Annotated in this window: 62 protein-coding genes (1 of these 62 cut by a window edge); 18 read left to right on the forward strand and 44 right to left on the reverse strand. The window is 68.6% G+C overall.

Translation table 11 applies throughout. The annotated features are described in order from the left end of the window. Positions 1–161 precede the first annotated feature (161 nt). The 5 genes from ACFP3H_RS03085 to ACFP3H_RS03105 all read right to left on the reverse strand — a co-directional run bounded on the left by ACFP3H_RS03085 (position 162) and on the right by ACFP3H_RS03105 (position 3,708). Positions 162–455, reverse strand: coding sequence for a helix-turn-helix domain-containing protein (locus ACFP3H_RS03085; protein ID WP_378599150.1), 294 nt, complete (start codon positions 453–455; stop codon positions 162–164). After that, positions 430–768 (reverse strand): type II toxin-antitoxin system RelE/ParE family toxin, encoded by a 339-nt coding sequence (locus ACFP3H_RS03090; protein ID WP_378599153.1) that lies wholly within the window; start codon positions 766–768, stop codon positions 430–432. Before ACFP3H_RS03090 ends, ACFP3H_RS03085 begins: the two co-directional genes overlap by 26 nt. A gap of 109 nt (positions 769–877) precedes the next feature. Next, on the reverse strand, positions 878–1,912 hold the full coding sequence (gene dmpG, locus ACFP3H_RS03095; RefSeq protein WP_378599156.1) for a 4-hydroxy-2-oxovalerate aldolase: 1,035 nt from the start codon (positions 1,910–1,912) through the stop codon (positions 878–880). 52 nt (positions 1,913–1,964) lie between these two features. After that, positions 1,965–2,885 (reverse strand): acetaldehyde dehydrogenase (acetylating), encoded by a 921-nt coding sequence (locus ACFP3H_RS03100; RefSeq protein ID WP_378599159.1) that lies wholly within the window; start codon positions 2,883–2,885, stop codon positions 1,965–1,967. Positions 2,886–2,922: 37 nt separating this feature from the next. Further along, a complete protein-coding gene (locus tag ACFP3H_RS03105; RefSeq protein ID WP_378599162.1) occupies positions 2,923–3,708 on the reverse strand; it encodes a 2-keto-4-pentenoate hydratase in 786 nt (261 codons plus the stop codon). Positions 3,709–3,906: 198 nt separating this feature from the next. Between ACFP3H_RS03105 and kstD the strand changes: the two genes are divergently transcribed. Both kstD and ACFP3H_RS03115 read left to right on the forward strand, forming a co-directional pair. Then, positions 3,907–5,607, forward strand: coding sequence for a 3-oxosteroid 1-dehydrogenase (gene kstD / locus ACFP3H_RS03110; protein WP_378599165.1), 1,701 nt, complete (start codon positions 3,907–3,909; stop codon positions 5,605–5,607). 57 nt (positions 5,608–5,664) lie between these two features. After that, positions 5,665–6,525, forward strand: a complete 861-nt coding sequence (locus ACFP3H_RS03115) for a MaoC/PaaZ C-terminal domain-containing protein (RefSeq protein WP_378599168.1) — start codon at positions 5,665–5,667, stop codon at positions 6,523–6,525. A 10-nt stretch (positions 6,526–6,535) separates the two neighbouring features. Here ACFP3H_RS03115 and ACFP3H_RS03120 read toward each other — a convergent pair whose 3' ends face one another. The 13 genes from ACFP3H_RS03120 to ACFP3H_RS03180 form a co-directional block, all read right to left on the reverse strand. Continuing rightward, on the reverse strand, positions 6,536–6,985 hold the full coding sequence (locus ACFP3H_RS03120; RefSeq protein WP_378599171.1) for a hypothetical protein: 450 nt from the start codon (positions 6,983–6,985) through the stop codon (positions 6,536–6,538). After that, a complete protein-coding gene (locus tag ACFP3H_RS03125; protein WP_378599174.1) occupies positions 6,982–8,256 on the reverse strand; it encodes a DUF58 domain-containing protein in 1,275 nt (424 codons plus the stop codon). Before ACFP3H_RS03125 ends, ACFP3H_RS03120 begins: the two co-directional genes overlap by 4 nt. Then, positions 8,253–9,215, reverse strand: a complete 963-nt coding sequence (locus ACFP3H_RS03130; RefSeq protein WP_378599177.1) for an AAA family ATPase — start codon at positions 9,213–9,215, stop codon at positions 8,253–8,255. The genes ACFP3H_RS03125 and ACFP3H_RS03130 overlap by 4 nt, the downstream gene beginning before the upstream one ends. Before the next feature lie 16 nt (positions 9,216–9,231). Continuing rightward, positions 9,232–9,726, reverse strand: a complete 495-nt coding sequence (locus ACFP3H_RS03135) for a hypothetical protein (protein WP_378599180.1) — start codon at positions 9,724–9,726, stop codon at positions 9,232–9,234. Beyond that, a complete protein-coding gene (locus ACFP3H_RS03140) occupies positions 9,723–10,616 on the reverse strand; it encodes a DUF4129 domain-containing protein (protein WP_378599183.1) in 894 nt (297 codons plus the stop codon). Before ACFP3H_RS03140 ends, ACFP3H_RS03135 begins: the two co-directional genes overlap by 4 nt. Before the next feature lie 84 nt (positions 10,617–10,700). Next, positions 10,701–11,846 carry a cell division protein ZapE gene (zapE, locus tag ACFP3H_RS03145; protein WP_378599186.1) on the reverse strand — a complete coding sequence of 382 codons (1,146 nt, stop codon included), beginning with the start codon at positions 11,844–11,846 and terminating at the stop codon, positions 10,701–10,703. A 14-nt stretch (positions 11,847–11,860) separates the two neighbouring features. Further along, the gene (locus tag ACFP3H_RS03150; RefSeq protein ID WP_378599189.1) at positions 11,861–12,277 is read right to left on the reverse strand and encodes an NUDIX domain-containing protein; all 417 of its coding nucleotides are present in this window, start codon (positions 12,275–12,277) and stop codon (positions 11,861–11,863) included. Positions 12,278–12,322: 45 nt separating this feature from the next. Next, positions 12,323–13,495: a lipid-transfer protein gene (locus ACFP3H_RS03155; protein ID WP_378599192.1), complete on the reverse strand. Its 1,173-nt coding sequence runs from the start codon at positions 13,493–13,495 to the stop codon at positions 12,323–12,325. After that, entirely contained in the window at positions 13,492–13,914 is a 423-nt protein-coding gene (locus ACFP3H_RS03160; protein WP_378599195.1) for a MaoC family dehydratase, read from the reverse strand. The genes ACFP3H_RS03155 and ACFP3H_RS03160 overlap by 4 nt, the downstream gene beginning before the upstream one ends. A gap of 100 nt (positions 13,915–14,014) precedes the next feature. Next, positions 14,015–15,037, reverse strand: a complete 1,023-nt coding sequence (locus ACFP3H_RS03165) for a bifunctional MaoC family dehydratase N-terminal/OB-fold nucleic acid binding domain-containing protein (RefSeq protein ID WP_378599198.1) — start codon at positions 15,035–15,037, stop codon at positions 14,015–14,017. Positions 15,038–15,051: 14 nt separating this feature from the next. Further along, on the reverse strand, positions 15,052–16,215 hold the full coding sequence (locus ACFP3H_RS03170; protein ID WP_378599201.1) for an acyl-CoA dehydrogenase family protein: 1,164 nt from the start codon (positions 16,213–16,215) through the stop codon (positions 15,052–15,054). Next, positions 16,200–17,264 carry an acyl-CoA dehydrogenase family protein gene (locus ACFP3H_RS03175; protein ID WP_378599654.1) on the reverse strand — a complete coding sequence of 355 codons (1,065 nt, stop codon included), beginning with the start codon at positions 17,262–17,264 and terminating at the stop codon, positions 16,200–16,202. Before ACFP3H_RS03175 ends, ACFP3H_RS03170 begins: the two co-directional genes overlap by 16 nt. Positions 17,265–17,283: 19 nt before the next feature. Next, a complete protein-coding gene (locus ACFP3H_RS03180; protein WP_378599204.1) occupies positions 17,284–19,395 on the reverse strand; it encodes an acyl-CoA dehydrogenase in 2,112 nt (703 codons plus the stop codon). Positions 19,396–19,530: 135 nt separating this feature from the next. On the opposite strand from ACFP3H_RS03180, the gene kstR reads away from it, so the two are divergent. The 6 genes from kstR to ACFP3H_RS03210 all read left to right on the forward strand — a co-directional run bounded on the left by kstR (position 19,531) and on the right by ACFP3H_RS03210 (position 26,652). Next, positions 19,531–20,145 (forward strand): cholesterol catabolism transcriptional regulator KstR, encoded by a 615-nt coding sequence (gene kstR / locus ACFP3H_RS03185; RefSeq protein ID WP_378599207.1) that lies wholly within the window; start codon positions 19,531–19,533, stop codon positions 20,143–20,145. A 305-nt stretch (positions 20,146–20,450) separates the two neighbouring features. Further along, complete coding sequence (otsB, locus tag ACFP3H_RS03190) at positions 20,451–23,036, forward strand: trehalose-phosphatase (protein WP_378599210.1); 2,586 nt, start codon at positions 20,451–20,453, stop codon at positions 23,034–23,036. Positions 23,037–23,195: 159 nt separating this feature from the next. Then, entirely contained in the window at positions 23,196–24,080 is an 885-nt protein-coding gene (locus tag ACFP3H_RS03195; protein ID WP_378599213.1) for a metal ABC transporter solute-binding protein, Zn/Mn family, read from the forward strand. A 92-nt stretch (positions 24,081–24,172) separates the two neighbouring features. Then, positions 24,173–24,934: a metal ABC transporter ATP-binding protein gene (locus tag ACFP3H_RS03200; RefSeq protein WP_378599657.1), complete on the forward strand. Its 762-nt coding sequence runs from the start codon at positions 24,173–24,175 to the stop codon at positions 24,932–24,934. Beyond that, positions 24,934–25,800: a metal ABC transporter permease gene (locus ACFP3H_RS03205; RefSeq protein WP_378599216.1), complete on the forward strand. Its 867-nt coding sequence runs from the start codon at positions 24,934–24,936 to the stop codon at positions 25,798–25,800. Before ACFP3H_RS03200 ends, ACFP3H_RS03205 begins: the two co-directional genes overlap by 1 nt. A gap of 48 nt (positions 25,801–25,848) precedes the next feature. After that, positions 25,849–26,652, forward strand: coding sequence for an enoyl-CoA hydratase/isomerase family protein (locus tag ACFP3H_RS03210; RefSeq protein ID WP_378599219.1), 804 nt, complete (start codon positions 25,849–25,851; stop codon positions 26,650–26,652). Here the strand turns inward: ACFP3H_RS03210 and ACFP3H_RS03215 are convergent, their stop codons facing one another. The 6 genes from ACFP3H_RS03215 to carD all read right to left on the reverse strand — a co-directional run bounded on the left by ACFP3H_RS03215 (position 26,653) and on the right by carD (position 31,249). Next, positions 26,653–26,931 carry a DUF4190 domain-containing protein gene (locus tag ACFP3H_RS03215; protein WP_378599222.1) on the reverse strand — a complete coding sequence of 93 codons (279 nt, stop codon included), beginning with the start codon at positions 26,929–26,931 and terminating at the stop codon, positions 26,653–26,655. A 66-nt stretch (positions 26,932–26,997) separates the two neighbouring features. Next, positions 26,998–27,984, reverse strand: coding sequence for a 23S rRNA (guanosine(2251)-2'-O)-methyltransferase RlmB (gene rlmB / locus ACFP3H_RS03220; protein WP_378599224.1), 987 nt, complete (start codon positions 27,982–27,984; stop codon positions 26,998–27,000). Further along, positions 27,984–29,387 (reverse strand): cysteine--tRNA ligase, encoded by a 1,404-nt coding sequence (cysS, locus tag ACFP3H_RS03225; RefSeq protein ID WP_378599227.1) that lies wholly within the window; start codon positions 29,385–29,387, stop codon positions 27,984–27,986. The genes rlmB and cysS overlap by 1 nt, the downstream gene beginning before the upstream one ends. 133 nt (positions 29,388–29,520) lie before the next feature. After that, positions 29,521–29,988: a 2-C-methyl-D-erythritol 2,4-cyclodiphosphate synthase gene (gene ispF / locus ACFP3H_RS03230; protein ID WP_378599230.1), complete on the reverse strand. Its 468-nt coding sequence runs from the start codon at positions 29,986–29,988 to the stop codon at positions 29,521–29,523. Beyond that, on the reverse strand, positions 29,985–30,746 hold the full coding sequence (ispD, locus tag ACFP3H_RS03235; RefSeq protein ID WP_378599233.1) for a 2-C-methyl-D-erythritol 4-phosphate cytidylyltransferase: 762 nt from the start codon (positions 30,744–30,746) through the stop codon (positions 29,985–29,987). The genes ispF and ispD overlap by 4 nt, the downstream gene beginning before the upstream one ends. A 14-nt stretch (positions 30,747–30,760) precedes the next feature. After that, positions 30,761–31,249, reverse strand: a complete 489-nt coding sequence (gene carD, locus ACFP3H_RS03240) for an RNA polymerase-binding transcription factor CarD (protein WP_019044685.1) — start codon at positions 31,247–31,249, stop codon at positions 30,761–30,763. 351 nt (positions 31,250–31,600) lie between these two features. Here carD and ACFP3H_RS03245 point away from each other — a divergent pair, with 351 nt between their 5' ends. After that, positions 31,601–32,305, forward strand: a complete 705-nt coding sequence (locus ACFP3H_RS03245; RefSeq protein WP_378599236.1) for a copper chaperone PCu(A)C domain-containing protein — start codon at positions 31,601–31,603, stop codon at positions 32,303–32,305. A gap of 84 nt (positions 32,306–32,389) precedes the next feature. Then, positions 32,390–33,790, forward strand: coding sequence for a DNA repair protein RadA (radA, locus tag ACFP3H_RS03250; RefSeq protein WP_378599239.1), 1,401 nt, complete (start codon positions 32,390–32,392; stop codon positions 33,788–33,790). Between the two features lie 156 nt (positions 33,791–33,946). Here the strand turns inward: radA and ACFP3H_RS03255 are convergent, their stop codons facing one another. Further along, positions 33,947–34,621 carry a hypothetical protein gene (locus tag ACFP3H_RS03255; protein WP_378599242.1) on the reverse strand — a complete coding sequence of 225 codons (675 nt, stop codon included), beginning with the start codon at positions 34,619–34,621 and terminating at the stop codon, positions 33,947–33,949. Between the two features lie 82 nt (positions 34,622–34,703). Beyond that, complete coding sequence (locus tag ACFP3H_RS03260) at positions 34,704–35,327, reverse strand: carbonic anhydrase (protein WP_378599245.1); 624 nt, start codon at positions 35,325–35,327, stop codon at positions 34,704–34,706. A gap of 90 nt (positions 35,328–35,417) precedes the next feature. On the opposite strand from ACFP3H_RS03260, the gene ACFP3H_RS03265 reads away from it, so the two are divergent. Next, positions 35,418–36,284, forward strand: a complete 867-nt coding sequence (locus ACFP3H_RS03265; protein ID WP_378599248.1) for an HhH-GPD family protein — start codon at positions 35,418–35,420, stop codon at positions 36,282–36,284. 64 nt (positions 36,285–36,348) lie between these two features. On the opposite strand, the gene ACFP3H_RS03270 is transcribed toward ACFP3H_RS03265, so the two are convergent. Beyond that, positions 36,349–37,098 (reverse strand): alpha/beta fold hydrolase, encoded by a 750-nt coding sequence (locus ACFP3H_RS03270; RefSeq protein ID WP_378599251.1) that lies wholly within the window; start codon positions 37,096–37,098, stop codon positions 36,349–36,351. Positions 37,099–37,142: 44 nt separating this feature from the next. On the opposite strand from ACFP3H_RS03270, the gene ACFP3H_RS03275 reads away from it, so the two are divergent. From ACFP3H_RS03275 to ACFP3H_RS03290, 4 genes are all read left to right on the forward strand, one after another. Then, entirely contained in the window at positions 37,143–37,466 is a 324-nt protein-coding gene (locus ACFP3H_RS03275; RefSeq protein WP_378599255.1) for an antibiotic biosynthesis monooxygenase family protein, read from the forward strand. A 228-nt stretch (positions 37,467–37,694) separates the two neighbouring features. Then, complete coding sequence (locus tag ACFP3H_RS03280) at positions 37,695–37,895, forward strand: CbtB domain-containing protein (protein ID WP_378599258.1); 201 nt, start codon at positions 37,695–37,697, stop codon at positions 37,893–37,895. Continuing rightward, complete coding sequence (locus ACFP3H_RS03285) at positions 37,886–38,671, forward strand: CbtA family protein (protein WP_378599261.1); 786 nt, start codon at positions 37,886–37,888, stop codon at positions 38,669–38,671. Before ACFP3H_RS03280 ends, ACFP3H_RS03285 begins: the two co-directional genes overlap by 10 nt. 36 nt (positions 38,672–38,707) lie before the next feature. Further along, entirely contained in the window at positions 38,708–39,160 is a 453-nt protein-coding gene (locus tag ACFP3H_RS03290) for a hypothetical protein (RefSeq protein ID WP_378599264.1), read from the forward strand. A 13-nt stretch (positions 39,161–39,173) separates the two neighbouring features. Here ACFP3H_RS03290 and ACFP3H_RS03295 read toward each other — a convergent pair whose 3' ends face one another. The 4 genes from ACFP3H_RS03295 to ACFP3H_RS03310 are packed head-to-tail and all read right to left on the reverse strand — an operon-like array spanning position 39,174 to position 41,139. Further along, positions 39,174–39,611, reverse strand: a complete 438-nt coding sequence (locus tag ACFP3H_RS03295) for an OsmC family peroxiredoxin (RefSeq protein WP_378599267.1) — start codon at positions 39,609–39,611, stop codon at positions 39,174–39,176. A 55-nt stretch (positions 39,612–39,666) separates the two neighbouring features. Continuing rightward, positions 39,667–40,113, reverse strand: a complete 447-nt coding sequence (locus ACFP3H_RS03300; protein ID WP_378599270.1) for an SRPBCC family protein — start codon at positions 40,111–40,113, stop codon at positions 39,667–39,669. Between the two features lie 55 nt (positions 40,114–40,168). Beyond that, positions 40,169–40,489: a DMT family transporter gene (locus ACFP3H_RS03305; RefSeq protein ID WP_378599273.1), complete on the reverse strand. Its 321-nt coding sequence runs from the start codon at positions 40,487–40,489 to the stop codon at positions 40,169–40,171. Next, the gene (locus ACFP3H_RS03310; protein ID WP_378599275.1) at positions 40,486–41,139 is read right to left on the reverse strand and encodes an FMN-dependent NADH-azoreductase; all 654 of its coding nucleotides are present in this window, start codon (positions 41,137–41,139) and stop codon (positions 40,486–40,488) included. The genes ACFP3H_RS03305 and ACFP3H_RS03310 overlap by 4 nt, the downstream gene beginning before the upstream one ends. A 104-nt stretch (positions 41,140–41,243) precedes the next feature. Here ACFP3H_RS03310 and ACFP3H_RS03315 point away from each other — a divergent pair, with 104 nt between their 5' ends. From ACFP3H_RS03315 to ACFP3H_RS03325, 3 genes are all read left to right on the forward strand, one after another. Continuing rightward, a complete protein-coding gene (locus ACFP3H_RS03315) occupies positions 41,244–41,849 on the forward strand; it encodes a TetR/AcrR family transcriptional regulator (protein ID WP_378599278.1) in 606 nt (201 codons plus the stop codon). A 37-nt stretch (positions 41,850–41,886) separates the two neighbouring features. Beyond that, entirely contained in the window at positions 41,887–42,384 is a 498-nt protein-coding gene (locus ACFP3H_RS03320) for a DUF4240 domain-containing protein (protein WP_378599281.1), read from the forward strand. Positions 42,385–42,456: 72 nt separating this feature from the next. Then, positions 42,457–43,500, forward strand: a complete 1,044-nt coding sequence (locus ACFP3H_RS03325) for a sensor histidine kinase (protein WP_378599284.1) — start codon at positions 42,457–42,459, stop codon at positions 43,498–43,500. Between the two features lie 50 nt (positions 43,501–43,550). Here the strand turns inward: ACFP3H_RS03325 and ACFP3H_RS03330 are convergent, their stop codons facing one another. The 13 genes from ACFP3H_RS03330 to ACFP3H_RS03390 form a co-directional block, all read right to left on the reverse strand. Continuing rightward, positions 43,551–44,081, reverse strand: a complete 531-nt coding sequence (locus ACFP3H_RS03330) for a VWA domain-containing protein (RefSeq protein WP_378599287.1) — start codon at positions 44,079–44,081, stop codon at positions 43,551–43,553. Positions 44,082–44,139: 58 nt separating this feature from the next. Continuing rightward, positions 44,140–46,707 carry an ATP-dependent Clp protease ATP-binding subunit gene (locus tag ACFP3H_RS03335; RefSeq protein ID WP_378599290.1) on the reverse strand — a complete coding sequence of 856 codons (2,568 nt, stop codon included), beginning with the start codon at positions 46,705–46,707 and terminating at the stop codon, positions 44,140–44,142. 273 nt (positions 46,708–46,980) lie between these two features. Then, a complete protein-coding gene (locus tag ACFP3H_RS03340) occupies positions 46,981–47,529 on the reverse strand; it encodes an anthrone oxygenase family protein (RefSeq protein WP_378599293.1) in 549 nt (182 codons plus the stop codon). Positions 47,530–47,654: 125 nt separating this feature from the next. Then, positions 47,655–48,266: an FHA domain-containing protein gene (locus tag ACFP3H_RS03345; RefSeq protein WP_465263748.1), complete on the reverse strand. Its 612-nt coding sequence runs from the start codon at positions 48,264–48,266 to the stop codon at positions 47,655–47,657. Between the two features lie 205 nt (positions 48,267–48,471). After that, positions 48,472–48,834: a histone-like nucleoid-structuring protein Lsr2 gene (locus tag ACFP3H_RS03350; protein WP_378599296.1), complete on the reverse strand. Its 363-nt coding sequence runs from the start codon at positions 48,832–48,834 to the stop codon at positions 48,472–48,474. Positions 48,835–48,949: 115 nt separating this feature from the next. Next, on the reverse strand, positions 48,950–50,416 hold the full coding sequence (gene lysS, locus ACFP3H_RS03355; protein ID WP_378599664.1) for a lysine--tRNA ligase: 1,467 nt from the start codon (positions 50,414–50,416) through the stop codon (positions 48,950–48,952). A gap of 218 nt (positions 50,417–50,634) precedes the next feature. Beyond that, entirely contained in the window at positions 50,635–51,066 is a 432-nt protein-coding gene (locus ACFP3H_RS03360; protein WP_378599299.1) for a rhodanese-like domain-containing protein, read from the reverse strand. Continuing rightward, on the reverse strand, positions 51,066–51,662 hold the full coding sequence (locus tag ACFP3H_RS03365) for a cysteine dioxygenase (RefSeq protein ID WP_378599302.1): 597 nt from the start codon (positions 51,660–51,662) through the stop codon (positions 51,066–51,068). The genes ACFP3H_RS03360 and ACFP3H_RS03365 overlap by 1 nt, the downstream gene beginning before the upstream one ends. A gap of 128 nt (positions 51,663–51,790) precedes the next feature. Beyond that, a complete protein-coding gene (locus ACFP3H_RS03370) occupies positions 51,791–52,573 on the reverse strand; it encodes a type III pantothenate kinase (protein ID WP_378599304.1) in 783 nt (260 codons plus the stop codon). Positions 52,574–52,595: 22 nt separating this feature from the next. After that, positions 52,596–53,015 carry an aspartate 1-decarboxylase gene (panD, locus tag ACFP3H_RS03375; protein ID WP_378599307.1) on the reverse strand — a complete coding sequence of 140 codons (420 nt, stop codon included), beginning with the start codon at positions 53,013–53,015 and terminating at the stop codon, positions 52,596–52,598. A 12-nt stretch (positions 53,016–53,027) separates the two neighbouring features. Then, the gene (panC, locus tag ACFP3H_RS03380) at positions 53,028–53,984 is read right to left on the reverse strand and encodes a pantoate--beta-alanine ligase (protein WP_378599310.1); all 957 of its coding nucleotides are present in this window, start codon (positions 53,982–53,984) and stop codon (positions 53,028–53,030) included. Continuing rightward, the gene (locus ACFP3H_RS03385) at positions 53,984–54,934 is read right to left on the reverse strand and encodes a Rossmann-like and DUF2520 domain-containing protein (protein ID WP_378599313.1); all 951 of its coding nucleotides are present in this window, start codon (positions 54,932–54,934) and stop codon (positions 53,984–53,986) included. Before ACFP3H_RS03385 ends, panC begins: the two co-directional genes overlap by 1 nt. 225 nt (positions 54,935–55,159) lie before the next feature. Continuing rightward, positions 55,160–55,270 carry the final stretch of a DUF6779 domain-containing protein gene (locus ACFP3H_RS03390; protein ID WP_378599316.1) on the reverse strand. Its footprint extends 999 nt past the window's final position, so the window shows 111 of its 1,110 coding nt (coding positions 1,000–1,110); the start codon falls outside the window, past its right edge; its stop codon occupies positions 55,160–55,162.

Raw genomic sequence — 55,270 nt, forward strand, 5'->3', positions numbered from 1 at the left:
CCTCCATCCCCTCAACCCGCCCCGCCATCTCAACCCCACAAAACAAAGTCCCCACTCCATCACTCATCCCCCCTTTATATCCACCCCGTCCACCGATTTACCGACCCGAACAAGATCATCACGTCGCGATCAGGCGTCAAGAGCACCCGATCGGTCAATTCTCACGCGACGCGCGGCCGCACCTGAACAACCAGATCCGCGTCGAGCGCGTTCGCCAACCGCTCGAGCACCGGCAGGCTGGGAACTGTCCCTCCGGCTTCGAATCGTGCCACCGCCGACTGCGTCATACTTGCCGCATCCGCCAACACAGCCTGACTCCACCCCCGCTGTTCTCGCATGCCACGGATCGTCCGACCGAGCTCGAAAGCAATTCGCGCCGCTTCGTATGCTTCTGCCGCCCCTGGTTCGGTCAGGCGCTGAGCCCGCAGCTCAGCCCAGTCGCTGGGTTCCGCCATCGCCGTCCTCCTCCACAATATGGCGCTCGGCCTCACACCGTCGCATTGCCCCGAGTGCGCGGACAACCTGGCGCCGTTCGACCATCCGCGTCTTGGTGAAGACCGTCAGCAGAACGATTCTGCGCCCGGGCGCAATCCAGTACGTCACCCGAATCGACTCCGAGCCCAGATAGAAGCGCAACTCCCGAAGTTTTCGGTCGAGTTGTCGCGTATAAGGCTCGCCCAGGAGAGGGCCCTGATCCTGTAGCAAGTCGATGTAGAACGCGACATGCGCGAACCTGTCCGTCGGGAGTTCTTCCAGCCATCTGCGCACTTCTGGTTGCAGTTCAACTGCTACACCAACCCATAGCGTTGATGCTATAGCCCCGGCCGGCTTGTGATGCAAAAATCGAATAACCAGTGGTGAGCAGCTGAAGGTCGACCTAGGTGGTGGTTTGGGACTCGCGTTGGAGTTCTAGGGCTATGTCGATGAGTTGGTCTTCTTGGCCGCCTACCAGTTTGCGTTGGCCTGCTCGGACGAGCATTTGGGCGGCGGAGACGTTGTAGCGGGTGGCTTGGCGTTCGGCGTGTTTGAGGAAGCTGGAGTAGACGCCCGCGTAGCCCATCATGAGGGATTGGCGGTCGAGGAGGCATTCCTGGGGCATGGCGGGGCGGACGACGTCTTCGGCGGCGTCGGCGATGGCGAAGAAGTCGATGCCGGTGGTGATGTCGAGTTTGTCGCAGACGCCGACGAGGGCTTCGACGGGGGTGTTGCCTGCTCCGGCGCCGAAACGGCGGGTGCTGCCGTCGATTTGGGTGGCGCCGGCGCGGATGGCGTAGATGGAGTTGGCTACGGCGAGGTCTAGGTTTTCGTGGCCGTGGAAGCCGACCTGGGCGTCGGTGCCCAGTTCGGCTACGAGGGCGGCTACGCGGTCCGAGACCTGTTCCAGGACGAGGGCTCCGGCGGAGTCGACGATGTAGACGCACTGGCAGCCGGCGTCGGCCATGATGCGGGCCTGCTTCGCAAGCTTTTCGGGGGGTTGGGTGTGCGACATCATGAGGAAGCCGACGGTTTCCAGGCCGAGGTCGCGGGCGTAGCCGAAGTGTTGGATGGAGACGTCGGCCTCGGTGCAGTGGGTGGCGATGCGGCAGATGGACGCGCCGTTGGCCTGGGAGATCTTGATGTCCTCCTTGACGCCGACGCCGGGGAGCATGAGGAAGGCGATCTTGGCGTTACGGGCGGTCTGCGCGGCGACCGTGATCAGTTCCTGCTCGGGGGTTTTGGAGAACCCGTAGTTGAACGAGGAACCGCCGAGACCGTCACCGTGGGTGACCTCGATGACGGGGACACCGGCGCCGTCGAGGGCGGTGACGATGTCGCGGACCTCGGCGGTGGTGAACTGGTGGCGCTTGTGGTGGGAGCCGTCGCGCAGGCACGTGTCGGTGACGCGGATGTCGAGCTCGGGGGAATATGCCATGGTGGGGCTCCTTAGGCCGGGCCGGGGAACAGCGGGGTGGCGGCGCGCCTGCTCACGAGGTGGCCTGGACTCGGGCGAACCGGATCTGGTCGGCGATGACCTCGCCGACCCGGGTGGCGGCGGCGGTCATGATGTCGAGGTTGCCCGCGTAGGGCGGCAGGAAATCGCCCGCGCCTTCGACTTCGACGAACACCGACACCTTCGCCAGGCCGCCGGAGACGACCGAGGGCTCGTCGAACTGGGGTTCGTTGAGCAGGCGGTAGCCGGGGACGTACTGCCCGATGTCGGCGACCATGCGGTGGATCGAGTCGGTGATCGCGGCATGGTCGGCGTCCTCGGGGATGGCGCAGAAGATGGTGTCGCGCATGATCATCGGAGGTTCGGCGGGGTTGAGGATGATGATCGCCTTGCCGCGTTCGGCGCCGCCGATGGTTTCCACGCCGCGGCTGGTGGTCTTGGTGAACTCGTCGATATTGGCGCGGGTGCCGGGGCCCGCCGAGACCGAGGAGACCGACGCGACGATCTCGGCGTAGGCGACGGGCACCACGCGCGAGACGGCCGCGACGATGGGGATGGTGGCCTGGCCGCCGCAGGTGATCATGTTGACGTTGGGCGCGTGCAGCAGCGAGTCCAGGTTCACCGCGGGCACGACGGCGGGGCCGACGGCGGCGGGAGTGAGGTCGACCGCGCGGATGCCGAGGGCGGCGTAGCGGGGGGCGGCGGCGCGGTGGACGTAGGCGGAGGTGGCCTCGAAGACGATGTCGGGCTTGGTATCTCGGGCGAGCAGCCAGTCCACGCCCTCGGCGGAGGTTTCCAGGCCGAGGTCGCGGGCGCGAGCGAGTCCTTCGCTGTCGGGGTCGATGCCGATCATCCAGCGCGGCTCGATGGTTTCCGAGCGCAGGAGTTTGTAGAGCAGGTCGGTGCTGATGTTGCCGGATCCGACGATCGCGGCGTGGACGGGACCGTTGGACACGGTTGACCTCCTGTGGCTGGGGCGCGAGCGCCGGGATTCAGCGGAAATTCAGTGCCACGCAGCCGAGTCCGGCGAACTCGGCGCGGAAGGAGTCGCCGGGGCGGGCGTCGATGGCGCGGGTGCAGGAACCGGGCAGCACGATGTCGCCGGCGCGCAGGCGCACGCCGAAGGAGGCGACCTTGCGGGCCAGCCAGGCGACGGCGATGATCGGGTCGCCGAGGACGGCGTCGCTGCGCCCCTCGGCGACGACCTCCCCGTTGCGGGTGAGGACGGCGTCGATGGCGGTGATGTCGATCTCGGTGGGGGCCACCCGCTCGCGGCCGAGGACGTAACCGGCCGAGGAGGCGTTGTCGGAGATGGTGTCGCACAGGCCGATTCGCCAGTTGGCGATGCGTGAGTCGATGAGCTCGATCGCGGGCGCGTAGGCGACGGTCGCGGCGAGGACGTCGGCTTCGGTGCAGTCCGCGCCGGGCAGGTCCTCGCCGAGGACGAAACCGACCTCGACCTCCACGCGCGGGAGCAGGAACCGGGAGGTCTCGACGGGGACGTCCTCGAAGACCTCCATGTCGGCGAGCAGGTGGCCGTAGTCGGGTTCGTCGACGCCCATCATCTGCTGCATCGCCTTCGACGACAGCCCCACCTTGTGCCCGACGACCTTCGCGCCGGAGCGCAACCGGCGCTGGATATTGAGCAGTTGGATCTCGTAGGCGTCGACCACGTCGATGTCGGGGTGTCGGTCGACCAGCGGCGAGACGGCGATGCGCTCGTTCTCGGCGCGGGCCAGTTCGTCGGCGAGTTGGGTTCGTACCGCGTCGGGCAGCACGCGGACCTCCTTGGCAGCACGGTGGGTTGAACGTCAAAACTGTAACCGGTTGCGCATCTGCGCGTCAGCCGTTCACCAGACAATACAACGCAACCACTACTCATTTCTATAACACGTTCCACCGCGACGTGGGCAAACGTCGCGACCACTGGAACAAGTTTCAGTTTGACGTGTTCAACGGCCGACCTCCCCTATAACGTGTTCTACATGAGTGATCGGGAATACGATGTGGTGGTCGTCGGTAGCGGCGCCGCCGGGATGACCGCCGCCCTCACCGCGGCCCACCGCGGACTGAGCGTGGTGCTGCTCGAGAAGGCCGCGCACTACGGCGGGTCGACGGCCCGATCCGGCGGTGGCGTGTGGATTCCGGGCAACAAGGCGTTGCGCGCCTCGGGCCGACCCGACGATCGCGAGGACGCGCGCACCTACCTGCACAGCATCATCGGCGAGGTGGTGCCCGCCGAGAAAATCGACACCTACCTCGATCGCGGCGCGGAGGCGTTCGACTTCGTCCTCGACCACAGCCCGCTGAAGATGAACTGGGTGCCCGGCTACTCCGACTACTACCCCGAGGCACCGGGTGGACGTGGTTCCGGAAGGTCTTGCGAGCCGAAGCCTTTCGACGCGAAGGTGCTCGGTGCGGAACTCGCGAATCTCGAACCGCCCTATGCCAAGGCACCGTTGAACGTGGTGGTCACGCAGGCGGACTTCGTGCGGCTCAACCTGATTCGGCGCCATCCCAAGGGGATGATGCGGGCGCTGCGGGTGGGTGCGCGGACGTACTGGGCCAAGTTCACCGGCAAGCATCTGCTCGGGATGGGGCAGGCGATCATCGCGGCCATGCGCAAGGGGCTGCTCGACGCGGGTGTGCCGGTGCTGCTCGACACCGCGCTCACCGAACTCGTGGTCACCGAGGGCACGGTGACGGGGGTGGTGGCCGTGCACGAGGGCGAGTCGGTGACGTTCACCGCGCGGTACGGAGTTGTGTTGGCCTGCGGGGGTTTCGAGCACAACGCCGATCTGCGGGCCAAGTATCAGCGGCAGCCGATCGGGACGGAGTGGACCACCGGGGCAGCGGGCAATACCGGGGACGGGATCGTCGCGGGGATGGCGGTGGGGGCGACCGTGGGGTTCATGGAGGACGCCTGGTGGGGGCCCACGATCTTCAAGGCGGGCAGGCCCTGGTTCGCGCTCGCGGAGCGAAATCTGCCGGGCACCATCATGATCAACGATCGCGGGCAGCGGTTCGGCAACGAGTCGGCGCCCTATGTCGAGGCGGTGCACACGATGTACGGGGGCGAGTTCGGGCAGGGGGCCGGACCCGGTGCGAACATTCCGGCGTGGTTGGTGTTCGACCAGCGGTATCGGGATCGGTACATCTTCGCGGGATTGCAGCCGGGACAGCGGATTCCGAAGCGGTGGATGGAGAACGATCGGATCGTCATGGCCGAATCCGTCGCGGCCTTGGCCGAGCGGATCGGGGTGCCCGGCGAGAACCTGGCCGCGACGATTACGCGGTTCAACGGTTTCGCCGCCACGGGCAAGGACGAGGACTTCCAGCGCGGTGACAGTCACTACGACCGGTACTACGGCGACCCGACCGTGAAGCCGAATCCCTGCCTGGCCGCGCTGTCGCAGGGGCCGTTCTACGCGGCGCAGATCGTGCCGGGTGATCTCGGGACCAAGGGCGGGCTGGTCACCGATATCGCCGGACGTGTTCTGCGCGAGGATGATTCCGTCATCGGCGGGCTCTACGCCTCGGGCAACACCAGTTCACCGGTGATGGGCCACACCTACGCGGGCCCCGGCGCCACCATCGGACCCGCGATCACCTTCGCCTACCTCGCGGTACTCGATATCGCCGCGAAGAAGGCCACCTCGACCGAGGCGATCGCGTGAAGGTCGGCGCACCGCCCACCGACGCGTCCCCCGTCACTTTCGTACAGGAGTCGAACGATGCCCATTGATCCACAGGTCGCGTTGGGGGCCGAGCTGCCCGGTCGCGAGTTCGGCTGGACGCCGTCGGACGTGCAGCTCTACCACCTGGGACTCGGCGCGGGAGCCAACGCCACCGACCCCGGTGAGCTGCGGTATCTCGACGATCGGGCGCCGCAGGTGCTGCCCACGTTCGCGACCGTCGCGCCCACGCTGGGCGAGACCGAGGCGCCCCGGGTGAGTTTTCCCGGCATCGATATCGACCTGGCGAATGTGGTGCACGGCCATCAGGAGGTGGTTGTCCACAGGGCGATTCCCGCCGAGGGCAAGGCGACCAGTTCCGGGCGGATCACCGAGATCTGGGACAAGGGTTCGGCGGCGGTGATCGTGCAGGAACAGACCGTACTCGGGTCCGACGGGGCGCCGCTGTGGACGGCGCGGTCCTCGATCTTCGCGCGCGGCGAGGGCGGATTCGGGGGTGAGCGGGGGCCCAGTGCGAAAGTCGAACTGCCCGAGCGCGACCCCGATGCCGTGCTCGTCACCCCCACGCTGCCGCAGCAGGCACTGCTGTATCGGCTGTGCGGGGACCGCAACCCGCTGCACTCGGATCCCGAATTCGCCAGGGCCGCAGGTTTTCCCGCGCCGATCCTGCACGGCTTGTGCACCTACGGGATCGTCGCGAAGGCCATCACGGACGCGCTGCTCGACGGTGACGCCACTCGGGTGGGTGGTTTCCGGGCCAAGTTCGCGGGCGTGCTGTATCCGGGCGAGACGCTGCGCACCGAGGTCTGGCGCGCCGGTGACGAGTTCCGGGCGGTCGTGACCGTGGTCGAACGTGACCATGCCCCGGTGCTCGGCGACGTCGTCCTGCGGACGAACTGAGGGCGCGGCCCTACTCGGCGGGGACCTTCTCCACGGTGGGGCCCTTGGTGGTCAGGCCGGTCACCAACAGCGCGTAGATCGCGACGATGAGGATCGGCGCGGCCAACGGCGCCCAGATGAGCTCCACCGGAACCAGGGCGGCGGTGGCGGCGGCGATCGTGAACAGCACCGCGCCGCCCACCGACGGAATGGTCGTGGGCACAACACCTTCGGGGGCGTGCAGGACGGCGGCGTTGAGCAGGTAGGTCGTCGCCACCAAACCTGTCGCGGCGGCGGCGATCACCCCGACATCGGAGAACGCCAGCGCCGCGATGGTGACCAGCACCGCCGCCACCGCCGCGGGCCGCCACCACCAGCTCGCGATGACCAACCCCAGCGCGGCCAGACCGGCCAGCGGGGTGATCAGCGAGACGGCGGCGACCAGGAGCAGGCCGGCCAGCAGGGCCAGGAATCGTGTCATCGGCGGACCCGTACTGCTCGGCGATGCTCGGGGAGCAAGCGCATGGCTTGGTCGAGGCGGGTGCCGTCGGGCCAGGCGATGATGTCGACGCCGACGGTGCCCATGTCGCGGTACATCGAGGCGCGTTCGAGCTGCCACATCTTGGCCATGGTGGGATCGAGGCCCTCCTCGAAGGGGGTGCCGCGCAGCACGTCGACCGCGACGACCACGTGGCCGCGTTTGCGCAGGTCGATCAGGGCCAGCGCGAACTGGGTGTCGAGCAGGGTGGAGAAGGCGACCACGATCGCGCCGATCGGCACGGCGGCGTGCGGGGCCAGGGTGCCGGTGGTCGCGACGTGTTCGTCGCCGACGCCGAGAACCGTGTCGATGATCCGGTAGAACTGCCTGCGACCGATATCGGGACGCAACCAGCGCGGCGACTCCCCCAGACAGACCACGGCCGTGCGGTCACCGGATTGCAGGGTCGACTGCACGACCTGGGCCGCGCCGCGGACCGAGAGTTCCAGCGAGGCGGTGGCGGGACCGGGCGCCTGCAACGAGGTGTCGACCATGACGACCACGTCGGCGGAGCGGTTGGTGAACCGCTGGGTGACGTAGAGCCTGCCGCGGCGCGCGCTCACCGGCCAGTTCACGGTGCGCAACTGGTCGCCGGGCAGGTAGGTGCGGATGTCGGCGTACTCGACACCGGGACCGTGGCGGCGGGTCAGGTGGGTGCCGATACGGTCGGGAAGTTCGGTGCGCGGCAAGCGCATTCGCTGCGGGTCGGCGATCGGGTACACGTAAAGCTGGGCGGCGGGCAGCTCGGCGGTGGCCACCGCCAACCCGGCCGGACTCAGCGCGGAGACCTTCACCTGCACCGGATAGCGACCCCAGCGGGTGGCCGACAGGCTCAGTTCCATGCCCGCGGGCGCGCCGCCGGAATCGTGGGCCTCCTCGACCTCGAGTTCGAGGCCGGGCATCGGCAGTGCGGTCATCCGCAGCAGCGCGTGCCCGGACTCGACGAAAGCCGCCGCGTTGCAGCCGATCTTCTCGTTCTCGAAGCAGCGCACGGTGCCGCTGCCGTCGACCTGGACGCGGGTCGGGGCCTGCTGCCACGGCGCGGTCGCGAGCACGCCGAGCATCGGGGCGGCGAAGACCACGAGCTGCCACTGGCCGAGCAGAACCGCGACGACCAGCGCCGTCGCGGCGCAACCGGCCAGGATGAACACCAGCGGCGCGGGTCGCCAGCGCAGCTCGACCTCGACCGTTCTGGATTCGTCGCGATGCTTCATGTGCTCGTGGCGCGGGGCACCGGAAGACGGCGCAACAGTTCGGTGATGACGTCCTCACCGCGGATGCGGCGGACCCACATCTCCGGGCGCAGGGTGATGCGGTGCGCCATCGCCGCCACCGCGAGGGCCTTCACGTCCTCGGGGATGACGTAGTCGCGCCCGAGCAGCAGTGCCCTGGCCCGCGACATCTGCACCAGGTCGAGCTCGGCGCGCGGGCTGGCGCCCACCTCCACCTGCGGGTGGCTGCGGGTGGCGTGCGCGAGCGCGACGACGTAACTCACGACATCGGGGTGCACGGTGACGAACTCGACCGACTGGCGCATCTCGAGCAGACCCTGCGCGTCGACGACCTGGCCCACTTGCGGTGCGGTGGAACCCCGTTCGAGGCGGCGCCGGATCATCTGGGTCTCGTCGCCCTCGGACAGGTAGCCGAGGCGCAGCTGGATGGCGAAGCGGTCGAGCTGGGCCTCCGGCAGCGGGTAGGTGCCCTCGTACTCGATCGGGTTGTCGGTCGCCAGCACCACGAAAGGCTGTGGGAGCAGGAAGGTCTCACCGTCGATGCTCACCTGACCCTCGGCCATCGCCTCGAGCAGGGCGGCCTGGGTCTTGGGCGGGGTGCGGTTGATCTCGTCGGCGAGCAGCACATTGGTGAACACCGGGCCGCGGCGGAAATTGAAACGCCCCGAGGCCATGTCGTAGATCGTGGAACCCAGCAGGTCGGCGGGCAGTAGATCGGGCGTGAACTGCACGCGGGTGAAATCGAGTCCGAGCGCGGCGGCGAAAGACCTGGCGATCAAGGTCTTTCCGAGTCCGGGCAGGTCCTCGATGAGGACGTGTCCTCCGGCCAGCACGGCGATCATGATGAGCTGCATCTCATCTCGCTTGCCGACCACGACTCGACCCAACTCACGCAACACGGCATCGGAGCGCTGGACGGTCACGTTCAACGGCATTGTCATCGGTGGCCTCTAACCCTCACATCGTCTGCAATCGGCGCAGGATCTCATCCAGCGCCTCCCTACCCGGTGCGCGACCGGTCTGATCGCGCAGCGCGGAGTTCGCCGGGTCGACCCAACGCCACAGTTCGGGACCGAACTGCAGCTGACCGGCGGCCTCGGTGGCTCGCCGATTCTTGGACACCCTCAACCCGGTGGACAATTCGAACTCTTTGGCCAACAACGGGCGCAGGTGGCGGTCCCAGTCGGCGCGGGTGCCGTCGGCGCGCGCGGCGAGCATCTCGGCACGCGCGTGCCAGCGACCGAGCATCTCCGCGGGCCCGTTGTCGATGTACTCGGTGAGCGGTTCCTCGCGGATCACCCGATGGCGCAGCGACCACACCAGCATCCCCAGCGCCACCGCCACCGGCACGGCCACCGCGAGCAGGACCGAGTCCCGGTCGAGGCGGATCAGCGCGACCTCGATCAGCACGACGGCCAGCACGGCCGTGACGATCACCGATGTGCGACTCATGCCGTCACCAACCTGCGTTGTAGATCGGAAAGAACGATGCGCAGCAGCTGTTCGGCGCGCATGCGCTGCCACTCCAGCATCGAGTGCGGACTGAACCGCGCCTCCTCGAACAGCGCCACCAGCTCGCGGGCCGAAGCATCGTGCAGCACACCGCTTTCGAACGCGCGGGCCAGCACTTCCATCGGGGTGTCGGAGGCCAGCGGGCGGGCGGCGTGGTCGCTGGACAGGCCGCGCTCCATCGCCACGTAGCAGGCGATGATGGCGGTGCGCGGGTCCTGGCCGGGCGCGTTCATCGCGGCCAGACCCATTTCGGCGGCGCGCGTGAGGGAGTCGACCTCGGCCGAGCTCGGCGGGTCCTCCTCGGTCACGGCGGGGACCGGGGTGCGGCGCGTCGTGATCGCCACCGCGACCAGCCCGACCACGGCGACCGCGATCAGCACGATGGCCAGCACGGCCGCGATCACCAGGGCGTTACCGGCGAGATCGGAGGGGCCGGTGGTGGGGTTGGGGGCGTGGGCGTCGGTGGCCGGAACGGTTGTCTCGGTGACGGTTTCGGCGGTGGGGCGCAGCGGGCGCGCGCCCGGCAGCAGGAACAGCGCGGTGACGCCGCCGGCGAAGACCAACGCGATCGTGGCCACGGCGATCGGCACCAGCAGGGCGAGCCTGCGCCAGCGGAAACGCGGCAGGGCGTCGTAATGCTCCTGCGGCATGGCCAGGGGCAACCGGTGCTGGCTGGCGATTACGCCCGCGACCAGGATGACGATCGAGACCAGCAGCAGGACCGGCATCACCGCGACCAGCAGCGGGGACGGGCTGCCCATGGAGTCCGGGTTCGCGCCGGGGAGCGTGCCCTGCAGGGCGATCGTGGCCGCGACGACCAGAGCGATCACGACTATCGCCCGCGTTATGGGCTGCTTCACCCCGCTCACAGCTGTACCACCAAACCCCAGAGACTGCACAAACAAGCCACATAGTTACACGCCGAGTGGTGCGCTCGTGCAGAAATCGCAGCATTCGCACCTGAGAGCTTCCTGAGCAGCACAAATACCCGTTGCTTCGGTTAATGACAACTCACTGAGTCGGCTGGCGGCGCGTGTCAGATCGGGTATCGCGGGCACCCCGGTGGTCAGTTCGTGTGCCGGTTCCGGGGCCAGGATCGTGAGGGGGAGGTCGGCGTCGTAGAGGACGTCGACGAGGTTGACCAGCCGCATGGACCAGTCGGGCGGGACCTCGCGCAGGCGGGGCACCGAGTGCAGGGTCCAGCGCTGGAATCGGCGGGTCAGGTGGAGGTAGTCGGCCGGGCTGGTGGCGACGGCGCAGAGGTGGTGGAAGTCGACGGTGATGGTGTCGGGGGTGGTGTGGGCTCGGATCGTGCGGCCGTTGCCGAGGTCGACGGGCGGCGCGGTGCTCGGCCGCGCACTCGCGGGCCCGGGTGTGATGACGTAGCGGCCCGAGGCGAAACCGGTGGTGCGCGTGGGTGCCAGGGAGCGGTAATCGAGAGGTCCGTCGAGGGTGACGACGGTGAGGTGGGCCAGGATCTGCTCGATGGTGGGGACGAAGCGGTCGTGGAACAGGGGGTTGGGCAGCAGGTCGTGGGGGCGATAGTTCGAGGTGACGACAAGAGTGCGGCGCCCCGCGAAGAGGGCGTCGAGCAGGCGGGCGATGAGCATGGCGTCGCCGATGTCGTTGACGTGGAATTCGTCGAAGCAGACCAGGTCGGCGTCGCCGAGGAGCTCGTCGATGGCGCGTTCGATCGAGCCGAGCTCGTGGGTGGTGGCGTGCAGGGCGGCGAAGAAGGTGTGAAAGTGGAAGCGGCGCTTGCGCTGTGCGTCGACACGCGCGAAGAAGCGGTCCATCACCATGGTCTTGCCGCGACCCGGCCGACCGTGCAGGTAGATGCCGGAACGAGCGGTGAGCTCGGCGGGCTGCCCGGACTGATCGACATCCCGGTTACCGCGCCTGAGCCGACGCCCCCGCGAAATCCCGAACACCCGCCCACCCTCAGCGCGACCCCCTCGTACCGGACCGCCACCGCGCCGAAGCGGGCGGCCGTCCCGGTCGAGCAGGGAATCGAGCGCGCTTGCGGCCGCCTGCTGCGCGGGGTCGAGCACCACGTCCATGCGAACCTCCTGAATCATCGACCCGGCCAACCGAATTCGGAATAGGGTGCGGGAGAGTTCGCTGCGGTCAAGCCGAGAGCGGAGTATTCGATCAGGTCGGCGGGTAACTTGCTCAGCGGAAACCATTGCAGTGCATAGCATTTGTCGGGTTCGCGATTGAAGGGTTCACCGCGCCAATTTTCGGTTCGGAAGAACAAGCCGAGGCGGGAGTCGCGGTCAGGGGCGGTGACGTGTGCGACGTGGAGCAGTCGTAAGTCGGCTGGATCGATGTCGACCCCTACCTCCTCCGCGGCTTCGCGGACCGCGGCCGCCGCTGCCGACTCGCCCGCCTCGAGTTTTCCCGACGGTAGGTGCCAGCGGTGATCGAACTCGTCGCCGCTGCGGCGCAGGCTCAACAGGACCCGCTCATCACGGATCAGCAGGATGTGCACGTCGACCAGGTGGCGGGGAGTCACCTGGTCGAGCGTACGAGAGGGTTACGACGTGAGCACCAATCCCGAAGTGGGGACGCCGGTTCCGGCGGTGACGAGGATGCGGTCGAGGTCGTCGACCTGGTTGACCGACGTGCCGCGGAGCTGGCGGACCGCCTCGGCGATGCCGTTCATGCCGTGGATGTAGGCCTCGCCGAGTTGGCCGCCGTGGGTGTTGAGCGGGAGGCGGCCGCCGAGTTCGATGGCGCCGTCGGCGATGAAGTCCTTGGCCTCGCCGCGCGCGCAGAAACCCAGTTCCTCGAGCTGCATGAGGACGAAGGGGGTGAAGTGGTCGTAGAGGATGGCGGCCTGCATGTCGGCGGGGGTCAGGCCGCTCTGGGCCCAGAGTTGGTCGCCGACCAGGCCCATTTCGGGCAGGCCGGTCATGGCGTCGCGGTAGTAGCTGGTCATGACGTACTGGTCGGCGGCGCTGCCCTGGGCGGCCGCGGCGATGAGCGCGGGACGCTGCGGGAGGTCGCGGGCGCGTTCGGCGCTGGTGACCACGATGGCCACGCCGCCGTCGGACTCCTGGCAGCAGTCGAGCAGGTGCAGGGGCTCGGCGATCCAGCGGGAATCCTGGTGCTGTTCGAGGGTGATCGGCTTGCCGTAGAAGAAGGCGTTCGGGTTGACCGCCGCGTGCTTGCGGTCGGCCACGGCCACGGCGCCGAAATCGGCACTGGTGGCGCCGGTGACGTGCATGTAGCGGCGGGCGACCATCGCGACCTGGGCGGCCGGGGTCCCGAGGCCCTGCGGGTAGGCCCAGCCCGCGTCGATGCCCGAGGAGGTGGGCGCGGCGGCCAGGGCCGGGGAGAACTGGCCGAAGCGGGCGCCCGAACGCTCGTTGAAGGCCCGGTAGGCGACCACGACATCGGCGATGCCGGTAGCCACGGCCATGGCGGCCTGCTGGACCGTGGCGCAGGCCGCGCCGCCGCCATATCCGATGTGGCTGAAGAACTTCAGGCTCGGGATGCCGACGGCCCTGGCCACGGCGGCCTGGGTATTGGTGTCCATGGTGAAGGTGGTGAGGCCGTCGACATCGTTCGGCGTCAGGCCGGCGTCGGCCAGGGCCGCGCTGACCGCCTCCGCGGCCAACCGCAACTCGCTGCGGCCGGAGTCCTTCGAGAAGTCGGTGGCGCCGATGCCGACGATGGCGGCGCGGCCGGACAGGGGTGTGGTCATGTCGACTCCGGAGCGGGAAGGGCGATCACGGCGGTGGCGGTGATGTGTTCGCCGAGACTGTCGGTGCCGCGCACGGCGATGGTGATGTCGTCGCCGCTGATGTCGGTGATGGCTCCCGAAAGTGTCAGGGTGTCACCGGAATACAGCGGGACGCCCAGGCGTAGGGCGATGGACTTCACGCGGGCTCGCGGGCCCGCCCAGTCGGTGACGAAACGTTGGACCAGGCCGGTGTCGGTGAGGATGTTGACGAAGATGTCGGCGGAGCCGCGTTCGATCGCCTTGTCGCGGTCGTGGTGGACGTCCTGGAAGTCCCTGGTGGCCAGCGCGGTGCTGATCACGAAGGTGGGGTCGGCGTGGATCACCAACTCCGGCAGAGTGTCTCCCACCTCGGCGGCGGTGGGATCGATGGTTGTTGTCACGGGTGTGCCCCTTCCTGGCCGATGATGCGGGCCGATCGCGTGGACCGATGGTCGACGCCGCGCGGGTCGACTCCACCCGGGACGGCCGCGTGGCGGTCGCTCACCGGGTCGCCTGCCAGTACGGCAGAACCGTGCCGTCGGCGAGCTTCTCGAAACCGACGCGGACGGGTGCGCCGATGGCGACCTCGGCCGGGGCGAGACCGCGCAGCTCGCCGAGCATGCGGACGCCCTCGTCGAGTTCGACCAGGGCGACGACGAAGGGGAGGTCGCGGCCGGGGACCTTGGGGGCGTGGTGCACGACGAAGCTGAACACCGTGCCGGTGCCCGCGGCGACGAGGTAGTCGGTGGTCTCGGATTTTTCCTGCCACAGCGCGGGGATCGGGGGGTGGTGCAGGGTGCCGTCGGGGAGGCGTTGGATACGGAGTTCGCCGATTTCGGTTCCCGCCCAGAAGAACTCGGTATCGCGGGAGATCACCGGGCCGACCCGCTCGGGTGGTGCGTGCTCGGGACCCGATATCGCCGTATCGGGGTTCTGCACCGAAGGCGCCGGGGCGGCAGGTTGAGATGCGGGTTCCGGTGTCACGGAGTCGGGGGCGGTCGACGGGGTCGGGGCGAATTTGAGGATGCGGAAGAGCATTTCGGTGACCGGTTCGTCGCCGACCGACCAGGTGGTGGTGAAGGTGAGGAACCAGCCGTCGCCGAGGGCAGTTCGCTTGGGGCCCTTGAATTCCGAGAGTCGGCTGGTGACCGTCACCTCCTCGCCCGGCCGCAGGTAGCGGTGGTAGGTCTGTTCGCAGTTGGTGCCGACGACGGAGGTGTAGCCCGCGGCGTCGAGGAGTTGGGTCGCCAGGCCGAGCGGGTCGTCGGCGGTACGGATGCCGCGCAGGCCGTTCATCGTCCACACCTGGGCCATGGCGGGCGGGGCGACGATGCCGGGATACCCTGCGGCCCTGGCGGCTTCGTCGTCGACGTAGATCGGGTTGGTGTCGCCGAGGGCTTCGACCCAGTTGTTGATCATCGGCTGGTTCACCGGGTCGCGGCCGGGTCGCGGGGACGACTCCCCCGCCGCCGACAGTGTCGCCAGTGCCGCCGGGATGTCCTCCGGGGTAATGCTTTCCGCCATGCGGAGCTCCTGGTTCATCGGGGGACGCGCGGCAGGGCCAGGCCGGCGGTGGCGACGAGTTCGCGCATGATCTCGTTGACGCCGCCGCCGAAGGTGACCACGAGGTTCTGTTTCGTACGACGGTCGAGCCAGGTGAGCAGAGCGGCGGTGTCGGGCTCGGCGGGGTCGCCGTAGCGGCCGATGATCTCCTCGACCAGGCGGCCCGCCTCCTGGAGGGATTCGGTGGAGAAGATCTTGGTGGCCGAGGCGTCGGCGATCACGGCGTTGGGATCGGCGGTGGTGTCGGCGGCGGCGACCTGCCAGTTCAGGAGTTCGTTGAGCCGCACCATGGTTCGCACGCGGCCGAGCGCTCGGCGCACCTCCGGTTCGGCGAGCAGCTCGTGCGCGGCCGACCAGTCGCGCAGGCGGTCGTAGAGCTGTTCGATCTTGCCCGACGGGCCGAGGCTGACGCGCTCGTGGTTGAGCTGGGTGGTGATCAGCCGCCAGCCGCGATTCTCCTCGCCGACCAGCATGTCCGCGGGGACGCGCACGTCGTCGAAGTAGGTGGCGTTGGTGTGGTGGGCGCCGTCGCAGGTGATGATCGGGGTCCACGAGTAGCCGGGGTCGGTGGTGTCGACGATCAGGATCGTGATGCCACGGTGGCGGGACTCGGTCGAACCGGTGCGACAGGCCAGCCAGATGTAGTCGGCCTCGTGGGCGCCGGTGGTGAAGATCTTCTGGCCGTTGACGATCCAGTCGCCGTTCGCGTCGCGGACCGCCGTGGTGCGCAGCGCGGCGAGGTCGGTGCCCGCCGAGGGTTCGGAGTAGCCGATGGCGAAATGCAGGTCGCCGGACAGGATTCCGGGGAGGAACTTGCGCTTCTGGGCTTCGGTGCCGTACTTCTGCAAGGTCGGTCCGACCGTCAGCAGGGTGACCAGCGGGAGCGGAACATCCGCTCGCACAGCCTCGTTGAAGAAGATCTGCTGCTCCATCGGGCCGAAGCCCTGGCCGCCGAACTCCTTGGGCCAGCCGACGCCGAGCCAACCGTCACGACCCATCCGGCGCACCACCTCGCGGTAGGTGTCGCCGTGGCGGTCGACCGACATGGCGGCGGCTTCGGCGGGGGTGACGAGATCGGCGAAGTAGGAACGTAATTCGTCGCGTAGCCGCCGCTGTTCGGCGGTCAGATCGATGAACATCTGGCTCCAAGAAGGTCGAGCCGCAGGCCCGCGCCGCCGAGGAGACGGGCGAGGTCTTTGGCCTGTGAGTAGTAGCGGTGCATGGGATGGGTGATGTCGACGCCGAGACCGCCGTGCAGGTGGTGGCACTTCTGCATGGCGCGCGGGAGTTCGGCGGCGACCCAGTAGGCGAGCACGTCGAGGTCCTCGTCGACGCGGTGCTGGTGTTCGGGTGATCGATCCTGCTGCGCCAGTGCCCAACACGCGGATTCGGCGGCCACGTGCAGGGTGCGCGAGACCACGTACAGGTCGGCGATCTGCTGGGCCACCGCCTGGAATTCGGCCAGCGGACGGCCGAACTGCTCCCTGGTGCGCACGTGCTCGGCGGTCAGGGTGATCGCGCCCTTCAACAGGCCGTCGGCGACGGCGCCGATGCAGGCCAGGGCGTGACGGTGCAGGGTGTGCAGCGCGTCGGGCAGGAGGTGATCGGCCGGGATCTCGACCTCGTTCAGGACGACGGTCGCCTCCGGGATGCCGGCCGAACCCGCCACCGCGACGATCTCGAGGCCGGGCGATGCCGAATCCACCAGTGCCACACCGCTATCGGTGGGGACCAGGATCCAGCACGCCTCGGCGGCGTAGAGGACGCCGGGCTTGCGGCCGGTGATCCGCACCGTGTCGCCGGCGCGGACCGCCCGGGTGGTCGGTGTGACGGTGAAGGGTCGGCCGGGTTCGTTGAGGGCGGCGGTGATGATGGTGCCCTTGTCGACCTCGGCGAGTACGCGCCGCGCCGGCTCGTCGGACAGCAGGTCCACCAGCGGCAACACCCCGAATCCGAAGGTCGGCAGGGCGGGCACCGCCACGGCGTCGGTCGCCAACTCCATGAGCAGGGCCGACACCTCCGGCAGGCCCATGCCGTCGCCGCCGAACCGCTCGGGCACCGCCACCGCGAGCAACCCGGAGTCGACCAGGCGCGGCCACAGTTCCATGTTCCGAGCCGACTCGCGTTCGAGCAGGCTCACCACCACCTCGGCTACCGCGTCGGCGCTTTCGTCGCGGGTGAAGTCCACCGCGTCCTCCCTCATCGAGCTAGCTGTCCGTGTCGCGCGGGAGACCGAGAATGCGTTCGGCGGCCACGGTCAGCAGGATCTGTTCGGTGCCGCCCGCGATGGACAGGCACCGCGTCAGCAGGAATTCCTTCATGGCCTCGTCGTCGAGGGCGCCGTCGGGGCCGGACAGTTCCAGCGCGTATTCGGCCAGGTCCTGGCGGTGGCGCACGCCGACGAGCTTGCGGACGCCCGCCTGCGGGCCCGCGTCGGTCCCGGCCACCGTCGCCACCGCGATGCGCTGTTCCAGCAGGGAACCGGCGATCGAGGAGGCGATCAGGGCGCCGAAGCGGTCCTCCCGCAGTTCCGTGCCCCAGCCGCCGACCGGGTAACGGTCGAGCAGGGTCTCGAGCGCGCCGCCGATTCCGCCGCCGCCCATCGCGACCCGTTCGGCCGACAGGGTGGTGCGCGCGATCTTCCAGCCGTTGTTCACCGCGCCGACCAGGCCGTCGTCGGGCACGAACACGTCGTCGAGGAAGACCTCGCTGAACCGGTCGTCGCCGGTGATCTGCACCAGCGGGCGCACCCGCACACCGAGCGCGCGCATATCGACGACGAAGTAACTGATGCCGCGATGCTTGGGCGCACTCGGATCGGTGCGGGCCAGGCAGATGCCCCAGTTGGCGGTGGCGGCGAGGGAGGTCCAGACCTTCTGGCCGCGCAGCACCCAGCCGCCGTCGACCTTCTCGGCCGAGGTCCGCAGGGCGGCGAGGTCCGAGCCCGCGCCGGGTTCGCTGAACAGCTGGCACCAGATGACCTCGCCGTGCAGGGTCGGGCGGATGAAGCGGTCCTGCTGCTCCGGCGTGCCGAAGCGCAGCAGGGTCGGGATCGCCCAGCCCGCGACGGCGAGTTCGGGGACGGTCAGCTCGGCGCGGCGCAGCTGATCGGCGATCTGGAGGCAGGTCATCGGGTCGGCGGCGCGGCCGTGCGGTCGGGGCCAGTGCGGCATGACCAGGCCCGCGTCGACCAGGGCGCGCGGCTGCTCGGCGGGGTCGAGGGCGGCGATGGCGGCGATCTCGTCGGCCAGGGCGGTGTCGACCGTGCCGAGGAGCTGTTCGATGCCGGTGCTGCGGCGCAGACCGGCCCTGGTGAGCTCGGCGACGCGGGCCCGCCAGCGCGGCGACCCGCCGAGCAGCTGGCGCAGCGAACTCGCCCGACGCAGGTAGAAGTGCGCGTCGTGCTCCCAGGTGAAGCCGATGCCGCCGAGCACCTGGATGGCGTCCTTGGCGGTGTCGACCGCGGCGTCGAGGGCCACCGCGGCGGCCACTGCGGCGGCGATGGGCAGTTCGGCGCCGCCCTCGTCGAGCGCGGCGGCGGCGTCGGCGGCGACCGCGCGGATGAGTTCGGTGCGGCACAGCATCCAGGCGCACAGGTGTTTGATCGCCTGGAAACTGCCGATGGGTTTGCCGAATTGCTCACGGACGCGGGCGTATTCGACGGCGGTGCGCAGGCACCACCCGGCGAGGCCGGCGAGCTCGGCCACCGCGAGCGTGACGAACAGGTCGGTGACATCGGCGGTGGGGGCGAAACCGTGTTCGAGCGGGACGGCCACCTCGGTGGCGCTCACGCGAGCCAGGGGGACGGTGTGGTCGCCGTGGGGGAGCGGTGAGATCGCCACGGCCGCAGGGGGAACCAGCAGCCAGCGGATTCCGTCGATCGTGTTGGCGGGGACCAGCAGCCGGGTGTCCGCATCCGCCCCGTAGACGAAATCCCAAGTGCCGCTGAGTATCCAACCGGACTCGGTCGCGACGGCTTTCGCGGCCTGGTCCTCGCCGGGGATCGCCACCGCGCACGGCTCGTCGAGCACTGCCCCGGCGATCAGTCCGGCCAGCGCCGTGGCCAGCACAGGCCCCCCGACCAGGTCGTCTCCGGCCTGCTCGAGCATCACCGCGAGATCGGTGACCGTGCCACCGAGCCCGCCATCGTCCGGCGAAACGGCCACCTCGAACAGGCCGAACTCGCGCAGCGCGGGCCAGTACTCACGCCAGGCCCCCGACCCGCGGACCCGCATTGTTTCAATCGGCGGATGCGAACTCGCCCAGCCTCGCAGCGACGCCGCGACGGCTTTATGCTCGTCAGTGGTGGCGATGGTCACAGAAAGATCCGCCCTTCCGGCGTGGTTCCCACTCCTAGAACATGTTCTAATATCCGGGCCGGGTATAAGTCAAGAGACCTACACTCGCTCGTGCTCGGCCCGATGTGATTCCACTGAAGCGAAAGGGTTTCCACGATGGACAGTCCCGCACCAACGCCCACCGTGACGACGCTGTCCGAGGAGGAGCTCAGTTCCAGCGCGCAACGCGACCGGCGCAAGCGCATCCTCGACGCCACCCTCGCGCTGGCCTCCAAGGGCGGCTACGACGCCGTGCAGATGCGGGCGGTCGCCGAGCGGGCAGACGTCGCCGTCGGCACCCTCTACCGGTACTTCCCGTCCAAGGTGCACCTGCTGGTCTCGGCCCTGGCCAGGGAATTCGAGAACTTCGAGGGCAAGCGCAAGCCGCTGCCCGGCGACGGCCCGTCCGAGCGCATGCACGGCCTGCTCACCCAGATCACCCGGATGATGCAGCGCGACCCGCTGCTCACCGAGGCCATGACGCGCGCGTTCATGTTCGCCGACGCCTCGGCCGCCGCCGAGGTGGACCGGGTCGGCAAGGTGATGGACCGGGTCTTCGCCCGCGCCATGAGCGACGGCGAACCCGACGACCGCCAGCTCGCCATCGCGCGCGTGATCTCGGATGTGTGGCTGTCGAATCTGGTGGCCTGGCTCACCCGACGCGCTTCTGCGACCGATGTCACCGAACGACTCGAGCTGACCGTCGACCTGTTGCTGGGTGATCGCGGCTGATCGACGCCGAAGATATATCTTCCGGCAACATCGGGATAAAACGCCCATAGCGACGAGCCGATACATAGTCGCGATCGCATATGCGAAATCGTGCATTCACCGGGGTATCGGCACGTCAACGCCACGGGTGCGGTCGGCGTGCCCGCGGCCCGGTGACCGCGCGATGACGGCGGAGTTGCCGTAAGGTCGCGGGCAAACGGCTCGACGGCGTTCGCACAACCCGCCGCGCCGCCCGCGCGACAAATTTGACCCAGTATTGTTTTTCGCGCCCCCTGATCAACTCCTCCCATCACTAGGTTGGATGCGTGAGCGCACAGGATCTGCCCTTGGAACTCCGCCGTGCACTGGCGTCGGTCGCGCGCGTGCCACGGCTGCTGGTTGCCTCGGACTACGACGGGACTATCGCCCCGATCGTGTCCGACCCGTCGAAAGCGTTTCCCCAGCGGGAATCGGTCAGCGCCCTGCGCGCGCTGGCGGGGTTGGCCAACACCACGGCCGCGGTGATATCGGGTCGGGCACTACGCGATCTGGCGGCGCTGTCGCGACTGCCCGTCGAGGTGCAGTTGATCGGAAGTCACGGCTCGGAATTCGACGTGGGCTTCGTCCACGCGATCGACAACGACGCCAAAAAGCTACTGACGGAGATCAATTCCGCCTTCACCCAGATCGCCGCCGACAACCCGGGTGTGACGGTGGAGATGAAACCGGCCAGCGCCGCACTGCACGTGCGCAACGCCAGCCCCGAGATCGGCAGGCGCGCACTGGTTTCCGCGCGCCAGGGCCCCGCGGCCTGGGACGGCGTCCAGGTGACCGAGGGCAAGGCGGTGATCGAGCTGGCGGTCATCCCGACCGACAAGGGCACCGCGCTCGACACCATCCGCCATCAGGAAAGTGCTTCCGCCGCGGTGTTTTTCGGTGACGACGTCACCGACGAGAAGGCGTTCCGGGTGCTGTCGGGGCCCGATGTGGGCATCAAGGTCGGCGAGGGCGAGAGCCTGGCCAAGCTGCGCGTCGACTCCACCGAGGACGTGGCGCGCGCGCTGGCGTTCCTGGCCGAGGAGCGCCGCACCTGGCTGGCCGGGGCGAGCGCGCCGCGCATCGAGCGGCTGAGCATGCTGGCCAGCCCGCGTTCGGTCGCGCTGCTCACCCCCGACGCCACCGTCACCTGGTTCTGTCATCCCGAACCGGACTCGGCGGCGGTGTTCGCCCATCTGCTCGGCGGCGCGGCGGCAGGCCACTTCACCGTGGCGCCGGAACGGCCGAGCCTGCCGCTGTCACAGCGGTACGTGGACGGCACCATGACCGTCGAAACCCGCTGGGCCAGTTTGCAAGTGGCCGACTACCTGCCGCACGACGTGGCGCCGGACCGCACCGATCTGACCCGCGTGATCACCGGCACCGCCAAGGCCGTGGTGACCTTCGCGCCGCAGCCGGAATTCGGGCAGGTGCCGGTGCGCATGGAGGCCGTGCGCAACGGGCTCGTGGTGAGCGGCACCAACGATCCGATCGTGCTGCGCTCGCCCGGGGTGGAGTGGGAGATCCTCTCCGACGGCACCAATCAGCAGGCGCGCGCGGTGGTCGATCCGGCCCCGGCTCCCGTCGTGCTCGAATTGCGCTGCGGCACCGCCGATCTCGCGCCGTCGATGACGCCGGAGCCGCAGCGGCGTTCGCTGGCCGAGCAGTACTGGTCGCAGTGGGCCTCGGGGTTGCGGTTGCCCCCGCTCAAGCCCGACCTGATGAAGCGCTCGGCGCTGACCCTGCGCGGGCTGGTGCATCGCCCGTCGGGGTCGATCCTGGCCGCGGCGACCACCTCGCTGCCCGAGGACATCGGCGGCGTGCGCAACTGGGACTACCGCTACTGCTGGCTGCGCGACGCGTCGCTGACCGCGCAGGCGCTGGTGACGCTGGGCTCGCTGACCGAGGCCGAGGAGTTCCTGGGCTGGGTCCACAAGGTGCTCGACACACTGCCCGGACCCGAGCGGTTGCACCCGCTGTACACGATCTACGGCGAGACGCTGCCGCCCGAAGCCGTGATCGACCTGCTGCCCGGGTACGCCGGGTCGCGGCCGGTGCGCGTGGGCAACGCGGCCAATATGCAGGTGCAGCTCGATGTGTTCGGGCCGATCGTGGACCTGATCACCTCGATGGCGCACGAGCGTGAACGGCAGGGCATCACCGCCCCGGCCAAGGCGCTGCCCGACGCCGACTGGGAACTCGTGCACGCGATGGTCTCGGCGGTGCAGCGCCGCTGGACCGAACCCGACCACGGCATCTGGGAAATCCGCGGTAACCCGCGCCACCACGTGTACTCGAAGGTGATGGGCTGGTTGACCATCGACCGTGCCCTCACCCTGGCCGCGCGCTTCGATCGACCCGCCGATCCCGAGTGGGCGGTCCTGCGCGAGACCATCTCCGCCGAGGTCAAGGACAAGGGCTGGAACGACGAGGTCCAGTCCTACACCGCCGCCTACGACGGCACCGATCTCGACGCCGCGACCCTGCACATCGGTCTGAGCGGCCTGATCGACCCCGCCGACCCGCGCTTCGCCGCGACCGTCGTGGCCACCGAGGCCGAACTGCGCAGCGGCGCCACCGTGTACCGCTACCACCACGACGACGGCCTGCCCGGCGGCGAGGGCGGCTTCCACCTCTGCGCCGCCTGGCTGGTCGAGGCGTACCTGCTGATCGGCCGCCGCTCCGACGCGGAGGCCCTGTTCGCCCAGCTCGTCGCCGCGGCGGGGCCTACCGGCCTGCTCAGCGAGGAGTACGACCCGGTCGCCGAGCGCTCGCTGGGCAACCACCCGCAGGCCTACAGCCACCTGGGCCTCCTGCGCTGTGCCCAGCTGCTGAGTCAGCAGACGCTCATGCCCGTGTCGGCGGGCACGAACTAAGCGCGACAGGTCGAGCGGCCGGCGTTCTCACTGAGAGCGTCGGCCGTTCGACTGTGTGCACGAACTCATCCAGCTCGTCATCTGAACCGCGACTGTCCTGCTAATCTAAAACGGTAACGGTTTCCATTATGATCTAGAGCTCGCAGCAGGAGTACCTCCGTGAACACACGATTCGCCCGTCTTTGTGCCGGACTCACAGCGGGAGTGGTGGCCACGGTCGTGCTCAGCGCCTGTGGTGGCGGCTCCACCGAGTCCGATACCCCCCAGATCGTCGCCTCCACCAATGTGTGGGGCTCGGTGGCCTCGGCCGTCGCGGGACCGGATGCCCAGGTGACCTCGATCATCAGCGACCCGGCCGCCGACCCGCACTCGTTCGAGACCTCGGCCTCCGACACCGCCAAGATCAGCGACGCGGACCTGGTCGTGTTCAACGGTGGGCACTACGACGAGTTCATCGAGAAGGCGATCTCCGGCAAGGACAAGCGCACCGTCGAAGCCTTCGAGCAGCGCACCGACAAGAGCGACGAGAACGAGCACGTCTGGTACGACGTGACCACCGTCGCCGCCGTCGCCGATCAGATCGCCGCCGAACTCGGCCAGGTCGACGCCGCCAACGCGAGCGCCTACACCGAGCGCGCGCTGGCCTTCAAGAACCAGCTCATCGGCATCAGCACCATCACCGGCACCATCGCCGCGCAGACCCCGAACGCGCCGGTCGCACAGTCCGAGCCGCTCGCGCACTACCTGCTCGTCGCCGCGACCGCCCAGGACAAGACCCCGCACGACTTCCAGGAAGCGATCGAGCAGGAGACCGACCCGTCCCCGGCCGCCGTCGCCGCCACCCGCGACCTGATCACCAACAAGCAGGTCAAGGCCCTGATCTACAACACCCAGACCGAGGACAAGATCACCCAGGACCTGCGCGCCGCCGCGCAGACCGCGGGCGTCACCGTCGTCGAGGTCACCGAGACCCTGCCCGAGGGAACCGATTACATCCAGTGGCAGACCGCCAACGCCAAGGCGCTGGCCGCCGCACTGCGCTGACCATGACCAGCACCGAGGGAGCCGTGTTGAGCACCGTGACGACCGCGCGAATCGAGACCACCGATTCCGCGATCCGCCTGCGCGGGGCGAGCATGTCCTTCGGTGAGCGCACCCTCTGGCACGACCTCGACCTCGACGTGGCGCCCGGTGAGTTCATCGCCGTGCTCGGGCCCAACGGGTCGGGCAAGACCTCGCTGCTGCGCGTGCTGCTCGGACGGCTGGCCCTGAGTTCGGGCAGCGCGGAGATCGCCGGTCGCGCGGCCACGGTCGGGAATCCGGGCATCGGATACGTGCCGCAGCAGAAGACGATCGACGCCGGGGTGCAGTTGCGCGGCGTCGATCTGGTCGGGCTCGGCGTCGACGGGCATCGGTGGGGACTGGGCTGGCGTGGTCGCCGGGAACGGGCCGAGAAGGTGGCGGCCGCCATCGCGGCGGTCGGGGCGCAGGACTTCGCGCACGCCTCGTTGGAGACGCTGTCGGGCGGTGAACAGCAGCGGTTGCGGGTCGCCCAGGCCCTCGTCGGCGATCCGTCGGTGCTGCTGTGCGACGAACCGCTGCTGAGCCTGGACATGGCCAATCAGAAACTCGTCGCCGAACTCGTCGACAAGCGCCGCCGCGAACACGACACCGCGGTGCTGTTCGTGACCCACGAGATCAATCCGATCCTGCCGCTGGTGGATCGGGTGCTGTACCTGGTCGACGGCGGCTTCCGGATCGGCACGCCCGACGAGGTGATGACCTCGGCGACGCTGTCGGAGCTGTACGGAACCGAGGTGGAGGTGCTGCGCGTGCGCGGACGGCTGGTCGTGGTCGGCACCGGCGACGAGATCGACGCGCTGGGCGGAACCGCCTGATGGACAAGCTCACCAAGGTTTTTCAGCAGATGTTCGACTTCGGGACCACCGCGAATCTGCTCAGCTACGACTTCGTTCAGCAGGCGCTGCTGGCCAGTGCGCTGCTGGGGTTGCTGGCCGGGCTGATCGGACCGCTGATCGTGGCGCGGCAGATGTCGTTCGCGGTGCACGGCACCAGCGAACTGTCGCTGACCGGCGCGTCGGCGGCGCTGCTCGTGGGTGTCGGCGTCGGGTTCGGCGCCATCGCCGGGTCGGTGGTCGCGGCGGTGCTGTTCGGGTGGTTGGGTTCGCGTGCGCGCGAACGCGATTCGGTGATCGCGGTGGTGCTCTCGTTCGGGCTCGGGCTGTCGGTGCTGTTCCTGTGGTTGGCGCCCGAACGCGCCGGGTCGAAATTCTCGCTGCTCACCGGGCAGGTCGCGGGCGTCGGCTACGACGGACTGGCGCTGCTGGTCACCTGCACCGCGTGCGTGCTCGCCGTCTTGGCCGTGGTGTACCGGCCGCTGCTGTTCGCCAGCTCCGACCCCGAGGTCGCGATCGCGCGCGGGGTGCCGGTGCGGGCGCTGTCGGTGGTGTTCGCGGTGCTGCTCGGCATCACCGCCGCCTTCGGCGTGCAGATCGTGGGCGCGCTGCTGGTGCTGGCACTGCTGATCACCCCGGCCGCCGCGGCCGCGCAGCTGACCTCGAGTCCGCTGCGGGCGACGGTGCTGTCGGTGATCTTCGCCGAGGTGTCCGCGGTCGGCGGGCTGCTGCTGTCGCTGGCGCCCGGGGTCCCGGTGTCGACCTTCGTGACCGGCATCTCGTTCACCATCTACCTGGTGTGCCGGGTGATCGGCCATCGGAGCCGCCAGCTCGCGCACGCGCGCTGAGTCGGGCGATAAGGCCACTTGCTGACCGGTCGCTAGTACGATTCGGCCATGAGTTCGGAATTGCTCGTCGATGTCGAAGCCGGCGTCGCGCTACTGACGCTCAACCGGCCCGCGAAGCAGAACGCCGTCACCCCCACGATGGCCGCCGAGCTGAGCGCCGCGCTACGCCGCTGCGATCTCGAGGACGCCATCCGCGCCGTCGTCATCACCGGCACCCCGCCCGCCTTCTGCGCGGGCGCCGACCTGGCCGCGCGCGGGGGCGACGTGAGCGCGACCCTCGATCCGCCGCCGTGGCAGGTCCGCAAACCGGTGATCGCCGCCGTGAACGGGCACGCGGTCGGCATCGGACTGGCCCTGGCTCTCCAATGTGACCTGCGGTATTTCGCGCGCGACGCCGTCTACGGGCTCAATCAGGTGCGGCGCGGGGTGCTCGCCGACGGATTCGCGCACTGGACCGTGCCTCGACTGGCCGGACTGGCCAACGCCGCCGACATCATGCTCACCGGCCGCACCTTCGACGGGGAGGAAGCCAAGACGCTCGGCCTGGCCAACGCCGCCCTGCCCGCCGACGAGGTCCTGATGACCGCGATGGCGGTGGCCCACGACATCGCGAGCGGCACCGCTCCCCTGCCGGTCGCGCTCACCAAACGACTGATCTGGGAGAGCCTCGGCATGACCCCGACCGTGGTCGGACAGCTCGAATCCGAACTCAACGCCCATGTTGCCAAGAGCGTCGACGGCGGCGAGGCGATGGTGGCGTTCAAGGAGCGGCGCCCGCCGAACTGGACCGGCAGCGTCAACGACGAATGGCCCGCGTGGGACGCCCCCGGCGCGCGTCCGAGCCTGGACTGATCAGAAGTTGCCGTTGCAGGTACCGGCCAGGTACAGCAGCGCGAACAGCAACATCATGATCGTGCCGATGACGCCCGCGATATAGCCGATCAACACCTGATCGCGACCGCTGAGGGCGCCGTAGGAATTGTCGATCTCGTTGAGTGCCCGCTTACCGAGCACCCACGCGACCGGCCCGAACAGCCCACAGCAGAACGGACTGAGCAGCCCGAGCACGAGGATCAGGTTGGCCTGCGGGTGCTCGACCGTCTCACCGATCGGCTGATTAGGAATCGCCACCCGGCGAATTCTACTGTGCCCGAAGGCCGCTGACGCGTGCTACGCGCCAAGCGGCCCTCGGCGAACTCAGCCCAGTCGACGCTGGCGGGCGATATCGGCCAGCACCACACCAGCCGCGACCGAGGCGTTCAACGACTCGACCGGCCCCGCCATCGGGATGCTCAGGATCGAATCGCAGTTCTCGCGAACCAGACGCGACAGGCCCTTGCCCTCCGAACCGACGACGACCACGGTCGGCACGCTGCCGTCGAAGTTGTCCAGGGTGGTGTCGCCGTCGGCGTCGAGGCCCACGATCTGCATGCCGTTGGCGGCGTAATCCTTCAGCGTGCGAGTCAGATTGGTGGCCCGCGCGACCGGCAGCCGCGCCGCCGCGCCCGCACTGGTCCGCCACGCCACCGCGGTGACGCTGGCACTGCGACGCTGCGGAATCAGCACACCCTGACCACCGAACGCGGCCACCGAGCGGATCACGGCGCCGAGATTGCGCGGATCGGTGATGTTGTCGAGCGCGACCAGCAGGGCGGGCTCGGCGGTAGCCTTCACCCGGTCGAGCAGATCGTCGGGGTGGGCGTAGCGGTACGGCGGCACCTGCAGGGCGACACCCTGGTGCAAACCGTTGGCGCTCAACCGATCCAGATCGGTGCGCGGGACCTCGAGAATGGAGATGCCCATGTCGGCGGCACGCTGCACGCTCTCGGAGAGGCGATCGTCGTTCTCGGTGCCGACCGCCACGTACAGCGCGGTCGCGGGCACGTCGGCGCGCAGGCACTCGAGCACGGGGTTGCGGCCGAGCACCAACTCGGGACCCTCGTCGGACTTGCGACCCGCGCGCGGGACACCCCGACCGGCCGAGCGGCCCTGCACCGCAGCCGCTTTGGCCTTCTCCGCCGCACGGGCCCGCTTGGCGGCCGGATGCTTGGTGCGCGCCTCGGCGGGCGGGGTCGCACCCCGGCCCTCGAGGCCGCGGCGGTGCTTGCCACCGGAACCGGCGACCTGCCCCTTCTTCGTGCCGCTCTTACGTACTGCTCCGCGTCGCTGTGAATTGCCTGCCATCAGTTCGCCTTTCCGCTAGATGCGCCCAGCGACCACTCCGGCCCCTGCGGGGTATCGGTTACCTCGATACCCGCGGCGATGAGCCGATCCCGTGCGGCATCGGCTTCTGCCCAGTTCTTTTCCGCCCGCGCGTTGGCCCGGCGTTCCAACTCCGTGCCGACGAGAACGTCGAGCGCGTCGATCGCCGCCGAATTGTCGGCGGGGGTGTACCACTGTTCGTCGAGCGGGTCTACGCCGAGAATCGCCAGCATCGCCCGCACCTGACCGGCCAATTCGACCGCGGTCTCGACCGCGCCGGATTCCAGCGCGCGATTTCCCTCGTGCACGACATGATGAATTTCGGCCAGCGCCTTCGGCACCGCCAGATCGTCATCGATCGCGGCGGCGAACGCGTCGGTCCATTTACCGATCGGCACCTCGCCGCTCCGGTCGAGCACGCGGGTGACGAAGGCTTCGATGCGCTGATACGAGGCGACGGCGTCGTCGAGAGCCTTGTCGGAGTATTCGAGCATCGAACGGTAATGCGCGCTACCGAGGTAGAAACGCAATTCCACCGGCCGCACCCGGGTGAGCACATTGGGCACCGAGAGAACGTTGCCGAGCGACTTCGACATTTTCTCCCCACCCATCGTCACCCAGCCGTTGTGCAGCCAATACCGCGCGAAACCGTCACCGGCCGCCTTGGACTGGGCGATCTCGTTCTCGTGGTGCGGGAAGATCAAATCCATGCCGCCGCAATGGATATCGAATTCCGGGCCCAGATAGAACTCGGCCATCGCCGAGCATTCCAGGTGCCAGCCGGGACGACCGGGACCCCACGGCGAGGGCCAACTCGGCTCACCGGGCTTGGCCGCTTTCCACAGCGTGAAGTCGCGGGAATCGCGTTTGCCGCGCGTGGGGGTCTCGCCCTGGTGCACGTCGTCGAGTTTATGGCCCGACAGCTCACCGTAATTCGGCCAACTGAGCACATCGAAATAGACGTCGCCGTCGGCGGCATAGGCGTGGCCGCGCTGGATCAACCGCTCCATCAACTCGACCATCTGGGTGATATGGCCGGTGGCGCGCGGTTCGGCCGAGGGCGCCAGCACACCGAGGGTTTCGTAGGCCTTGTCGAAAGCGCGCTCGTGGGTCGCCGCCCATTCCCACCACGGCCTGCCCGCCTCGGCGGCCTTGTTCAGGATCTTGTCGTCGATATCGGTGACATTGCGGATGAACCGCACGTCGTAGTCGTGCGCGAGCAGCCAGCGACGCAGCACGTCGAAGGCCACGCCACTGCGCACGTGACCGATATGGGGCTGGCCCTGCACAGTGGCCCCACACAGATACACCGAGGCACGGCCGGGGACCAGCGGGATGAATTCCCGCAGGGTCCGCGTGTCGGTGTCAAAAAGGCGCAAGGTCACGGCATTCGATCCTAGTCGGTGAGACGGCAGCGGCGTTGACCGGCCGGTTCATGGGCTCGCCGCACGGGCGGCGATGGTGTATTGGAGCGGTGTGAGTGTGGTGGCGCGGTGGAGACGTGCAGGCCCGTTCGGGCTACGAACACGCCGTCAACAGGCAGGTGGCGATGGCCGCGACGCCCTCGCCGCGACCGGTCAGGCCCAGGCCGTCGGTGGTGGTTCCCGAGACCGAGACCGGCGCGTCCAGCAGTTCGCCGAGCACCTTCTGCGCCTCGGCGCGGCGTGGGCCGATCTTCGGGTGATTGCCGATGACCTGCACCGCGGCGTTGCCGACGGCGAAACCCTCCTCGGCCAGCAGCCTGCGGACCTCGGTGAGCATGGCGGCGCCGGTGACCCCGGCCCATTCGGGACGGCCGACGCCGAAGACCGCGCCCACATCGCCGAGCCCGGCGGCGGACAGCAGCGCGTCGCACAGGGCGTGGGCGGCCACGTCACCGTCGGAGTGGCCCGCGCAGCCGTCGACGTCGGGGAACAGTAGGCCGGCCATCCAGCACGGGCGGCCCGGCTCGATGGGGTGGACATCGCTGCCGATGCCGACTCTCATCGGGCCGCCGCCGAAGATTCGAGGGTGGTGGCCGGGCCGGTATCGACGCCGGCGGGGTGCGGGGCGTTCGCTTCGGCCAGCAGGGCTTCGGCCAGGCGGAGGTCGAGTGGGGTGGTGATCTTGAAGGCGAGGGGGTCGCCTGCGATGGTGCGCACGTCGACGCCGAGGCGTTCGACCAGGCTCGCGTCGTCGGTGGCGGTGCCGGGCGTGGCGTAGGCGCGGCGGAGCAGGTCGGCGGCGAAGCCCTGGGGGGTTTGGATGGCGCGTAACCCGGCGCGGTCGGGGGTGCCGGTGACAATGCCGTCGGCGTCGACCGATTTCACGGTGTCGACGACGGGCAAGGCGGGGACTACGGCTTGGCTGCCCGCTCGCAGCGCGTCGGCCACCCGGGCGATCAGCGGCGGTGGGGTGAGGGCGCGGGCGGCGTCGTGGACGAGGTAGAACGCGGCGTCGGGCGCGGCGGCGATCCCGGCCCGCACCGAATCGGTGCGCTCGGTGCCGCCGACGACCACCTGCACCGGCACAGCGGCGGGCGAACCGCCGGTCAGCGGAGTGGTGGGCAGCAGCGCCGTCGCGGCATCGACCAGTTCGGCGGGTACGACAACGACGATCCGGTCGACGGCGCCGGAGGCGATCAGACCGTCGACGGCGAGCCGGAACATAGCAGTGCCGCCGACCGGGACGAACGCCTTCGGGGTGAGTTCACCCAGGCGCACGCCACGACCGGCGGCAGGGACCAGTGCTACGACAGGTCGCACTTACTTGTTCACTTCTAGGATGCCGCGGCGAGGACCTCGTCGAGCAGCGATTCGGCCTTGCCGTCGTCGGTGCCCTCGGCGAGCGCGAGCTCACCGACGAGGATCTGACGAGCCTTGGCGAGCATTCGCTTCTCACCGGCGGACAGGCCGCGGTCCTGCTCACGACGCCACAGGTCACGAACCACTTCGGCCACCTTGTTCACATCGCCGGAGGCGAGCTTCTCGAGGTTGGCCTTGTAACGGCGGGACCAGTTGGTCGGCTCCTCCGTGTGTGGCGCGCGTAGCACCTGGAAGACGCGGTCGAGACCTTCCTGGCCGACGACGTCGCGGACGCCGACGTATTCAGCGTTCTCTGCGGGAACCCGAACAGTCAGGTCGCCTTGCGCGACCTTCAGGACCAGATACTCTTTCTGCACACCCTTGATGGTGCGGGTCTCGATTGCTTCGATCAGCGCCGCTCCGTGGTGGGGGTAAACGACGGTGTCTCCGACCTTAAAAATCATGTGTCCCGTGCCCCTTTCGATGTTCACAGTTTAACATGCGACTCGGTAACGGCGCGATCAACTGTGCAGGTCAGGGCCACAACGAGGCCACCGTAGGGGTTGACAACGCAGAATTGTTGTGCATTGCGTTGCGCCAGAACGGGTTAACCACCAGCACAGGCACCGGTTATCGCGGATCGGCAACCGGGCATCGATCCGGCAAACTCCCGCGAGACACCGAACTGTTACTTCCGCACCCGCGCGTCGCGAGCCCCAACGACGCCCGCGCGAAGTGAACTACTACGCTGCCTAGTTACTACCCTCCGATCCCCGCGTGGACGGAGTGAGCCCGGTCGACATGGAGGACAAACCGTGACTGCCCTGAAAGCTGTGACCGCCCCGTCGGCGCGACGTCGCATGGTGACGGTTGCCGCGCTCGCCGCTGCCGCGGGTATCGCCCTGACCGGCTGCAGTGCCGGCCAGCACACCCAGACGTCGGTGCAGGCCGCCGCGATCAACGGCAACCACGCCACGATCGGCGACATCGCGCTGCGCAACGTGTACATCGTCTACCCCGAGGGCGCCGCCGAGCACAGCAAGGGCGGTACCGCCGTGCTCGCGCTGTCGATCATCAACGGCAGCGAGACCACCGCCGACGAACTCACCAGCGTGAGCACCGACCTCGGGTCGGTCAAGATCGCCGGTCCCGGTGGCGACGCCAAGTTCGAACTGAAGCCGCAGCAGACCGTGGTCGCCGGTCCGGGCGTGGTCGCCGCCGCCCCCGGCGACGACCACCACGGCACCACCTCGGCCGCGCCGACCACCACGGCGGCGCCGACCACCACGCCCGCGCCCGCCGGCGACAAGCCGACGATCGACCCGAACAAGGATCCGGGCACGATCGAGATCACCGGCCTGACCAAGGACATCGTCCCCGGTCTGACCTACACGGTGACCTTCAACTTCAAGAACGCGGGCACCGTGCAGGTGTCGGTTCCGGTCGACGCCGCCGCGGTCTCGCGCGTGGAGAACGACAAGTCCGGCCCGGCGCCCGAGGGCGCGGGCGGCGGTCACTGAGACCAGCGCTTATCGCAAACAGCCGTCGCGGACTTTCGCGGCGGCTGTTTCTTTTGTGTCGGTGCTGGTCCGTAGGGTGCGCGTGTGGCCAAGACCAAAGCAGTGTTCCGGTGCTCCGCGTGCACGCACGAGGTGTCCAAGTGGGTGGGTAAGTGCCCCGATTGCGGGGCATGGGGAACGGTGAACGAGGTGGCCGTCTCGGCGTCGGCGGCCGCGCCGGGGCGGCGGGCGATGCTGCCGAGTACCGCGGCGGCGCCGCTGTCGCAAATCGACGCCAAGGTCACCCAGGCCAGGTCGACGGGGGTGAGCGAGCTCGATCGGGTGCTCGGGGGCGGGGTGGTGCCGGGATCGGTGGTGCTGCTCTCTGGCGAACCCGGCGTCGGCAAGTCGACGCTGTTGCTCGAGGTCGCGTTCCGGTGGGCGGCCGCACGCGCGGAGACGGCACTGTATGTGACCGCGGAGGAATCGGCGGGGCAGGTGCGGCTGCGGGCCGATCGGACCGGCGCGGTGCACGACCGGGTGTATCTGGCGGCCGAATCGGATCTGTCGATCGTGCTCGGGCACGTGGAGCAGGTGCGGCCGACACTGCTGGTGGTGGACTCGGTGCAGACGATGCTCGCGCCCGAGGTGGACGGGGTGATCGGCGGGGTCACCCAGGTGCGGGCGGTGACGGCGGCGTTGACCTCGCTGGCCAAGGCCACCGGGATCGCGGTGCTGCTGGTCGGGCACGTCACCAAGGACGGCAATGTGGCGGGCCCGCGCACGCTCGAGCACCTGGTGGACGTGGTGTTGCAGTTCGAGGGCGACAAGAACTCCTCGCTGCGGATGGTGCGCGGGATCAAGAACCGGTTCGGCAGCGCCGACGAGGTGGGTTGCTTCGAACTACACGACGACGGGATCGCCTGTGTCGACGACCCGTCCGGGCTGTTCCTGCACCACCGCACCGACACCGTCTCCGGGACGGCGGTGACCGTGGCGATGGACGGCAAGCGACCGCTGGTGGCTGAGGTGCAGGGGCTCACGGTCAAGACCGAGATCCCGCAGCCGCGCCGGGCCGTGAGCGGGCTGGACTACAACCGGGTGGCCATGGTGCTGGCCGTGCTGCAGAGTCGCGGGAAAGTGTTCCTCGGCAAGCACGATGTGTACGCGGCGACCGTCGGCGGGATGCGGTTGGTCGAGCCGACCGCGGACCTGGCCATCGCCTTGGCCATCGCGTCGGCCGAGGCCGAGATCGCCTTGCCCGCGGGGTGGGTGATCCTGGGCGAGGTGGGCCTGGCCGGCGAGGTGCGCAAGGTGACCGGGCTGGGCCGGCGCCTGGCCGAGGCCGAGCGGCTCGGGTTCACCACCGCGCTGGTGCCGCCCGGATCGGAGAAAACCAAGACCGGGTCCATGCGAATCCACGAGGTCGGCGATCTGCGCTCGGCACTGCGATTGGCCGAACTCCGCAAATCCCGCGCACCCAGGGCGACCGTCTCGGTGGAATAACCTCGGCAACCATCGAATTCGGGTTCGCTCGGCGAATGCGGTGCCAATATCGGTTGACGCCGCCGCCGATCCTGCGAAGTCTGCAAATCAGGCCAACTCGAACATGTGACCGACGGCGCACCCGCACAATGCGCTCCGCGGCGGCGAACCCCGATTTCAGGACGCCACGAGATTGAACGGTTCGGCGGCGCTACGGGCGGCGCCGAGTTGGGCGACGACCATATAGGCGCCCGCGGGCACCTGCAGGCGGTCACCGGCGCATTCGGGCTGCGAGGTGGTGCCGAACCAGGTGCCCTTGTAGGACAGCTGCTGACCGGCCTCGAGGGTCTTGGTCTCCGGCGGGTCCTCGGGGTTGCAGTCGTTGCTCGCCCAGAGCCTGCGCTGCCCGTCGAGGGTGTAGACGAGGAACTGCGGGCCCGCGCCCAGATCGCGCGAACAGGCCGCCGACGAGATGTTGGTGATCACGGTGCCGAACGAGGGCTGATCACCGACCCGATAGGTGGGTTGACCGACCGAGACCTTCAGCGCCAGTGACTGATCCGCGCACGGCGGCGCCGGCGGCTGATCGGCGGCCGTGGTCGCGCTCGGGGTCTGGGAGCCGCTGCTCGGCGTGCTGGAGGCCGCGGAGGTCGTCGCGGACGCGCTGGTCGTCGACTCCGCGGTCGTGGTGGTGCTCGCCGCCGCGTTCTCGGCGCCCGCGGACTCCCCGCCGCGCGCGACCATGGCCACGAGCCAGATCACGATCGCGAGCGCGACGGCGATGACACCGATCGCGAGTGCACGGCGGCGCCAGTAGATCTCCGGTGACAGCGGTCCATTCGGTTCCAGCACGCCTCAACGGTAAGCGCAGCACGCGGGCGCACGCTCGATGACCTCGGCGTGTCGGGGGGTCGAAACGGGTGTCGGTCCCGGTTCAGACCACCTCACCGATATTGCCGACGGTGCGTCGCAGCTGCACGCGACCGTCGGACAGCTTGTAGGTGACACTCGCGATAGCGCACTGACCAGTGGCGACGCGCTGGGAGATGATCATCGACCGCTGCATGAGCAGTTTGCTGGTCTCCACGACGTGGCGGGCCTCCAGATCGTCGAGCGAGGTGAGGCCCTCGCGGCGGCCGACCAGGATCGACGGGGTCACGCGTTCGACCACGCTGCGGATGAACCCGCCGGGCACCTCGCCGCCGTCGAGCGCGTCGATGGTGGCCTTCACCGCGCCGCAGCTGTCGTGCCCGAGCACGACGATCAGCGGCACGTTGAGCACCTCGACGCCGTATTCGATCGAGCCCAACACCGAGCTGTCGACCACGTGCCCGGCGGTGCGCACGACGAACATGTCGCCGAGGCCCTGGTCGAAGATCAGTTCGGCGGCGACTCGGGAGTCGCCGCAACCGAACAGGATCGCGTGCGGATTTTGGCCCTTGACGAGTTTGGCTCGGTCTGCGGCGCCCTGGCTAGGATGCTGCAGAGTGTCGTTGACGAAGCGCTCATTGCCTTCGCGCAGTGACTTCCAGGCGCTTATCGGATTGGAACCAGGCATAGCGACCATTGTGCACAGGTGGTCGGTTACCAGCGAGTCCGGCGCGTTACGCGTCGGCAAAGAGAGCCTGGCGGGAAGGGAACGACAACGGTGAGCATCGACGCGCGAGCCCTGCTCGGCTGGTTCGACGAGACAGCACGGGACCTGCCGTGGCGCGCCCCCGAGGCGACCGCGTGGCACATCCTGATGAGCGAGATCATGCTCCAGCAGACGCCGGTGGTGCGGGTGGAGCCGATCTGGCGCGAGTGGGTGGCGCGCTGGCCGGTGCCCTCGGCGATGGCGGCGTCCTCGCAGGCCGAGGTGCTGCGGGCGTGGGGGAAACTCGGGTATCCGCGGCGGGCGTTGCGGTTGCACGAGTGCGCGCGGGTGTTGGCGACCGAGCACGGCGACGAGGTGCCCAGCGATGTGGACGTGCTGTTGAGCCTGCCGGGGATCGGCGCCTACACCGCGCGGGCGGTGGCCTGTTTCGCCTACGGGCAGCGAGTTCCCGTGGTGGACACCAATGTTCGACGGGTGGTGGCGCGGGCCGTGCACGGGCGCGAACCGGGCAACCCATCCTCGCGCGATCTCGCCGAAACCGAAGCGCTGCTGCCGGTTCCGGTGCCGAGGGCCGCGCGGTTCTCCGCCGCGCTGATGGAACTGGGCGCGCTGGTGTGCACCGCGCGCAACCCCGACTGCGCGCGCTGCCCGCTGCCCGGGTGCGCGTGGGTGGACGCGGGCAAGCCCGCGAGCGAGGTGGTGCGCAAGGTGCAGAAGTACGAGGGCACCGATCGGCAGGCGCGGGGGCGGCTGCTGGACGTGCTGCGTGGGGCGAGCGGGCCGGTCGAACGGGTGCGGCTGGATCTGGCGTGGACGCGCGATCCGGGTCAGCGGGCGCGGGCGTTGGATTCGCTGCTGGTCGACGGGTTGATCGAGCAGACCGAGGACGGGCTGTTCGCGCTGGCGGGTGAGGGCTGAGTCAGCGCGAGCCGTCTGTCGAGGCCGATCGCGCACGCGGGTGTTCCACCTCGGGGTGGAGCGGCTAGGCGTTGCTCGTCACCCGGTGCAGAAAGCGGCTGACGTGGGTGCGGTAGACCTCTGGTTGCTCGTCGTGGACGAGATGTCCGGCGCCTTCGACCAGCACGTATTCCGCGTCGACCGCGACCTGCGCCATCGTTCGCATCTGCCCCGGCGGGGTGATGGTGTGCTCGCCTTCGATGAGCAGGGCCGGGACGCGCAGGGATTTCCATTCGGTCCAGAAGTCGCGGGTGCCCCACTCCTCGGAGATGGCGCGGAAGGTCTCGACGTCGCCGTGCAGGCGGTAGCCGTCGGCTGACGCGGTGAAGGCGCGCAGGAAGTAGGTGCCCGCCACCGGGCCGAAGTAGTCGAGCACGGCCTGTTCGTCGACGAAGGGCTGCGGCCACCCACCGATCAGCTCGGCCCAATGCGCCGCCGTGCGCCCGGTGAAGTCCGGGGCGATGTCCTCGACGACGATCGCACGCACCCGCTCGGGATAGGTCGCCGCGAACACCCACCCGTGGATCGCGCCCATCGAATGCCCCACGATCACCATCGGCTCACCGATCCCCGCCGTGAGCTCGGCAAGATCAGCCACGAACCCCTCGGTGCCGAGCGCGTCCGGCACCGGCCGCCCATGCCCAGCCGCGTCCACCGCGTACACGTGCCCATACTCCCGCACCCACGGCACCTGATCCGCCCAGGTCCGCGCACTACCCATCAACCCGTGCAACAACAGAATCGGAACCCCGGACCCACCTTCGTCGTACAACACACACCCGATCCTGCCTGGCCCCGATCGGAGTAGATACTTGGGATATGGCTGTTGTGAAGATCAATGCGATCGAGGTTCCCGAAGGTGCCGGAGCCGAGTTGGAGAAGCGGTTCGCCGCGCGGGCGGGCGCGGTGGAGAACTCGCCCGGTTTCCTCGGGTTCCAGTTGCTGCGTCCCGTCGCCGGCGACAACCGGTATTTCGTAGTGACGCAATGGGATTCGGAGGAGTCCTTCGCCGCGTGGCGGGACGGGCCGGCGCGGGCCGCGCATGCCGGAAACGGTGGCGAGGGTGAGCGTCCCAAGCCGGTGTCCACCGGTGCCTCGCTGCTCGAGTTCGAGGTCGTGCTCGACGTTCCAGCGAAGGGCTGACGGCGGCGTTTCCGCTGGACACGCGCGTGCTCGTATTGACGCGGGTGGCCGGTGGCTGTCACAGTTCGAGGGAACAATCGCGAGGGTGCGCGGTAATTCCGGTGTGAATCCGGAGCGGTCGCGCCACTGTCATCCACGTACCGGGATCCCGGTGCCGGAGAGCCAGACACCGGCACCTTCGCACCACATTTCAACCGTGGGACGCGTATCCCTAGAGGAGGACCCCGAATGGCAATCGCGCATTCACCCGACCGGTCTACCGACCTCGACACCCTCGCGACCGTGCTCGTCACGGTCGGTGTCGTTCTGCTTGCACTCCTCGCGCTGTACCTGGTCGGTTTCGACCAGGGGGCCGTCTCGCGTAGCGGGATGTTCATGCACGAGCTGATGCACGACGGACGTCACCTGCTGGGTGTCCCGTGCCACTGATCGGATCTCTCAAGACCCTGCTGCTGCGCGGCCTGCTGGCCGGTCTGATCGCCGGTCTGCTGGCCGCCACAGTGGGCTATTTCGTCGGCGAGCCCCAGATCGACGCCGCGATCGCCATCGAGGAGGCCGCGGCGGCGCCCGCCGAACACGGCCACGACGCCGCCGAGCCCGCGGGTCACTCGCACGGCGACGAGGAAGAAGCGCTGGTCAGCCGATCGGGCCAGAAGGCGGGACAGTTCCTGGCGCTCGGGCTGGCAGGCCTGGCATTCGGCGCGCTGTTCGCCGCCGCGCTGAATGTGGCGCGCCGGTTCACCACGCTGTCGGGTCCCCGGTTGGCGCTGACTAGCGCGGTGCTCGGCTGGACCGCGTTCGTCGCGGTGCCGTTCTTCAAGTACCCCGCCAACCCGCCCGCGGTGGGTGACCCGGAGACGATCAACGACCGCACCTGGCTGTGGGTCGCGGTGGTCGCGCTCGGGTTCCTCGCGGTGGCGGCCGCGGTCGCCGCGTATCGCGCGGTGGTCGCGACGGACACGCTCAAGCTCATCGCGGGTGTGTTCGCGTTCGTCGTCGTCACCACGGTCGGCTACCTGCTGCTGCCCGAGGTGAACGAGGTGGCCGACGAGTTCCCGGCGACCCTGCTGTGGAATTTCCGGGTGGCCTCGCTGGCTCAAACCGCCACGCTGTGGGCGTCTTTGGGGCTCGCGTTCGCCGCGCTCACCGAATTCGCCGCGCGGCGTAGCACTGCGGTAGTGGAAGAAGTCACTACCGCAGCGTGATCCGAACGAGTAACTGAGAACGGCAGTGTCGGTGTCATGACCGGCACTGCCTTTCTCGTTTCCACGTCCCGCCCGCGTTCGGTGGCCGTCGCGTTCGGCGGAATCGTCACCGCCCTCGGCGCGGGTGTCGCCGAAGGACTGCTGCGCGCGATGCGCGGCGGTGACGAATTCGGCGCCACCGCAGCGGGTTTACTCCCCCGCCTGGCCATCTACCTGGCGGTCTTCGGGATCGCGCTGTACATGCTCAACGGCTCGCGGGTGGCGCGGGCGCTGCTCACCGTCGGCATCGGCGTGGTCGGCCTGATCTCGTTGATCATCGAGCCGCTGGCGGTGCTGCTGTCCACCGACGACTACACGACGCTGTTCGACGGGATGGGCGCCGACTCGCTCGTGCTGGTCGGCTGCCGCACCGTGCACATCCTGGCCGTGGTCGTCGCGATCCCGGCCATGTACACCGGGGCCGCGCACCGCTGGTTCACCCAGCGGTGACGACCCCGCCGGCTCAGACCAGCGCCGCGTCCAGCTCGATCTCGGCGACCCCGGCCAGTGCCTTGCTGATCGGGCACCCGTTCTTGGCGGCGAGGGCGGCGGCGGCGAAACCGTCGGCGTCCAGGCCCGAGGCCCGGCCGCGCACGGTGAGCACGATCTTGCTGATCCGGAAACCACCGGCCGGGTCGGGCGCGAGCGTCACGTCGGCGCTCACGTCCAGGCTCTCCGGGGTGCCGCCCGCGTTGGCGATCTCGGCCGACAGCGCCATCGAGTAGCACGACGAGTGCGACGCGCCGAGCAGTTCCTCGGGGCTGGTGCCCTCAGCGTCGTCGGCGACCCGGCGCGGGAAGCTCACGTCGAACTTGCCCACCCCCGAGCTGGCGAGTTCGACCTGCCCGGAACCGTCCTGCAGTCCGCCTGACCAGAGTGTGCGTGCGCTACGAGTGGGCATCGCGATCCTTTCGGTTCGAAGTGACGTTCCTACGGTGACGAACCTACTCGGATGCTCAGGCGGTGACGCTGGTGATTTCGTCGAGCCGTTCCAGTTTGTCCGGCCAGACCTGCTGGTGTAGGTCGCGAATGGCGGCGGTGGGGAAACCGGAGTGGCGCAGGCGAAGTCGGATGCCGCGCGGTTGGGTGAGGAATTCCGCGGCGACCACGGTCTCGACGCCCTCGGTGGCGGCGGTGACCCAGGTGAACTCGATGCGGCGGTTCGGCTCGAGCAGCAGGATGCGGCCGTAATGGGGGTTGCGCTTCTCGTCGGAGCCGGTGTCGAAGTAGAGGGGCTCGTCGACGGCGGGACGCATGAGCACCGATCCGGGAACGGCCAGCCACAGGTCCAGGCCCTTGGTCCAGGCCGCGTAGAGCAGACTGGGCGAGGCTTTCATCACGCGTTCGACCGTGAGCTCGTGCGGGCGCGTGGACAGGTCCGGGGGGCGAACAGGCTGGTCCATCAGCCGACCTTACCGGTGCTGACCGGCGCGACCCCGCATCGGGTGTGCGACACCATCACTCGGGATTGGTCAGCCGCGCCAACACGATGCCGCCGAGGATCAACGTCAGCGCGAACGCGCGGCCCGCGCTGAGCGGATCCTTGTGCACGAGCACCCCGAGTCCGATCGCGCCGACCGCGCCGATGCCGGTGAAGACGGCGTAGGCGGTGCCGACCGGCAGGGTCTGCATGGCGCGCGAGAGCAGGTAGACCGCCAGGCCACCGAGGGCGACGCAGACCACGGTGGGGCCGAGTCTGGTGAAGTTCTCGGTGGGTTTGATGGTCTGGGACCACACGATTTCGACCAGGCCAGCCAGCCCGAGGATCGCCCAGCTCATCGCACGTAATCCTGTGCCAGGAGCCGACTTTCGCTCATCGCGGCGGCGAGTGAGGTTTCGTGGGCCGCACGCAGGTGGGCGAGGTGGGGGTCGAGGACGGCGTTGGCCAGTTCGGCGTGGACGAAGACGGTGTCGGCGACGGCGTAGTGGCCGGCGAAGAAGTCGCGCAGGTAGCGCTCCTGGTAGTCGAAAGCCGCCTTCGGGGCGCCGGGCGAGTAGGCGCCGCCGCGAGCGCTGACGACCACGAACCTGCGGTGGCCCAGCGACATTCGCGGGAAGGTGACCTGGTCCAGCCAGGCTTTGAGCGCGGCCGGGATCGAGTAGTTGTACATCGGGGTGCCGATGAGGATCACGTCGGCGGCCAGGAGTTCGGCCAGCAGCGGTTCGACGACGGCCCATGCGGCGCGTTGGGCGGGGGTGCGGGCCAGGTCGGCGAGTTGGTCGAGATCGGTTGCGCCCGCGGCGAGGACGGCGTCGCACAGCTGCGTCCAGCCTTCGTCGATGAACGGGACCGGGTGTTGTGCCAGGTCGCGGTGGGTGTAGGTGCCCTCGGGGTGTGCGGCGCGCCAGGCTCGGACGAATTCCGCGCCGAGGCGGCGGCTGACCGAGTGGGTGCGGGCGCTGGCGTCGAGGTGCAGCAGGTGTGTCACGAGAATCCCCTAACTGGACATGATGTCCGCTTGCTTGCTTCTCGACGGTAGAACACAAGTGGACATCTTGTCCACATAATCTTTTCTGGGTTAGAGTCGAACGCATGGAGCTTCGATCCGACCTGCTCACCGACGCGGTGGTCGACCCGCCCGCGGAACGCACCGACGCGGCCCGCAATCGCGCGAAAGTGCTGGCGGCCGCGGCCGAACTGTTCGCCACCCGCGACCCGCGCACGGTCACCATGGACGACATCGCCAAGGCGGCGGGCGTCGGCCGCGGCACCCTCTACCGCCGCTATCCCGACCGCACCGCGATCGCCGTCGCGCTCCTCGACGAGCACGAACGGGCCCTCCAGGAACAGCTCTTGCGCGGGGAGCCGCCGCTCGGGCCCGGTGCGGCGCCCGCCGACCGGCTCGCCGCGTTCTATGCCGCGATGGTCGAACTGCTGGCCGCGCACGCGCATCTGGTGCTCGGCGCGGAAACCGGCGGCGCTCGGTTCGCCACGGGCGCCTACGGATTCTGGGCTGCCCACGTACGGGCATTGCTCGTGGAAGCCGCTGTCCCCCAGCCTGATTCGCTGGTCGATTCGGTGCTCGCACCGCTCGCCGCGGAGGTCTATCTCCAGCAGCGGGCGCGCGGACTCTCCCCCGAGCAGATCAGCGCGGGCCTGCGCACGCTCGCCCACCGGATCCTCGGCGCGTCGGGCTGAGCGAACTTGTCGGTGCCCCCGGCTAGCGTCTGATCCTGTGACGACGACAACACTGCCCACCGAAGCCGAGATCACCATCTTCTGGAGCCTGCTCGAATCCGCCTGGGAGCGGGTCGGATCCGGCACCGAGCGGCGCGCCGCGCTGATCTCGAGCTCCGATCGCTCGTCCGACGACGCCCTGCTCGACCCGTTCCTCGCCGAGCTACGCACCCTGTCGGCCGGTTTGACCAGCGCGGAACTCACCGCGCTCGACCGCGCGCTCGAGCGTTCGCTGTTCGATATCGACCGCGCCTCGATCCAGGAGATCACCGACGGGTCCGATGACGGATTCCTGTACTGCCGTGGGTTCATCGTCGCGATGGGCCGCGAACACTACGACGCCGTACTCGCCGATCCCCAGAACGCGCTGACCGACGCCGAATGCGAGGAGATGTGCTACTTCTTCACCCACCTGCACAACGACCTGTTCGGTAGTTATCCCGAGACCGGGTCGGGCATCTCGCGCGAAACCGCGTCGAACCCCGCGCACTGGTAGGGGTCGGCTCCGGTGCGGCTTGCTGGACGCGGACCGCAGCGTAGGGGCGGCGCACGCAATAGGGTGACAGGGGTGGGAGCGTCTGCGAAGTGGGAGCGTGGCTCGGTCGTGCCGGACCGGGGCCTTGCGGTGGTGATCGCGGGTGTCGTCGGATCTCGATGGCGCACATACTCGCTGGTCGCGGTCGCCTATCTGGTGGCGGTGGCGGCGCTGCTGCTACTACTGGGGCGGTCCGTCGCGGCGTGGCAGGTGGTCGGGCTGCTGGCGTTGGGCGGTGTGCTGGTCGCGACGGCGGCGGTGGTGCGGCAGCGGCGGGACGTGGTGCTGGCGCGCGAACGGCAGGCGCAGGCTGTCCAGGGCGAGGAGCAGGCTCAGCAGGCCAGGGTGGCGGCCGAGGAGCGGCTCGAGATCGCCCGTGAGCTGCACGATGTTCTCGCGCACAGTCTTTCGCTGATCAATACGCAGGCGTCGGTGGCGTTGGAGTTGTTCGATCGCAAGCCGCAGCAGGCGGCGGCCGCGCTGGCGACGATCAAGACGACATCCAAAGAGTCGCTGGCGGAGGTGCATTCGCTACTCCAGGCGATCCGCAGCGGCACCGCGCCCGAGTACCCGGAAGCTCCGGTCAGCGATGCCGAAGCCGCTCCCCCGCGCAACGTAGCATCCCCGCGCGCCCCAGCGCCCACCCTCGACGACCTCGACATTCTCTTGGAACATCCGCGCGCGACGGGGCTCGATGTCGACACCAAGATCATCGGCATGCCCAAGAAGCTGCCCGGCGCGATCGACGTGGCGGCGGCCCGCATCGTGTTGGAGTCGTTGAACAATGTGGCTCGGCACGCGCCGGGTGCGCGGGCGCTGATCACGCTGCGGTACACGCCGGAATCGATCGACATCACCGTCGACAACTCCCGACCCACCGAGACCGCTGTCCGCACCGGGATCGGCGGGAACGGGATCATCGCGATGCGCGAGCGCGCTCACGCCCTCGGCGGGGCGCTCACGGCCGGTCCGCGACCCTCCGGTGGGTTCCGGGTGGCCGCTCGACTGCCTGCCCGGCCCGCGGTGTTGTCGACCGAGGCCCGGTCGGCGAGCAGCAAGGTCGAGTCGACCGGCTGATCCTGTCCGCCGGGGCGGTGGATCAGGCCGGCCGACTGCCCCGGTCGACGCTAGGTGTCCTGACCCGCCTGTCGACGTTCGGAATCGGAGAAGCTCGCCCGCCCCGGGCTTCCCGCCGGGGCGGCCTGAGCGCGCGCGGAGTACGCCGACAGCGCATCGAACGCGCCACGCACCCCACCCGCGACCGGCGCGTAGGTGATCGCCGAACCGGGATCGAAGCCGAGGTTGGAACCCACCTCCACCGCGTCCATATTGGCGCCGAGGAAAACGAAGGTCCAGTTGTAGACATCCTGCTGCTGGGTGATCAGCGACTTCACCGCCGCATGGGTCCATTCGCGACTGGAATTCTCGTGCCCATCGGTGAGCACCACAACGATCACAGTGCCCGGACGTTCGGCTTCCGGCCGAGCGGCCAATTCCGCACCCACACTGGTGACCAGCGTCCCGAGCGCGTCATAGAGCGCCGTTCCACCACGCGGCTGCACACTCGGCGCGGGCACCTGATCCAGCGGCACATTCGCGTACACCACGTCATAGGTGGTGTCGAACTGCGCGAGCGTGACCTCGATCCGCTTCGGCACGGAGGCGCGAAAAAGCCCGCCCCTGAGATTTCCAGGGGCGGGCTTTTCGTTCAGCTGGTTACTCGCCGGAGGCTGCGGCCTCGGGGGCGGTGCCCTCGGCTGCGCCGGTGAGGACGACCTCGGGCTTGTCGTCGCCCGCGGACGCCTTGGTCAGCTTGGTCTTGCCCGCGAAGGTGAACTTCGCGTCCTCGCCGAGGCCCTCGCCGTTCCAGTTGTCGACGTCGACCACGATGGTCTGGCCCGCGCCGATCTCGCCGAAGAGGATCTTCTCCGAGAGCTGGTCCTCGATCTCGCGCTGGATCGTGCGACGCAGCGGACGAGCGCCGAGGACCGGGTCGAAACCGCGCTTGGCGAGCAGGCTCTTGGCCTGGTCGGTCAGCTCGATACCCATGTCCTTGTTCTTCAGCGCGGTGGCGACGCGGTTGATCATCAGGTCCACCATCATCACGATCTGATCGCTGGTGAGCTGGTGGAACACGATCACGTCGTCGATGCGGTTGAGGAACTCCGGGCGGAAGTGCTTCTTCAGCTCGTCGTTGACCTTCTGCTTCATCCGCTCGTAGTTCGAGCCCTCGACGTTGGACTGGGTGAAGCCCAGGCCCACCGCCTTGGAGATGTCGGAGGTGCCCAGGTTCGAGGTGAAGATCAGCACGGTGTTCTTGAAGTCGACCGTACGACCCTGACCGTCGGTGAGACGGCCGTCCTCGAGCACCTGCAGGAGGGTGTTGTAGATCTCCTGGTGCGCCTTCTCGATCTCGTCGAACAGCACGACCGAGAACGGCTTGCGCCGCACCTTCTCGGTGAGCTGGCCGCCCTCCTCGTAGCCCACGTACCCGGGAGGGGCACCGAACAGACGAGAAGCGGTGAAGCGGTCGTGGAACTCGCCCATGTCGATCTGGATGAGCGCGTCGTCGTCACCGAACAGGAAGTTCGCCAGCGCCTTGGACAGCTCGGTCTTACCGACACCGGACGGGCCGGCGAAGATGAACGAGCCCGAGGGACGCTTGGGATCCTTCAGACCGGCGCGCGTGCGGCGGATCGCCTTGGAGACGGCCTTGACGGCATCCTCCTGGCCGATGATCCGCTTGTGCAGCTCGTCCTCCATGCGGAGCAGACGGGTGGTCTCCTCCTCGGTGAGCTTGAAGACGGGGATGCCGGTCCAGTTGGCCAGCACCTCCGCGATCTGCTCGTCGTCGACCTCGGCCACGACGTCCAGATCACCGGAACGCCACTGCTTTTCGCGCTCGGCCCGCTTGGCGACGAGCTGCTTCTCCTTGTCGCGCAACCGCGCGGCCTTCTCGAAGTCCTGCGCGTCGATCGCGCTTTCCTTCTCCCGGCGCGCGTCGGCGATCTTGTCGTCGAAGTCGCGCAGGTCCGGCGGAGCGGTCATCCGGCGGATGCGCATGCGCGCGCCCGCCTCGTCGATCAGGTCGATCGCCTTGTCCGGGAGGAACCGGTCGTTGATGTAGCGGTCGGCCAGGGTGGCCGCGGCGACCAGCGCGCCATCGGTGATGGAGACCCGGTGGTGCGCCTCGTAGCGGTCGCGCAGACCCTTGAGGATGTTGATGGTGTGCTCGACGGTCGGCTCGCCCACCTGGACCGGCTGGAAACGGCGTTCCAGGGCGGCGTCCTTCTCGATGTACTTGCGGTACTCGTCGAGGGTGGTGGCGCCGATGGTCTGCAGCTCGCCACGGGCCAGCTTCGGCTTCAGAATCGAGGCCGCGTCGATGGCGCCTTCGGCAGCACCCGCGCCGACGAGCGTGTGCAGCTCGTCGATGAACAGGATGATGTCGCCGCGGGTGTTGATCTCCTTGAGCACCTTCTTCAGGCGCTCTTCGAAGTCACCGCGGTAGCGGCTGCCCGCGACCAGGGAACCCAGGTCGAGGGTGTAGAGCTGCTTGTCCTTGAGGGTCTCGGGGACCTCGCCGTTGACGATGGCCTGGGCCAGGCCCTCCACGACCGCGGTCTTACCGACGCCGGGCTCACCGATCAGCACCGGGTTGTTCTTGGTGCGGCGGCTGAGCACCTGCATCACGCGCTCGATTTCCTTCGAGCGGCCGATGACCGGGTCGAGCTTGCCCTCGAGGGCGGCCTGGGTGAGGTTGCGACCGAACTGGTCGAGCACCAGCGACGTGGACGGGGTGCCCGCCTCGCCGCGCGGACCGGCGCCCTCGACGGGCTCCTTGCCCTGGTAGCCCGACAGCAGCTGGATGACCTGCTGGCGCACCCGGTTGAGGTCGGCACCCAGCTTGACCAGCACCTGGGCCGCAACGCCCTCACCCTCGCGGATGAGGCCGAGCAGGATGTGCTCGGTACCGATGTAGTTGTGGCCGAGCTGCAGCGCCTCGCGCAGGCTCAGCTCCAGCACCTTCTTGGCGCGCGGGGTGAAGGGGATGTGACCGGACGGCGCCTGCTGGCCCTGCCCGATGATCTCCTCGACCTGGCTACGCACACCCTCCAGCGAGATGCCCAAGGACTCCAGCGACTTCGCCGCCACGCCCTCGCCCTCGTGGATCAACCCAAGCAGGATGTGCTCGGTGCCGATGTAGTTGTGGTTGAGCATCCGGGCCTCTTCTTGGGCCAGGACAACGACACGCCTCGCGCGGTCGGTGAACCTCTCGAACATCGCTCCCTCACTCTCCTGCTCCGACATTCTGGCAACAGACGCCGCAGTGTGCTCGATACAACCTAGGGCGTCGGACCGACAACTGTCGCCGTCAGCCTGCCATGAAGCCCGGGGGTTGCGGCCCCCGCCATCCACTCTAGTTGGCACGGGATTCCGCCGCCGCCGGTCCACCCTATTGATGACCGGCGACAACATGGTCATTCACTCACAACGCGCACGTCGCGGCATTCGTTTCCGGTTCAGTTTTGCCTACAGCGAAATCGCGCGGGGGTGTCACCGGGCGTGGGACGCGACGGGCACCGCCACCGGTGCGGCCTCGACGCGGGAATGGTGCGCGCCCGCCGCGAACAGCGCGCCGCCGAGGACCAGCAGGGCCGCGGTGTGCAGGACGGCGCGCACGATGTTCCAGCGGACCCAGCTCTGGTAGAAGTCCGCGCGCACCGCGGCCGGGTCGGCGATGGTCGCCGGATCGCCCGCCGCGGCGAGCGCGTCGTTGAGCGGGACGTTCATGGCGGCGGTGACGGCGAAGGCGATCACGTTGAGCGCCAACGCGATTCCGATCCAGATCAGCGTGGCGCGCTGGTCGCTGCCCAGGTGCAGGACCGCCGCGAGGCCGGTGAAACCGACGGTGCCGAGGAACCCGATCATGAACCACGGGTTGATGATGACCACGTTGATCTTCTGCATGACCTCGATCAACGTGCGGTCGTCGGTGCGCGCCAGCGCGGGCATCACCGACATCGCGTAGGCGTAGAACACCCCCGCGACGAGACCGGTACTGAGCAGTGCCGACACCAGGGCGGCCAACCGAACTGCGAACATGCGATGTCTCCTGACTCGTGACCCGAAACACGTTCTCCGCGCTCCGGCGATACGAGCAAGTCAACCGCCCAGGACCCCACCAGCAACATAGTCCAAACGCTCAGCCGCCTACGTGAGCGTCCGACTCACAATTCGTGGTCGGAGATCATTCCGCTTTGCATGGCTAGGGCTGCCAGGCGGGTGCGCTTCTGGTTCTGGGGCAGGTTCTCCACGCCGAACTTCGCGAAGAGGGCGCGCAGGTGGGTTTTGATCGCGTCGATGGAGAGGAACAGTTCCTCGGCGATCTGCTGATTCGAGGCGGGTGTGGCGAAACCGGTGCCGTGCTTGTACGGGCGGCACAGGGCGATGAGGACCGCTCGCTGGGTATCGGTGAGCGAGCGCATGGTGGGAATGGAGCCCGACGCGGTGTGCGTGGCGTCGTCGACCACCCCGCCGAAGTCGAAGAAGTGCACCAGCGTGGTCCCGACCCGGATCCGGTCGCCGGGACTGAGGCGGCGTCGACCCACCAGTCGCTCCCCGTTGACAAAGGTTCCGTTGCGCGAGAGGCCGTCGTCGACGATGGTCCAGTGCGCGCCGAGGTGCTCTACGGCCGCGTGCAGCCGCGAGACCTCCGCGTCCCAGGCGAGCACCAGATCGGCCTGCACATTGCGGCCGATCGTGACCCGCTGCTGATCGGCCTCGAGGGCCAGTTCGTGTTGCTTACCGGTGTCGTCGGTATACCGCAGAAAAGAGGTCACGACGCGACGCCGCGGGAGACTCGAAACACCTTGTGCACGGCCAACAGTCTACTTCCCACGACAGGGCCACCCACACCCGTGGACGAACCCTCCGACCCAGACACCTACCCCACGCTCGAAAACCCTGTCCCCCAACAGGAACCCCCGAGTAGCGGCCGGTTCGCGGCGGTCGGGCCGACCAGTGCCGCGAACCGGAGACCGATACTTACGCCTTGCCGACTTCCTTGTTGTACGCGTCGGTGATTTCCGCGGAGATACGACCACGGGCCGACACCTTGTGGCCCTTACGGCGAGCCCATTCGCGAATTGCGGCACTCTGCTCACGGTCCATGGAAACGCGGCTCTTGCCCTGCGGTGCGGGCGCGCCGGCGGACTTCACCCGGCGACGGCCACTCACGCGACGGGCGTTGGCCACCCACTCGTCCAGGCCTTCACGCAGACGCGCGGCATTTGCGTCCGACAGATCGATCTCGTACGACACCCCATCGATAGCGAACTCGATGGTCTCGTCCGCGATGGACTCACCGTCGACATCGTCGATCAGGCTAACGGTGACCTTCTTTGCCATGAGATGAACGTCCTCTCGAAATCGTCAAGCCTGCCTCCAGGCCGAATACCCGAGGCAAGAATACCCCGAAATGCGAAATTTCCAACACGGGGTCTTCACCCCGCGAATTCACTGGTCAGCGACTAGTGGGTCGCACAATCGGGAACAGGATCGTTTCCCGGATTCCCGAACCCGTCAACGCCATCAACAAGCGATCGATTCCCATACCGGTTCCGGTGGTCGGCGGCATGCCGTGTTCCATCGCGGCGAGGAAGTCTTCATCGAGCACCATGGCCTCGTCATCACCGGCCGCGGCCAGCCGCGCCTGGTCGACGAAGCGTTCGCGCTGGATCACCGGGTCGACGAGTTCGGAATAGCCCGTGGCCAACTCGAACCCGCGAACATAGAGGTCCCACTTCTCGGTGACGCCGGACTTGCTGCGATGCTGACGCGTGAGCGGAGAAGTCTCGACCGGGAAGTCGCGAACGAAAGTCGGTGTATAGAGGTTGTCGCCGTAGACATGCTCCCACAGTTCTTCGACCAGTTTCCCGTGGCCGTAGCCCTTGTCGGAAGGAATTTCCAGACCGACCCGATCGGCCAGTGCCAGCAATTCCTCGACAGTGGTTTCCGGAGTGACGGTGACACCGATCGACTCCGACAGCGAGGGATACATCTCGACGGTCGTCCACTCACCACCGAGGTCATATTCGGTGCCGTCGGGAAGGGTCACAACAAGGGTGCCGAATGCCTCCTGCGCGACTTCCTGGACCAATTCCCGGATCATCGTCGCGGAGTCGTCGTAGGTGCCGTACGCCTCGTAGGTTTCCAGCATCGCGAACTCGGGCGAATGGGTGGAGTCGGCGCCTTCGTTGCGGAAGTTGCGGTTGATCTCGAAGACCTTCTCCAAGCCGCCGACCACGCAGCGCTTGAGGAACAGCTCCGGCGCGATGCGCAGGAACAGGTCCATGTCCAGGGCATTGGAGTGGGTGACGAACGGGCGCGCGGCGGCGCCGCCGTGGATGGTCTGCAGCATCGGGGTCTCGACCTCGAGGAAGCCGCGGCGCTCGAGGGCGTTGCGCAGCGCGCGGACCACGTTCACGCGGGTCCGGGCCATTTCCCTGGCCTCGGGACGCACGATCAGGTCGACGTAGCGCTGGCGGACGCGCGACTCCTCGTTCATCTCCTTGTGCGCCACCGGCAGCGGGCGCAGCGACTTGGCCGCCATGGACCAGGAATCGGCCATCACGCTCAATTCGCCGGTGCGCGAGGAAATGACCTCGCCGTGCACGAACACGAAGTCGCCGAGGTCGACATCGGCCTTCCAGGACGCGAGCGCGTCGGCGCCGACACCGTTGAGGCTGATCATCGCCTGCAGCTTGGTGCCGTCGCCTTCCTGCAGCGTGGCGAAGCACAGCTTGCCGGTATTGCGGACGAATATGACCCGGCCCGCGATACCGGCCTGCAGACCGGTCTGGGTGTCGGGCGCCAAATCCGGGTAGGCGGCACGGATTTCGGCCAGCGTGTGGGTGCGCGGCACGACGACGGGATAGGCCTCGGTGCCTGCGGTGAGCAGCCGTTCGCGCTTGTCCCGGCGAATCCGCATCTGCTCGGGAACATCGATGTCCACAGCGGATGTGGCGGCGCGGCCGGGTGCGGCGGGGTTAGGAGTGCTCACATCCGATAACCCTAGCGGGCGTCGAAACCGAATTAAGTGCCGCCTCCCCGCGAATTCGACGCACCGGCGGCCCGCGCGACGGCGGAAGGGGCCGGGAAGTTACCCGACCCCGTCAAAGACAGTGAGTTGCCTCACAATTCGTGCCGCTACAGCGAGGCCAGCGCGTCGACCTCACGGGCGAAATGCGGGACGCCGACGCCGACGGTCAACAAACCCGCCGACTTCAATGCCTGGTAGCCGCCGATCAGATCGGTGGCCCGGTGCAGGCCGAGGTCCTGCAGCGCGGCCGCGGCCAAACTCGAGGTGTAGCCCTCGGAGCAGAAAATGATCCATTCCACATCGTGGTCGGCGGCCAGCGACAAGCGCGCCGAGGAGGTCGGATCGAGACGCCATTCCAAGACATTTCGTTCGATCACCAGGGCGCCGGGCAGCGAACCCTCGCGCACGCGCTGGGCGGCCGGTCGGATGTCGACCAGAATCGCACCGCGTTCCAATGCGGCGGCCAGGTCGTAGACATACACGCGGTGTAGTCGGGCGCGTGCGTTGTCGAGCATCTGATCAATCGTCAAACGGCTCATCACAGATCACCTTCGGGCTGGTCGGTGAGGACGGTTTTGGTACGGCGCAAAGTGCCGTGGCCTGTCACTTCGTAATAGGACATCGCCGTCAACGGCGGGGAATAGGCGTGCACGCTGAGGGTGGGATCGAGCGGGCCGACCGATTCCGCGGCGGCGGGCGCGCGGGTCACATCGTGCACCCAGCCGATCGGGAACGACGCCTGATCACCGGCGGCGAGGGTGCGCCTGCGTAATTCCGAACCATTCCAGCGATATTCCGACAGCGCGCCGCTGAGCACGGTGAGCGCGCCCAGCGAGCCGGCGTGATCGTGCAGATCGGTGAATTTGCCGGGCGTCCAGCTGATCAGCCAGACATCGACCTCGTCGTCGTGGGAAAGGCGCACCGCCCAGCGCTCGTCGGTGGGCCAGACGCCGTCGGCCGGGAGCAGGTGGTCGTAGCGGCCCGACAGGACGTCTTCGGCACCCTCGTCGGTGAGTCGCAGCAGGTCCGCGGGTCGCAACCGGGTCGGCAGGGCCGAGGCGACGGCCCGATCGAGCGGGGGCGTCGCGGAGTAGTCGTCGCGGGCGGAGGCCAGGGAAAGGATAGAAGAACGCATGAGCGCATCTCCAGAAGGTGAGAAAACGGTCGAGGGAAAACGTCAGCCTCGAACGGTCGAGGCAGATTAGCCTCGACAACACTCCTGGGTGCTCACACGGAAGATCACGAGAAGTAGCTTAGCAGACACTATTTCTTGTTGCGCTCGTAGACATGCCGCAATCCGGTGAGTGTGAGGTGCGGCACGTGCGCGTCGATGGTTTCCGATTCCGGCACGATCAGCGGCGCGGCCGCCCCGGTGGCGACCACGGTGACATCGGTGCCCGCGAACGCGTCGAATTCGTCGCGGATGCGGTCGACCAGACCGTCGACCAGCCCGGCGAAACCGAAGATCGCCCCGGACTGGATGCACTCCATGCTGTTCTTGCCCACCACCGAACGCGGGCGCGCCAGCTCGACGCGACGCATCGCGCTGCGTTCGACCAGGGCCTCGGCCGAGATCTCCACGCCCGGCGCGATCACCCCGCCGAGGAACTCGCCCTTGGCCGAGACCAGGTCCACGCAGATCGCGGTGCCGAAGTCGACGACGATCGCCGGGCCGCCGAAGGAGCGGTAGGCGGCCAGGCAGTTGACGATGCGGTCGGCGCCGACCTCCTTCGGATTGTCGACCAGCAGCGGAATGCCCGTGCGCACACCGGGTTCCACCAGCACGTGCGGCACGTGCGACCAGTACCGCGCGAGCATGGTGCGCAGTTCGCGCAGCACCGGCGGCACGGTCGACAGCGCCGAGACGCCGACGATCTGGTCCACCTCGGCGCCGACCAGCCCGCGCACCTGCATCGCGAACTCGTCGGCGGTGATCAACGGATTGGTGTGAATCCGCCAGTGCCGCACCAGCTTCGCGTGTTCCCCGCTCCCGGAGAACAGGCCGAGCTCGATGCCGGTGTTGCGGACGTCGATCGTCAGCAGCATGTGTGTCGACCCCCCGCCGCGCTCAGGCGAACGACAGGGAACGCGGCGAGGTGAGGCCGGAGCCCTCCGGTGCGTGCGCGGGATCGCTGCCCAGCTCCACCGGACGGTTGCGCTCGTCGACGAAGACCACCTTGGCGTCGTAGTCGCGCAGCTCGGCCTCGTCCAGCTGGCCGTAGGCGATCAGGATGACCAGGTCGCCGGGGTGCACGAGGTGGGCGGCGGCGCCGTTGATGCCGATCACGCCCGAACCGCGCTCACCGGCGATCACATAGGTCTCGAGGCGGGCGCCGTTGTCGATGTCGACGATGCAGACCTGCTCGCCCTCGAGTAGATCGGCGGCGTCGAGCAGATCCTGGTCGACGGTCACCGAACCGACGTAGTGCAGGTCGGCGTGGGTGACGGTGGCCCGGTGGATCTTCGACTTCATCATGGTGCGCAACATCGGTGTCGCCTTTCAGTGCGCCTGCGGAGCAGGCAGGGAGTTCGCGTCGGGGTGCCCGTCGATCTGGGCGCCCAGAACCAGCGGGGCATTGTCGATCAGGCGGGTGTCGCCGACCTTGGCGGCGACGAGCAGGCGCGCGTTGCCGGCGGCGGGGGCCTCGCCCAGGGTGGTGTCGCGCAGTTCGAGGTAGTCCACGTCCAGGCCGTCGACGGCGTCGAGGACCTGGCGGGCGGTGTCTACGACCGCGTCGGCGCCCAGGCCCGCGGCGTGGCGACCGGCGGCCAGGGCGGCCGACAGCGCCAGCGCCGCTTCGCGCTGCGTGGCGTCGAGGTAGCGGTTGCGCGAGGACAGGGCCAGACCGTCGGCCTCGCGGACCGTCGGGTAGGCCACGATCTTGGCGTCCATGTTCAGGTCGCGGACCATCTGCCGGATCAGGGTGAGCTGCTGGTAGTCCTTCTCCCCGAAGTACGCCTCGGCGGGATGGGTGATGTTGAGCAGCTTCGCGACGACGGTGAGCATGCCCGCGAAATGCGTGGGCCTGCTCGCGCCCTCGAGCTCGGCGCCGAGCGGGCCGGGGTGGATGGTGGTGCGGATGCCGTCGGGGTACATGTCCGACACGCTCGGCGCGAAGACCAGGTCGACACCCTCGGTCCTGAGCAGCTCGAGGTCGGCGTCGAGGGTGCGCGGGTAGGCGTCGAGGTCCTCGTTCTCGCCGAACTGCAGCGGATTGACGAAGATCGAGACGATCACGACCTGGTTGTTCAGCGCGGCCTGGCGGATCAGCGCCAGGTGACCCTCGTGCAGCGCGCCCATGGTCGGCACGAAACCGATCGTGCGCCCGGCGCCGCGCAGGGCCTTGGCCACGGTCTCGATGACCTCGGGATTGTGGTGCACGGTCAGCACGCCGGCCTTGTAGGCGCCGGTGGCCCGCGCGCCGCCCTGGTGGTGATGCACTTCTCGGGGTTCCATCAGTGGCCTTCCTTGGCGAGGAGCTCCAGCAGTGCCGGATCGGACTTGGCTAGTTCGGCGGTGCGCAGCGAGTTGGCGCGGTAGGCCGCGGCCAAACGCTCGTCGAGCTGTTCGAGTGCGGTGAGGTGGGCGGCGACGGCATCGGTGTCACCACGGGCGACCGGGCCGGTCAGGGCCGACTGGCCGCGCCGCAGCGCGTTGTCGAGGGCGGCCGAGGCCAGCGGGGCCAGTAGGCGTTCGGGCAGGCCGCCCGGCTGGTCGTCGACCACGGGCTGGCCGAGCAGGCCGGGGCCCGCGAGGGATTCGCGCAGGGCCGCGACCGCGTCGACGATGACCGTGACCAGGTGATTGCTGCCGTGCGCGAGGGCCGCGTGATAGAGCGTGCGCTGGTCCTCCTCGACGCGGACCGGTTCGCCACCCATCTCGATGACCAGGGCCTGGGCGATGGCGTACCCGACCTCGTCGGCGGCGGTGACCCCGAAACAAGCATTGGCCAGGCGGGCGATGTCCTCGTCGTGGCCGGTGAAGGTCATCGCCGGATGGATGGCCAGGCCGAGCGCGCCCTGGCTGGTCAGGGGTTCGAGGACCGCGACGCCGTTCGCGCCGGAAGTGTGCACGACGATCGTGCCGGGGCGAACCACACCGGCGCTCGCCAGCCCGCGGACCAGGCCCGCCAGCTCGGCGTCGGGCACCGCGAGCACCAGCAGTTCGCTGCGCCGGGCGATCTCCTCGATCGGCAGGATCCGCGCTTCGGGCAGGCGGGTGGTCGCCCGGTGCACCGAGGCATCGGAGATCGCGGCGACACCGAAGACCACATGGCCTGCTCGCTCGAGCGCGGCGCCCAGAGCCGAACCCACACGTCCCGCCGAGACGATTCCCACCGTCAGTCGTGCGGGCGCTGGATCGACACTCGGGTGCGCGCCATCAGGGTTGACACTTCTCGAGGTCAACGTTGTCCTCTCGATTTGCGTTCCAGTCCCGCGGGGCGGGTACCAGACGTTACGGAGTCGAGGATAGAGCGCACGGCCGGGCGCGCGCCATCACCCCCACCCGTGATCTACCTCGCAGCGCCCACACGGCGACACCTGATCACGCGAGTACATCGGTAGCTCGCCGGGGACGGGCGAGCGGGCGTGCCACATCCCCGGCCGCCGCCGACACGGCCGGGCGGGCGCTTAGGTCCGGCCGGAATTGCGGAGAGGCGGAACAGATTCCGATTCGAGGTTGGCCATGATGTCGGCCACGGATAGTCGGGTGGTGCCCTCGGATTCGGCGCGGCGGCGTCG

Source organism: Nocardia lasii, from assembly GCF_042658545.1.
In the GTDB taxonomy this organism is placed as follows: Bacteria; Actinomycetota; Actinomycetes; order Mycobacteriales; family Mycobacteriaceae; genus Nocardia; species Nocardia lasii.

What these genes read in the sequence shown, in the direction of transcription:
- ACFP3H_RS03085 (WP_378599150.1), bottom strand. Translation starts at nt 455, where the DNA reads ATGGCGGAACCCAGCGACTGGGCTGAGCTGCGGGCTCAGCGCCTGACC.
- dmpG (WP_378599156.1), bottom strand. Translation starts at nt 1,912, where the DNA reads ATGGCATATTCCCCCGAGCTCGACATCCGCGTCACCGACACGTGCCTG.
- ACFP3H_RS03115 (WP_378599168.1), top strand. Translation starts at nt 5,665, where the DNA reads ATGCCCATTGATCCACAGGTCGCGTTGGGGGCCGAGCTGCCCGGTCGC.
- ACFP3H_RS03120 (WP_378599171.1), bottom strand. Translation starts at nt 6,985, where the DNA reads ATGACACGATTCCTGGCCCTGCTGGCCGGCCTGCTCCTGGTCGCCGCC.
- ACFP3H_RS03125 (WP_378599174.1), bottom strand. Translation starts at nt 8,256, where the DNA reads ATGAAGCATCGCGACGAATCCAGAACGGTCGAGGTCGAGCTGCGCTGG.
- ACFP3H_RS03130 (WP_378599177.1), bottom strand. Translation starts at nt 9,215, where the DNA reads ATGACAATGCCGTTGAACGTGACCGTCCAGCGCTCCGATGCCGTGTTG.
- ACFP3H_RS03135 (WP_378599180.1), bottom strand. Translation starts at nt 9,726, where the DNA reads ATGAGTCGCACATCGGTGATCGTCACGGCCGTGCTGGCCGTCGTGCTG.
- zapE (WP_378599186.1), bottom strand. Translation starts at nt 11,846, where the DNA reads ATGGACGTGGTGCTCGACCCCGCGCAGCAGGCGGCCGCAAGCGCGCTC.
- ACFP3H_RS03155 (WP_378599192.1), bottom strand. Translation starts at nt 13,495, where the DNA reads ATGACCACACCCCTGTCCGGCCGCGCCGCCATCGTCGGCATCGGCGCC.
- ACFP3H_RS03165 (WP_378599198.1), bottom strand. Translation starts at nt 15,037, where the DNA reads ATGGCGGAAAGCATTACCCCGGAGGACATCCCGGCGGCACTGGCGACA.
- ACFP3H_RS03170 (WP_378599201.1), bottom strand. Translation starts at nt 16,215, where the DNA reads ATGTTCATCGATCTGACCGCCGAACAGCGGCGGCTACGCGACGAATTA.
- kstR (WP_378599207.1), top strand. Translation starts at nt 19,531, where the DNA reads ATGGACAGTCCCGCACCAACGCCCACCGTGACGACGCTGTCCGAGGAG.
- ACFP3H_RS03200 (WP_378599657.1), top strand. Translation starts at nt 24,173, where the DNA reads ATGTCCTTCGGTGAGCGCACCCTCTGGCACGACCTCGACCTCGACGTG.
- ACFP3H_RS03205 (WP_378599216.1), top strand. Translation starts at nt 24,934, where the DNA reads ATGGACAAGCTCACCAAGGTTTTTCAGCAGATGTTCGACTTCGGGACC.
- ACFP3H_RS03210 (WP_378599219.1), top strand. Translation starts at nt 25,849, where the DNA reads ATGAGTTCGGAATTGCTCGTCGATGTCGAAGCCGGCGTCGCGCTACTG.
- rlmB (WP_378599224.1), bottom strand. Translation starts at nt 27,984, where the DNA reads ATGGCAGGCAATTCACAGCGACGCGGAGCAGTACGTAAGAGCGGCACG.
- ispF (WP_378599230.1), bottom strand. Translation starts at nt 29,988, where the DNA reads ATGAGAGTCGGCATCGGCAGCGATGTCCACCCCATCGAGCCGGGCCGC.
- carD (WP_019044685.1), bottom strand. Translation starts at nt 31,249, where the DNA reads ATGATTTTTAAGGTCGGAGACACCGTCGTTTACCCCCACCACGGAGCG.
- ACFP3H_RS03260 (WP_378599245.1), bottom strand. Translation starts at nt 35,327, where the DNA reads ATGCCTGGTTCCAATCCGATAAGCGCCTGGAAGTCACTGCGCGAAGGC.
- ACFP3H_RS03275 (WP_378599255.1), top strand. Translation starts at nt 37,143, where the DNA reads ATGGCTGTTGTGAAGATCAATGCGATCGAGGTTCCCGAAGGTGCCGGA.
- ACFP3H_RS03280 (WP_378599258.1), top strand. Translation starts at nt 37,695, where the DNA reads ATGGCAATCGCGCATTCACCCGACCGGTCTACCGACCTCGACACCCTC.
- ACFP3H_RS03290 (WP_378599264.1), top strand. Translation starts at nt 38,708, where the DNA reads ATGACCGGCACTGCCTTTCTCGTTTCCACGTCCCGCCCGCGTTCGGTG.
- ACFP3H_RS03295 (WP_378599267.1), bottom strand. Translation starts at nt 39,611, where the DNA reads ATGCCCACTCGTAGCGCACGCACACTCTGGTCAGGCGGACTGCAGGAC.
- ACFP3H_RS03300 (WP_378599270.1), bottom strand. Translation starts at nt 40,113, where the DNA reads ATGGACCAGCCTGTTCGCCCCCCGGACCTGTCCACGCGCCCGCACGAG.
- ACFP3H_RS03305 (WP_378599273.1), bottom strand. Translation starts at nt 40,489, where the DNA reads ATGAGCTGGGCGATCCTCGGGCTGGCTGGCCTGGTCGAAATCGTGTGG.
- ACFP3H_RS03315 (WP_378599278.1), top strand. Translation starts at nt 41,244, where the DNA reads ATGGAGCTTCGATCCGACCTGCTCACCGACGCGGTGGTCGACCCGCCC.
- ACFP3H_RS03335 (WP_378599290.1), bottom strand. Translation starts at nt 46,707, where the DNA reads ATGTTCGAGAGGTTCACCGACCGCGCGAGGCGTGTCGTTGTCCTGGCC.
- ACFP3H_RS03340 (WP_378599293.1), bottom strand. Translation starts at nt 47,529, where the DNA reads ATGTTCGCAGTTCGGTTGGCCGCCCTGGTGTCGGCACTGCTCAGTACC.
- ACFP3H_RS03350 (WP_378599296.1), bottom strand. Translation starts at nt 48,834, where the DNA reads ATGGCAAAGAAGGTCACCGTTAGCCTGATCGACGATGTCGACGGTGAG.
- lysS (WP_378599664.1), bottom strand. Translation starts at nt 50,416, where the DNA reads ATGCGGATTCGCCGGGACAAGCGCGAACGGCTGCTCACCGCAGGCACC.
- ACFP3H_RS03360 (WP_378599299.1), bottom strand. Translation starts at nt 51,066, where the DNA reads ATGAGCCGTTTGACGATTGATCAGATGCTCGACAACGCACGCGCCCGA.
- ACFP3H_RS03365 (WP_378599302.1), bottom strand. Translation starts at nt 51,662, where the DNA reads ATGCGTTCTTCTATCCTTTCCCTGGCCTCCGCCCGCGACGACTACTCC.
- ACFP3H_RS03370 (WP_378599304.1), bottom strand. Translation starts at nt 52,573, where the DNA reads ATGCTGCTGACGATCGACGTCCGCAACACCGGCATCGAGCTCGGCCTG.
- panD (WP_378599307.1), bottom strand. Translation starts at nt 53,015, where the DNA reads ATGTTGCGCACCATGATGAAGTCGAAGATCCACCGGGCCACCGTCACC.
- panC (WP_378599310.1), bottom strand. Translation starts at nt 53,984, where the DNA reads ATGGAACCCCGAGAAGTGCATCACCACCAGGGCGGCGCGCGGGCCACC.